The sequence below is a fragment of the Pseudomonadota bacterium genome (genome assembly GCA_023229365.1).
Classification (GTDB): domain Bacteria; phylum Myxococcota_A; class Polyangia; order JAAYKL01; family JAAYKL01; genus JALNZK01.
Genome location: JALNZK010000025.1, coordinates 1 through 52,901, shown reverse-complemented (window position 1 = coordinate 52,901; position 52,901 = coordinate 1). Strand labels below are relative to the sequence as shown.

At 70.4% G+C, this 52,901-nt stretch carries 51 protein-coding genes; 29 read left to right on the top strand and 22 right to left on the bottom strand.

Going from position 1 to position 52,901, the window contains the following annotated elements; all coding sequences use genetic code 11:
* The first annotated feature begins 422 nt into the window (after nt 1-422).
* From glmU to M0R80_13135, 4 genes are read left to right on the top strand one after another with little or no spacing between them, the layout of a single operon-like run.
* Complete coding sequence (gene glmU / locus M0R80_13150; GenBank protein ID MCK9460579.1) at nt 423-1,841, top strand: bifunctional UDP-N-acetylglucosamine diphosphorylase/glucosamine-1-phosphate N-acetyltransferase GlmU; 1,419 nt, start codon at nt 423-425, stop codon at nt 1,839-1,841.
* Nucleotides 1,838-2,284: a hypothetical protein gene (locus M0R80_13145; protein MCK9460578.1), complete on the top strand. Its 447-nt coding sequence runs from the start codon at nt 1,838-1,840 to the stop codon at nt 2,282-2,284. Before glmU ends, M0R80_13145 begins: the two co-directional genes overlap by 4 nt.
* Nucleotides 2,285-2,288: 4 nt before the next feature.
* A complete protein-coding gene (locus tag M0R80_13140; GenBank protein MCK9460577.1) occupies nt 2,289-2,909 on the top strand; it encodes a CDP-alcohol phosphatidyltransferase family protein in 621 nt (206 codons plus the stop codon).
* Nucleotides 2,906-3,493 (top strand): IMPACT family protein, encoded by a 588-nt coding sequence (locus M0R80_13135; protein ID MCK9460576.1) that lies wholly within the window; start codon nt 2,906-2,908, stop codon nt 3,491-3,493. The genes M0R80_13140 and M0R80_13135 overlap by 4 nt, the downstream gene beginning before the upstream one ends.
* A gap of 1 nt (nt 3,494) precedes the next feature.
* Here M0R80_13135 and M0R80_13130 read toward each other — a convergent pair whose 3' ends face one another.
* Entirely contained in the window at nt 3,495-5,798 is a 2,304-nt protein-coding gene (locus M0R80_13130; GenBank protein ID MCK9460575.1) for a hypothetical protein, read from the bottom strand.
* Nucleotides 5,799-5,808: 10 nt separating this feature from the next.
* On the bottom strand, nt 5,809-6,747 hold the full coding sequence (locus M0R80_13125) for a hypothetical protein (GenBank protein MCK9460574.1): 939 nt from the start codon (nt 6,745-6,747) through the stop codon (nt 5,809-5,811).
* A gap of 123 nt (nt 6,748-6,870) precedes the next feature.
* On the opposite strand from M0R80_13125, the gene M0R80_13120 reads away from it, so the two are divergent.
* Nucleotides 6,871-8,064, top strand: a complete 1,194-nt coding sequence (locus M0R80_13120) for a mechanosensitive ion channel family protein (protein MCK9460573.1) — start codon at nt 6,871-6,873, stop codon at nt 8,062-8,064.
* A gap of 6 nt (nt 8,065-8,070) precedes the next feature.
* Here the strand turns inward: M0R80_13120 and M0R80_13115 are convergent, their stop codons facing one another.
* A complete protein-coding gene (locus M0R80_13115) occupies nt 8,071-9,006 on the bottom strand; it encodes a hypothetical protein (protein ID MCK9460572.1) in 936 nt (311 codons plus the stop codon).
* A gap of 178 nt (nt 9,007-9,184) precedes the next feature.
* Between M0R80_13115 and M0R80_13110 the strand changes: the two genes are divergently transcribed.
* Nucleotides 9,185-10,510 (top strand): cytochrome c3 family protein, encoded by a 1,326-nt coding sequence (locus tag M0R80_13110; GenBank protein ID MCK9460571.1) that lies wholly within the window; start codon nt 9,185-9,187, stop codon nt 10,508-10,510.
* A gap of 21 nt (nt 10,511-10,531) precedes the next feature.
* On the opposite strand, the gene M0R80_13105 is transcribed toward M0R80_13110, so the two are convergent.
* Nucleotides 10,532-11,581, bottom strand: a complete 1,050-nt coding sequence (locus tag M0R80_13105; protein ID MCK9460570.1) for a deoxyguanosinetriphosphate triphosphohydrolase — start codon at nt 11,579-11,581, stop codon at nt 10,532-10,534.
* Complete coding sequence (locus M0R80_13100; GenBank protein MCK9460569.1) at nt 11,581-12,789, bottom strand: PQQ-binding-like beta-propeller repeat protein; 1,209 nt, start codon at nt 12,787-12,789, stop codon at nt 11,581-11,583. The genes M0R80_13105 and M0R80_13100 overlap by 1 nt, the downstream gene beginning before the upstream one ends.
* Before the next feature lie 91 nt (nt 12,790-12,880).
* Between M0R80_13100 and M0R80_13095 the strand changes: the two genes are divergently transcribed.
* Nucleotides 12,881-13,249: a hypothetical protein gene (locus M0R80_13095; protein MCK9460568.1), complete on the top strand. Its 369-nt coding sequence runs from the start codon at nt 12,881-12,883 to the stop codon at nt 13,247-13,249.
* Between the two features lie 26 nt (nt 13,250-13,275).
* Here the strand turns inward: M0R80_13095 and M0R80_13090 are convergent, their stop codons facing one another.
* Nucleotides 13,276-15,438, bottom strand: coding sequence for a hypothetical protein (locus tag M0R80_13090; GenBank protein ID MCK9460567.1), 2,163 nt, complete (start codon nt 15,436-15,438; stop codon nt 13,276-13,278).
* 108 nt (nt 15,439-15,546) lie between these two features.
* Between M0R80_13090 and M0R80_13085 the strand changes: the two genes are divergently transcribed.
* The 9 genes from M0R80_13085 to M0R80_13045 are packed head-to-tail and all read left to right on the top strand — an operon-like array spanning nt 15,547 to nt 23,783.
* Nucleotides 15,547-16,245 (top strand): HAD family hydrolase, encoded by a 699-nt coding sequence (locus M0R80_13085; GenBank protein ID MCK9460566.1) that lies wholly within the window; start codon nt 15,547-15,549, stop codon nt 16,243-16,245.
* Complete coding sequence (locus M0R80_13080) at nt 16,235-17,722, top strand: PQQ-binding-like beta-propeller repeat protein (GenBank protein MCK9460565.1); 1,488 nt, start codon at nt 16,235-16,237, stop codon at nt 17,720-17,722. Before M0R80_13085 ends, M0R80_13080 begins: the two co-directional genes overlap by 11 nt.
* Nucleotides 17,700-18,467, top strand: a complete 768-nt coding sequence (fabG, locus tag M0R80_13075; protein MCK9460564.1) for a 3-oxoacyl-ACP reductase FabG — start codon at nt 17,700-17,702, stop codon at nt 18,465-18,467. Before M0R80_13080 ends, fabG begins: the two co-directional genes overlap by 23 nt.
* Complete coding sequence (locus tag M0R80_13070; protein MCK9460563.1) at nt 18,464-19,483, top strand: ACP S-malonyltransferase; 1,020 nt, start codon at nt 18,464-18,466, stop codon at nt 19,481-19,483. The genes fabG and M0R80_13070 overlap by 4 nt, the downstream gene beginning before the upstream one ends.
* Nucleotides 19,484-19,487: 4 nt before the next feature.
* Nucleotides 19,488-20,336: a glycosyltransferase family 2 protein gene (locus M0R80_13065; protein ID MCK9460562.1), complete on the top strand. Its 849-nt coding sequence runs from the start codon at nt 19,488-19,490 to the stop codon at nt 20,334-20,336.
* Complete coding sequence (locus M0R80_13060; GenBank protein ID MCK9460561.1) at nt 20,333-21,559, top strand: glycosyltransferase; 1,227 nt, start codon at nt 20,333-20,335, stop codon at nt 21,557-21,559. Before M0R80_13065 ends, M0R80_13060 begins: the two co-directional genes overlap by 4 nt.
* 5 nt (nt 21,560-21,564) lie before the next feature.
* Nucleotides 21,565-22,545: a glycosyltransferase gene (locus tag M0R80_13055; GenBank protein ID MCK9460560.1), complete on the top strand. Its 981-nt coding sequence runs from the start codon at nt 21,565-21,567 to the stop codon at nt 22,543-22,545.
* A gap of 26 nt (nt 22,546-22,571) precedes the next feature.
* Nucleotides 22,572-22,853: a polyhydroxyalkanoic acid system family protein gene (locus M0R80_13050; protein MCK9460559.1), complete on the top strand. Its 282-nt coding sequence runs from the start codon at nt 22,572-22,574 to the stop codon at nt 22,851-22,853.
* A gap of 24 nt (nt 22,854-22,877) precedes the next feature.
* Nucleotides 22,878-23,783 carry a methyltransferase domain-containing protein gene (locus tag M0R80_13045; protein MCK9460558.1) on the top strand — a complete coding sequence of 302 codons (906 nt, stop codon included), beginning with the start codon at nt 22,878-22,880 and terminating at the stop codon, nt 23,781-23,783.
* Here the strand turns inward: M0R80_13045 and M0R80_13040 are convergent.
* Both M0R80_13040 and M0R80_13035 read right to left on the bottom strand, forming a co-directional pair.
* Nucleotides 23,761-24,966: a hypothetical protein gene (locus M0R80_13040; GenBank protein MCK9460557.1), complete on the bottom strand. Its 1,206-nt coding sequence runs from the start codon at nt 24,964-24,966 to the stop codon at nt 23,761-23,763. The two genes, M0R80_13045 and M0R80_13040, sit on opposite strands and share 23 nt — an antisense overlap.
* Complete coding sequence (locus tag M0R80_13035) at nt 24,963-25,709, bottom strand: CatB-related O-acetyltransferase (GenBank protein ID MCK9460556.1); 747 nt, start codon at nt 25,707-25,709, stop codon at nt 24,963-24,965. Before M0R80_13035 ends, M0R80_13040 begins: the two co-directional genes overlap by 4 nt.
* A gap of 421 nt (nt 25,710-26,130) precedes the next feature.
* Here M0R80_13035 and M0R80_13030 point away from each other — a divergent pair, with 421 nt between their 5' ends.
* From M0R80_13030 to M0R80_13015, 4 genes are read left to right on the top strand one after another with little or no spacing between them, the layout of a single operon-like run.
* The gene (locus M0R80_13030; protein MCK9460555.1) at nt 26,131-26,784 is read left to right on the top strand and encodes a glycosyltransferase family 2 protein; all 654 of its coding nucleotides are present in this window, start codon (nt 26,131-26,133) and stop codon (nt 26,782-26,784) included.
* Nucleotides 26,777-27,481, top strand: coding sequence for a class I SAM-dependent methyltransferase (locus tag M0R80_13025; GenBank protein ID MCK9460554.1), 705 nt, complete (start codon nt 26,777-26,779; stop codon nt 27,479-27,481). Before M0R80_13030 ends, M0R80_13025 begins: the two co-directional genes overlap by 8 nt.
* Nucleotides 27,482-27,484: 3 nt before the next feature.
* Entirely contained in the window at nt 27,485-28,162 is a 678-nt protein-coding gene (locus tag M0R80_13020; protein ID MCK9460553.1) for a class I SAM-dependent methyltransferase, read from the top strand.
* Nucleotides 28,126-29,613: an MOP flippase family protein gene (locus M0R80_13015; protein ID MCK9460552.1), complete on the top strand. Its 1,488-nt coding sequence runs from the start codon at nt 28,126-28,128 to the stop codon at nt 29,611-29,613. Before M0R80_13020 ends, M0R80_13015 begins: the two co-directional genes overlap by 37 nt.
* On the opposite strand, the gene M0R80_13010 is transcribed toward M0R80_13015, so the two are convergent.
* Entirely contained in the window at nt 29,610-30,965 is a 1,356-nt protein-coding gene (locus tag M0R80_13010; protein ID MCK9460551.1) for a pyruvate carboxylase subunit B, read from the bottom strand. The two genes, M0R80_13015 and M0R80_13010, sit on opposite strands and share 4 nt — an antisense overlap.
* 119 nt (nt 30,966-31,084) lie before the next feature.
* Here M0R80_13010 and M0R80_13005 point away from each other — a divergent pair, with 119 nt between their 5' ends.
* Complete coding sequence (locus M0R80_13005) at nt 31,085-31,588, top strand: hypothetical protein (protein ID MCK9460550.1); 504 nt, start codon at nt 31,085-31,087, stop codon at nt 31,586-31,588.
* On the opposite strand, the gene lptB is transcribed toward M0R80_13005, so the two are convergent.
* Genes lptB through M0R80_12985 form a run of 4 tightly spaced genes read right to left on the bottom strand, consistent with a single transcriptional unit; the run spans nt 31,555 to nt 33,603 of the window.
* Entirely contained in the window at nt 31,555-32,277 is a 723-nt protein-coding gene (gene lptB / locus M0R80_13000) for an LPS export ABC transporter ATP-binding protein (protein MCK9460549.1), read from the bottom strand. The genes M0R80_13005 and lptB overlap by 34 nt on opposite strands.
* On the bottom strand, nt 32,274-32,741 hold the full coding sequence (locus tag M0R80_12995) for an LptA/OstA family protein (protein ID MCK9460548.1): 468 nt from the start codon (nt 32,739-32,741) through the stop codon (nt 32,274-32,276). The genes lptB and M0R80_12995 overlap by 4 nt, the downstream gene beginning before the upstream one ends.
* Nucleotides 32,734-33,117, bottom strand: a complete 384-nt coding sequence (locus tag M0R80_12990) for a hypothetical protein (GenBank protein ID MCK9460547.1) — start codon at nt 33,115-33,117, stop codon at nt 32,734-32,736. The genes M0R80_12995 and M0R80_12990 overlap by 8 nt, the downstream gene beginning before the upstream one ends.
* Nucleotides 33,118-33,165: 48 nt before the next feature.
* On the bottom strand, nt 33,166-33,603 hold the full coding sequence (locus M0R80_12985) for a CBS domain-containing protein (protein MCK9460546.1): 438 nt from the start codon (nt 33,601-33,603) through the stop codon (nt 33,166-33,168).
* Between the two features lie 211 nt (nt 33,604-33,814).
* Between M0R80_12985 and M0R80_12980 the strand changes: the two genes are divergently transcribed.
* Nucleotides 33,815-34,354 (top strand): hypothetical protein, encoded by a 540-nt coding sequence (locus M0R80_12980; GenBank protein MCK9460545.1) that lies wholly within the window; start codon nt 33,815-33,817, stop codon nt 34,352-34,354.
* A 15-nt stretch (nt 34,355-34,369) separates the two neighbouring features.
* Here M0R80_12980 and cheB read toward each other — a convergent pair whose 3' ends face one another.
* The 8 genes from cheB to M0R80_12940 form a co-directional block, all read right to left on the bottom strand.
* Nucleotides 34,370-35,470, bottom strand: a complete 1,101-nt coding sequence (gene cheB, locus M0R80_12975; protein MCK9460544.1) for a chemotaxis-specific protein-glutamate methyltransferase CheB — start codon at nt 35,468-35,470, stop codon at nt 34,370-34,372.
* Nucleotides 35,460-36,323, bottom strand: coding sequence for a protein-glutamate O-methyltransferase CheR (locus M0R80_12970; GenBank protein ID MCK9460543.1), 864 nt, complete (start codon nt 36,321-36,323; stop codon nt 35,460-35,462). The genes cheB and M0R80_12970 overlap by 11 nt, the downstream gene beginning before the upstream one ends.
* A gap of 1 nt (nt 36,324) precedes the next feature.
* The gene (locus tag M0R80_12965) at nt 36,325-38,316 is read right to left on the bottom strand and encodes a HEAT repeat domain-containing protein (GenBank protein ID MCK9460542.1); all 1,992 of its coding nucleotides are present in this window, start codon (nt 38,314-38,316) and stop codon (nt 36,325-36,327) included.
* Nucleotides 38,316-38,807, bottom strand: coding sequence for a chemotaxis protein CheW (locus M0R80_12960; GenBank protein ID MCK9460541.1), 492 nt, complete (start codon nt 38,805-38,807; stop codon nt 38,316-38,318). The genes M0R80_12965 and M0R80_12960 overlap by 1 nt, the downstream gene beginning before the upstream one ends.
* Entirely contained in the window at nt 38,804-39,319 is a 516-nt protein-coding gene (locus tag M0R80_12955) for a chemotaxis protein CheW (GenBank protein ID MCK9460540.1), read from the bottom strand. The genes M0R80_12960 and M0R80_12955 overlap by 4 nt, the downstream gene beginning before the upstream one ends.
* 9 nt (nt 39,320-39,328) lie before the next feature.
* Nucleotides 39,329-41,515, bottom strand: a complete 2,187-nt coding sequence (locus M0R80_12950) for a chemotaxis protein CheA (GenBank protein ID MCK9460539.1) — start codon at nt 41,513-41,515, stop codon at nt 39,329-39,331.
* Entirely contained in the window at nt 41,512-41,943 is a 432-nt protein-coding gene (locus M0R80_12945) for a response regulator (GenBank protein ID MCK9460538.1), read from the bottom strand. Before M0R80_12945 ends, M0R80_12950 begins: the two co-directional genes overlap by 4 nt.
* A 232-nt stretch (nt 41,944-42,175) precedes the next feature.
* Nucleotides 42,176-42,523, bottom strand: coding sequence for a hypothetical protein (locus M0R80_12940; GenBank protein ID MCK9460537.1), 348 nt, complete (start codon nt 42,521-42,523; stop codon nt 42,176-42,178).
* A 145-nt stretch (nt 42,524-42,668) separates the two neighbouring features.
* Here M0R80_12940 and M0R80_12935 point away from each other — a divergent pair, with 145 nt between their 5' ends.
* The 7 genes from M0R80_12935 (at nt 42,669) to M0R80_12905 (ending at nt 51,368) form a co-directional block, all read left to right on the top strand.
* On the top strand, nt 42,669-43,175 hold the full coding sequence (locus M0R80_12935; GenBank protein ID MCK9460536.1) for a hypothetical protein: 507 nt from the start codon (nt 42,669-42,671) through the stop codon (nt 43,173-43,175).
* A gap of 54 nt (nt 43,176-43,229) precedes the next feature.
* Nucleotides 43,230-44,465, top strand: a complete 1,236-nt coding sequence (locus M0R80_12930; GenBank protein MCK9460535.1) for a hypothetical protein — start codon at nt 43,230-43,232, stop codon at nt 44,463-44,465.
* Nucleotides 44,399-48,736: a protein kinase gene (locus M0R80_12925; GenBank protein MCK9460534.1), complete on the top strand. Its 4,338-nt coding sequence runs from the start codon at nt 44,399-44,401 to the stop codon at nt 48,734-48,736. Before M0R80_12930 ends, M0R80_12925 begins: the two co-directional genes overlap by 67 nt.
* A gap of 78 nt (nt 48,737-48,814) precedes the next feature.
* On the top strand, nt 48,815-49,960 hold the full coding sequence (locus tag M0R80_12920; GenBank protein MCK9460533.1) for an acyl-CoA dehydrogenase family protein: 1,146 nt from the start codon (nt 48,815-48,817) through the stop codon (nt 49,958-49,960).
* A gap of 114 nt (nt 49,961-50,074) precedes the next feature.
* Nucleotides 50,075-50,275: a type II toxin-antitoxin system VapB family antitoxin gene (locus tag M0R80_12915; GenBank protein ID MCK9460532.1), complete on the top strand. Its 201-nt coding sequence runs from the start codon at nt 50,075-50,077 to the stop codon at nt 50,273-50,275.
* On the top strand, nt 50,272-50,667 hold the full coding sequence (locus M0R80_12910) for a PIN domain nuclease (GenBank protein MCK9460531.1): 396 nt from the start codon (nt 50,272-50,274) through the stop codon (nt 50,665-50,667). The genes M0R80_12915 and M0R80_12910 overlap by 4 nt, the downstream gene beginning before the upstream one ends.
* Nucleotides 50,668-50,747: 80 nt before the next feature.
* Nucleotides 50,748-51,368, top strand: coding sequence for a hypothetical protein (locus tag M0R80_12905; protein ID MCK9460530.1), 621 nt, complete (start codon nt 50,748-50,750; stop codon nt 51,366-51,368).
* 2 nt (nt 51,369-51,370) lie between these two features.
* On the opposite strand, the gene M0R80_12900 is transcribed toward M0R80_12905, so the two are convergent.
* The gene (locus M0R80_12900) at nt 51,371-52,762 is read right to left on the bottom strand and encodes an IgGFc-binding protein (GenBank protein ID MCK9460529.1); all 1,392 of its coding nucleotides are present in this window, start codon (nt 52,760-52,762) and stop codon (nt 51,371-51,373) included.
* Nucleotides 52,763-52,901: the final 139 nt, after the last annotated feature.

Here is a 52,901-nt window from a genome sequence, read left to right as displayed (position 1 = left end):
GATGGGCGACGGCGACGTCTACGCTGCGAGCGAAAAATCGCGGATCGCGGCACGCGAACACGTTAGTGCGCGGGTTCTCCGAGCTGTGATATAGTCCAGAAGGCGTAGGAGTTTTGTCGCAGATCGGATGTTATGTCAACTTGCTGGAACGAAAGTGCGCTTATCCGGCTTATGCGCCGGTGCGTCCGGACCGAGGCAATCCGACCTCGCTGCCAAGCAGGATGAAGCCGCAAGAAGGCGTGCCTATTTTCTAGAACCTCGATTTCCCGCCAAACCAGGTTGAGAACGCCAATGCCTCTGTGCCGCGTCATGGAGTGCGGCGTTTGCGGGCTTACATTGGCGCTTGGTGTTTGTGGTCGGTGGTGCCGGGCATTCGGAAGTCGTGTATTATCCGCCGCGGTACCGTGTGCGCGGAGGTCCTCATGAAGAACGCGGCGGTCGTGATCCTGGCGGCGGGGCAGGGCAAGCGCATGAAGTCGGCGCTGCCCAAGGTGCTCCACCGCGTCGCGGGCAGGCCGCTCGTCGCCTTCCCCATCGCCCTCGCGCGGTCGCTCGGCGCCCGCCGCGTCGTGGTCGTCGTCGGCCACGGGCGCGCGGAGGTCGAGGCCGCGGTGCGGGCGCTCCCCGGCGGCGGCGACGTGCGGTTCGCAGTTCAGCAGGAGCAGCGCGGCACCGGGCACGCGGTGATGCGGGCGCTCCCCGAGCTCAAGGGTCACGAGGGGCCGGTGCTCGTCCTCTCCGGCGACGTGCCGCTCCTCGAGCGGGCGTCGGTCGCGGCGCTCTTCAAGGCGTACGAGCGCAGAGGGGGCGGGATCGCGTTCATCGAGTTCGAGCCGGCCGACCCCGCGGGGTACGGCCGCGTGATCCGCGACGAGAAGGGCGCCGCGATCGCGATCCGCGAGGACCGGGACTGCTCGCGCGCCGAGAAGCGGATCCCGGAGGTCAACTCCGGGATCTACGCCATCGACGCGGCGTTCCTGCGGCGCGGCGTGAAGAAGCTCTCGGCCGACAACGATCAGGGCGAGCTCTACCTCACGGATCTCGTCGCGCTCGCGGCGAAGGGCAAGGGGACGGCGGTCGTGGCCGCCCCGCCGGACGAGGTCTGCGGCGTCAACGATCGCGTGGACCTCGCGCGGGTGGAGGCGATCGTCCTCGCGCGGCGCACGCTCGCGCTCATGCGCGGCGGCGCCACGATCCGGCGGCCGGGCACGGTCCAGGTCGATCTCGACGTCCGCGTGGGGACCGACGTGGAGCTCGGCGCGGGCGTCGAGCTGCGCGGCGCGACGGAGATCGGCGACGGCTGCCGCATCGGGACGGGCTCCGTCATCGTCGACTCGAAGATCGCGGCGGGCGCGGCGATCCAGGCGTACTCGGTGCTCGAGGGGGCCTCTGTCGGGCCGGGCGCCGTCGTCGGGCCGTTCGCGCGGCTGCGCCCCGGCGCGGCGCTCGACGCGCGCGTCCACGTCGGCAACTTCGTCGAGGTGAAGAACACGCGCCTCGGGCCCGGCTCCAAGGCGAACCACCTCGCGTACCTCGGCGACGGCGACATCGGCGCGGGCGTGAACGTCGGCGCCGGGACGATCTTCTGCAACTACGACGGCTTCCAGAAGCACCGCACCGTGCTCGAGGACGACGTGTTCATCGGCTCGGACAGCCAGCTCGTGGCGCCGGTCCGCGTGGGCAAGGGGGCGTACGTCGCGTCCGGCTCGACGATCACGAGGGACGTCCCGCCGGACGCCCTCGCGATCGCGCGGGGGCGCCAGGAGAACAAGGAGCGGCTCGCGCCGGTGCTCCGGCGGGCGCTCCTCGCCAAGAAGAAGAAGAAGGAGGCCGAGGGATGATGTCGCCCTCGAGGATCGCCGCGGCCGCGCTCGCGCTCTCGTTCGCCGCCTGCGCGCCCGTGTCGGTGACGCGCATCGGGCCGACGCTCCCGGCGCGCGAGGCGAAGTGCGCGGTCGAGGTGCTCGATCGCGGGGAGCTCCCGGGCCGGCCGTACAGGGACGTGGGGCTCGTCACGATCGAGAGCTGCGAGGACTACAGGCTCGCGCCGTGCCGCGGGTGGCTCGAGGAGGCGGTGTGCGCGCTCGGCGGCCAGGTCGCCTACGTCTCGGAGGAGCGCCGGGAGGAGAACCCCGGGCTCGCGCCGATGCGGGTGCAGGTGCTCGCGGCGGTGTACGTCAGCGATCTGCGGCCGGATGCCGAAACCGATCCGGTGCTCGGCGCGCGCGCGTGCGATCCCCCGGCGGAGGCGGCGGCCGAGGGACCCGAGAAGTGCCTGGAGTGACGCGATGAAGGGCTTTTCCCACGACCTCCTGACGATTCCGAACGGCATGTCGCTCTTCCGGCTCGTGGCCGCGCCGTCGCTCCTCTTCTTCTGGCTCACGCTCGACATGCCGGTCGTGTGCCTCGCGGTCGGCACCGCCGCGGGGATCACGGACCTGTTCGACGGCATCGTCGCGCGGCGCCTGAACCAGGTGACGGATCTCGGCGCGCTCATCGACCAGCTCGGTGATCTCATCTTCGAGTCGTGCTGCTTCATCCTGGCCGTGCTGCTCGACGAGCTCTGGGTGGGCTGGCTCGTGATCTACCTGTTCCGCGAGTTCACGGTCACGACGATGCGCACGTACGTCGCGAGCCGCGGCGGCAGCCTGCCGTCCTCGACCCTCGGCAAGGCGAAGTCGAGCCTCTTCCAGTACGCGTTCTTCATCTTCTTCCTCGGCGCGATCCTGATCCGGCCCGGCGTCTTGCCGGACAGCTGCGCCCTGTGCGGCGTCACGCCAGGCCGCGTCCTCATCAGCGTGGCGATCGGGTCGTTCATGGTCGGCTTCGCCTTGAGCCTCATCTCGGGCTGGCACTACCTCCGGGCGTTCTCGCGCTTCTACGCGGAGCACCGCGCCGAGCCCAGATGATCACCCTCGCGTCGCCGCAGCGGGAGGAGCGGGAGGTCAAGCGCAGCCGCTTCATCGCCGCGGCGTCGCGCGCGGACACGGCCGAGGCGGCGGCGGCGTTCGTCACCGCGACGCGCGATCCCGAGGCGAGCCACAACTGCTGGGCGTACCGTGTCGGCGACGTCTACAGGTCCTCGGACGACGGCGAGCCCGGCGGCACGGCGGGCCGGCCGATCCTCGCGGCGATCGACGCCCAGGGGCTCGATCACGTCGTCGTGGTCGTCGCGCGCTTCTTCGGCGGGGTGAAGCTCGGCGCGGGTGGGCTCGCGCGGGCGTACGGCGGCTGTGCGGCCGCCTGCCTGCGCACCGCCCCGAAGCTCGAGGTGCTCCCGACCGTCGCGGTGCTCGTCCGCGCGCCGTTCGACGCCGTGGGCGCCGTATACGTGGTGCTCGAGCGGCTGGGCGCCGCGCGGGGCGCCGAGCGCTACGGCGAGGGCGGGCTCGAGCTCGACGTCGAGATCGGGGCGGCGCGCTTCGAGGAGCTCCGGGCGGCGCTCGGCGACGCGACCCGGGGCCGCGCGACGTTAGCGGACCGCGAGCCCTGATTCAGGGATGGCTCCACGCGTCGAGCATCCACGTTGCCGCGCCGTAGCACACGATCGCGGCGGCGAGCGTCGCCGAGTAGCCGAAGACGACGCCCGTCCACAGGGCGATCGCGACCGCGAACGCGCCGGCGGCCGCGTTGAGCGCGAAGCAGAGCGGCGCTTCGGCCTTCAGCCCCCACGCTTCGGCGACCGCGAGCCCGCGCGGGAAGAAGACCCCGAGCGCGAAGCCGGTCGCCGCGATCAGCACGACCCCGGCGATCATCGTCACGGTGTGCGGCACGTTCCACGCGAGCGCGAAGGCGGGCGCCCGCACCGCGACGAGCGCGAGCGCCGCGAGCAGGACGACGGCGGCGAGCGGCCGGATCCTGAGGCAGAGGAAGCCGCCTACGCCCGAGCCCAGGAGCAGCGCGCCGAGCGTGAGCACGAACGCCCACGACGGCGAGACGTACACGCTCTGGTAGACCTGCATCAGCATCACCTCCACGAAGAAGTAGCCGAAGCCGGTCAGCGCGTTGAACGCGACGAGCCCGAGCGCCCGCCGCCGCCTCGCGCGCCGGAGCAGGATGGCGCCGACGAGGAGCGCGATCGCGGCGAACACCACGGCGGAGAAGCGGACGAGCCCGCTCACCTCTGGCGCGTGCCGCGTCGACATCGACACGAACGGCGAGTCGCTGGTCGCGAGTCGCGGATCGAAGCCCTCCGGCGCGAGCGCCGAGAAGTCGTCCTTCTCGATCATGCGGAAGACGTCGGCGACCTCGCCGTCCTCGAAGATCCCCTTCAGGTAGAGCGGGCGGCACACGCCGGCGCCCCTCACGTACCAGGCGAGCGCGCGGTCGAGCGTCGCGCCCACGAGCGGGCGCTTCGAGACGATCATGGCGATGAAGTAGGACTCCGCGTCCCGGTAGACGCCGGGCTGCTTCCCGTAGCGGAGATCGACCTTCGGGAAGGAGGCGGCGTCCCAGTCCCAGATGAAGAAGTGCCGCGAGGGATCGGCGCTCCCTCGCTCGGCGACGGCGTGCCACAGCGTGTGGAGCTCGCGGTAGGTGGCGAGCATGCCTGAGCGCGAGAACGGGCGCTCCTCGATGTTGAGGACGCCGCGCTTCGAGAGCCTGTCGAGGTACAGGCGGTAGCTCTCCAGGGTGTGCAGGGAGTCGGGCCCGGTGCGGAAGCCTATCGTGCGCGACGGGTGCGTGTTCATCAGCGTGATGGAGTCGAAGTCGCGCTCGAGCCCGCGCAGGAGCGACAGCGCGTTCCCGACGACGGGGGTGAGCCCGCCGTACGCCCGGCCGCTCTCCTCGAAGAAGTCCCGGGTCATCAGCTCGACGACCGACGGATCGATCTCGACCGGCACGATCCTGTCCGCCGGGGTGAGCTTCTTGACCGTGTGGAGGATGCCGCGGCCCGCGGAGCCGATGATGTAGAACGACGGCTCCTTCGCGTGGCCGTAGAACACGCGCTGATCGGTGGACGGCCAGCGCCGCTGCCCCGCCTTGAGATCCGCCCAGGTCCTGTTCTTCTCGCGCTTGAAGTGGTCCGCCGAGTACCCGTTGTAGCTCAGGTCGTTGTGCCGCGGGGGCGGCACGCGGACGACGTCGATCCGGCCGACGAGGCTGTCGTAGCTCCGGATGAGCTTCTCGGGCGAGGCCTTCTGCAGCATCTTGTCCTCGGCGAACGGCGACTCCCGGTCGAAGATCCGGAACAGGTTGAGGGCGTCGGTCTGGAGGTGCAAGACGAGCGCCGTCGCGCCCGCCGCGGCGAGGAGCACGCCCGCTGCGGCGCCGCCGATCCGCAACCCCCTGCCGGCGTCCCGCGCTGGGGCCAGCGACACCGCCCCGACGAGCGGCACCACGACGGCGAGGGCGAGCGCGATCGACTCGGTGCCGAGGATCTCGTACAGCCCCGCCGTGGCGACGGCCCCAAAGGCGGCGCCGGCCATGTCGGAGAGGTAGACCCGCGGGCCGGGGTGATCCCGGAACATCGTCGCGACGTACGCCATCGGGAACGCGACGCAGAGCGCCGTGGCCGCGGCGACGAGCGGCAGCGCCGGGTAGCGCGCGACGGCGAAAGCGGCGAGCCAGATCCCGAGCGCCGTGCCGCCGCAGCACGACGCGAAGAGGATCGACTCGCGGCAGCGCACGCGGCTCGCGACGAGGGCGCCGAGCGCGACGCCGATCACGGCGTGGCCGATCACGGCGGTCGCGGCGAAGAAGTCGCGGACGTAGAGGAGCGCGTGGAAGAGCGTCGTCTCGGCGACGAGCACGATAGCGGCCGCGAAGGCGATCTTGAGGCTGCGCGCCCAGGTCACGGTGCGCCCCTCACGGCCGGCCGCCGATCGCGACGGTCCCGAGGTGGAAGTGCCGGCCGACGTCGTCGAAGCCGAAGCCGATCCGCCGCTTCAGCAGGTGCTCCTCGGGCGCCCAGCTGTCGACGATCAGGCGATTGTACGCGGCGCCGAAGTCACGCGCCGACGCCGCCCGCGGCCGGCCCGGCTTCCCGCCGCCCGCGCCGTCGATCGGCAGAGGATACGCGCGCAGCTCCGCGCGCGGCGCGCCCCTTTCGTCCGCGCCGACGACGAGCCTGAGCACGAGGCTCGCAGCTCCTTTCGCGGAGCCGAGCCCGTAGAAGATCCAGCGCCGCTCGTGGTGGGAGAACGCGCCCACCTCGTCGACGCCGTGCCACGCCACGATCTCGGCCCCGGACCGCCGGAGCTTGCGCGACGCCCCGGCGCGCGCCTTCGCCCGCTCGCCGCCCGGATCCGACGCCGACGCGTACACCACGGTGAGCGCCTCGGGTTCGGCCGCGTCGAACGCCTCCACCGCCTCGGCGAGCGAGGAGAGATCCGGGGCGGCCGCGGACGTCGCGAAGACCGCGATCCGGAGCGTGCCCTCGCCGGCCGGCGCCTCGAGCACGAGCCGAGGGCCGGGCGCGTCCTCGGCCGCGGCAACCGACGGCACGCCGCTTTCGGAGACGAGCCCGAGGACGCCGTCGCGCGCACCGATCGCCGCGTCGGCCGTCCCGAGCGGCGTCGAGCGGAGCGCGTCCGCGATCGCGAGATCGCCGTGGAGCGCGATGACGGTGCCCTCCGGCTTCTTCCCGGCGCCGTCCGCGATCCCGGGCCAGCTGCCCGGCGCGCCGCGATCCTTTCCCTTCGGCACCGCGCTGCGTTCCTCGGCCCGCTCGGCGAGCGCGGGCGCGAGCACCGCGGCGGCGGCCGCGATCGTCACGAGCGCGATGATGAGCTGCGTCCGTCGCATTCTCGGGGGATGATCTCAGACGCGGCGAAAAAAGGAACCGGATTGTGGGGCGGCGGCCGGGATCTGGCGCGGACGGCAAGGCTGGGATACAAACGGCGCAAAGGGTGAGGAGTGGAGAGACCCGTGCATTTCCTGGAGCGTTGGATCGATGGCTGCGGCGTCCACGGCTGGCCGTGCACGGCGCTCGCGTGGGTCGGGGTCGCGGTCGCCCTGGTCCTGCTCTCCCTTCTCACGTACTGGTTCGGCCGCGGCGTGATCGGGCGGATCCTGGCGTTCGTCATCCGCCGCACGGAGACGCAGTGGGACGACGCGCTCCTGCGCCGCCGCCTGTTCGTCCGGCTCTCGCACCTCGGACCGGCGTTCGTGCTGTTCGCGTGCGCCCCGCTCCTGCCGCCCGCGGACCGCGTCCTCGAGCGCGCGGCGATCGTCTACTTCATGGCGATCGGCCTGCTCGCGTCGCTCTCGTTCCTCGACGCCGCCGTGGACATCTACGCCACCTACCCCGTGTCCAAGCAGCGGCCGATCAAGGGGCTCGTCGAGATCGTCAAGATCCTGCTCATCCTGTTCATCGGCGTGCTCGCGCTCGCCGTGATCCTCGATCGCTCGCCGTGGATCGTCCTGTCCGGGCTCGGCGCCATGACCGCGGTGCTGCTGATCGTCTTCAAGGACTCGCTCCTGGGGTTCGTGGCCGGCGTCCAGCTCACGGTCAACGACATGGTCGCCATCGGCGACTGGATCGAGATGCCGAAGTACGGCGCGGACGGCGAGGTCGTCGACCTCACGCTGCACACCGTGAAGGTCCGGAACTGGGACATGACGATCACGACGGTGCCGTCGTACGCGCTCGTGTCCGACTCCTTCAAGAACTGGCGCGGCATGGCGCGGGCCGGCGCCCGGCGGATCAAGCGCGCGGTGCACCTCGACCTCGCGAGCGTCCGCTTCTGCACGTCCGAGATGATCGATCGCTACGCCAAGGAGCCGATCCTCGCGGAGGGCATGGCCGAGCTGAAGCGCGCGGCGGTGGCCCAGAACCGCCCGATCACGAACGTGGGCGTGTTCCGCGCGTACGTCGAGGCGTTCCTGCGCGCCCACCCCCGCGTGAACCGGGAGATGACGCTCATCGTGCGCGAGCTCGATCCCGGGCCGAACGGCCTGCCGCTCGAGCTCTACTGCTTCGCCGCCGATCCCAAGTGGGCGTCGTACGAGGCGGTCCAGGCCGATCTCGTCGATCACATCGTCGCGAAGGCGCCGGAGTTCGATCTGCGCGTGTTCCAGCTCCCGTCGGGGGCGGATCTCGAGAAGCTCGCGGCGAGGTAGGCGGATCTAGGCGCCGTCGACGAGCCAGACGATCGCGTTGTGCAGGAGCACGTCGATGTCGCCGCCGGTCTCGGAGGCGCTGAAGACGCACATGTTGAGCCCCACGATCGCCCCGTCGGCCGAGGCGGCGACGGCGTTCCACCCGGACGGCGACCAGGTCGCGATCAGGTCGGCCCCCGTGGCCAGGCCGGGATTGATGATGAGCGACGAGGTCGTCGTCTCCGTCAGCGACGACACAAAGGACATGAGCGGGTGTCCCGAGTCGATGATCGTCGCGGTCTGCGCGGCCGAGTCGTCCGTCGTCGACGCGGTGAACGGCCCGTAGCCGTCGGTCATGTAGCGCCCCTCGAGGTACCAGGTGTAGGTGCTGACGTAGTAGTCGTGGACGAAGTTGGTCTCGACCACCTTGCCTCCGGCGTCGACGTAGTCGGCGAGCGCGTTGCCCACGGCGGCGGCGGACGCCGCACTGAGGCTCCACGGGGTGCGGTTGCCGATCACGACGACATCGTAAGGCAGGAGGTCGGAGCCGGTCGGCGCCGCGGTCCCCGTGTCCCACCAGGTCGCCGTCACGTCGGTGTAGCCCGCGAAGATCCCCGTGATGAAGGAAACGTCCGTGTCCGTGTTCGTGTAGTCCGGGCTGAGCAGCAGCACGTCGTAGCTATCGGTATCGGTATCGGTATCTGTATCGGTGTCGGTATCCGAGTCTGAATCCGAATCCGTGTCCGAATCCGTGTCCGAATCCGAATCTGTGTCCGTGTCCGAATCCGTGTCCGTGTCTGAGTCCGAATCCGTGTCCGTGTCTGAATCCGAATCCGAGTCCGAGTCCGAATCCGAATCCGAGTCGGTTTCGCTGGGCTGGTCCATCGTGCCGCTCGCGCATCCCGCCGACGCGGCGAGGGCGAGCGCCGTCGCCATGGACAGAACCTCGGTGAAGCGTCCCATTCTCGACCTCCGTAGTCGCCGGCGATCCTCGCCGGAACGTTGTTCGGCGTCCCGATCACAACACCTCGAGGGCAATTTTACCTCGGGAGAGCATCAATGGGCGGGAATTCGTGGTAGCCTGATGCGCTTCGTTGCAGAGCGAACAGGTCGCTCGGCGCGACGAAACGGGGGTACGTTCATGAAATATAAGATCGTCCGCATTCTGGCGTCCGCTGCAGCGATCGCGATCTGCGGACCCGCGTGCGGCGGGGGATCGTCCAATTCCAGTGTGTCCGGACCCGGTTCCGGCGAGTACGTCGTGCTCGCGTGGAACGACCTCGGGATGCACTGCCTCAACCCGACGTACGACACGGCCGTGATCCTGCCGCCCTACAACACCATCTGGGCGCAGGTGGTGCGGCGCGGCGATCCCCCGCAGCCCGTCACCGAGGGCCTCACCGTGGAATACTCGATCGACAACAACACGTACTCCTACGGCAAGGCGGAGTACGGCCAATTCTGGGACAACTGCGAGGCGTTGTTCGGCGCGGCGCTCGAGCACGACACCGGGTTGAACCTGAGCGATCCGGCGCAGCACAACGGGCTCGCGGGCACCATGGTCGTCGCGGCGTCGGGAGACCACTTCGAGGTGCACGGCATCCCGGTGGTGCCCGTCGACGACGACGGCACGTGGAACCCGTTCCAGGTGGCGACAATCACCGTGAAGGACAGCTCGGGCAACGTCGTCGCAGAGACCAAGGCCACGGTGCCCACGTCGGAAGAGATCCGGTGCTCGAACTGCCACGGCGTCGCGGATCCGTTCGGCGCCATCCTCGATACCCACGATACGTTGAGCGGGACGGATCTCGCCGGCGCCAAGCCGGTCCTGTGCGCGAGCTGCCACGGCAGCCCGGCGCTCGGCCTCAACGATCCGGGGACGTCGGGCAAGTTCCTGTCCGAGGCGATACACGGTTACCACGCCGACAAAGGGGCGACGTGCTACGACTGCCACCCCGGACCGCAGACGAAGTGCTCGAGGAGCCTCGCGCACGCCACGGACGATGGCAACTGCGTCGCCTGCCACGGCGGGATGGCGGACGTCGCGGCGTCGATCGCGGACGGTTCGCGTACGCCGTGGGCCGAGGAGCCGACCTGCGTGCAGTGCCACACCGGCGTGGCGCAGGTCGACACGGCGGCCGGGCTCTACCGCAACGCGGCGGGCCACGGCGGTCTCGCGTGCCCGGCGTGCCACGGGAGCCCGCACGCGATGGTCCCTTCGCGAGAGGAGTCGGACAACTACCAGGGAGAGCAGTACCAGAGCGCGTCGGTGACGATCGGGAGCTGCGCAGCGTGCCACGCGTCCTCTCGTGGCGCCGAAGAAGAGCCGGAGGAGTTCGGCGAGGAGTTCGCCGAGAAGCACGGCGGCGCGAGCCCAGAGCGGCGCACGGCGTGCAACGTGTGCCACACGGCCGTGCCGACCGACACCGCCAACTGGCCGCACGCCTTCGAGTGGACGGCGCACTGATCCCCGCGCGAAGACCCCGCCCTACAGGACGTACCAGCGCCGCGGTGTGAACAGCTCCTCGTACAGATTGACGGCGAACGCGTCGGTCATCCCCGACACGAAGTCTCGCACGTCGTCCTCGGGCGTGCCGTCGCGCAGCGCGCCTGGCCAGAAGCGCGCGTAGAACCTGTCGAGATCGGCCGTGAAGTGGCGCCACAGCCGCTCGATCAGCTCCTCGGCCTTCTGGAACTCGGCGTGGACGTGCGGGTTCAGGTAGACGCGGTCGTAGAGGAACGCGCGGAGCGCCTCGAGCGCCTCCGCGACACGGTCGCTCATCGCGATGCGCGCGGCGGAGCACGCCTCGGTGCGCTCGACGATGTCGAGCACGAGCCGCTCGTTGCGCGCCGACGGAGTGCGGCCGAGCGCGTCGATCAGCGGCGCCGGGACGTCGCCGGGAGAGAGCACCCGCGCGCGCACGGCGTCGTCGAGGTCGTGGTTGACGTAGGCGATGATGTCGGCGAGCCGCACGATCTGCCCCTCGAGCGTGCCCGGGAGCTGCTCCGCGGGGACCGCGAGGATCGGCCCGGCCCCCTTCGAGTGGCGCGCGATCCCGTCGCGGACCGCGCGCGTGAGGTTGAGCCCGTCGCCGTTGTTCTCGAGCCGCTCGACGACGCGCAGGCTCTGCCGCTCGTGGCGGAACCCGCCGGGCACGAGCCTCTGCATCGTCGCCTCGCCCGCGTGGCCGAACGGCGCGTGGCCGAGGTCGTGGCCGAGCGCGATCGCCTCCGCGAGATCCTCGTTCAGGTGGAGCGCCCGCGCGATGGTGCGCGCGACCTGGCTCACCTCCTGGCAGTGCGTGAGCCGCGTCCTGTAGTGATCGCCCTCGGGCCAAAGAAAGACCTGCGTCTTTCCCTTGAGGCGGCGGAACGCCTTGGACTGCACGATGCGGTGGCGGTCGACCTCGAACGACGTGCGGTACGCGCAGGGCGGCTCGCCGCGCTCCCGCACCGCGCCCTCCCCGGACGACAGCGCCGCGCGGTCCGAGAGGCGTTCGCGCTCCGCGGCCTCGGCCCGCTCCCTGAGGCTCGGCATCACTGCGCCTCCGCCATGAGGCGCACCGCGCCGTCGTCGCTCGCGACAACCAGCCTGCGCCCGGACGCGATCGCGACCGCCGCGTCGATCTCCGCGCCGAGCTCCACGCGCCAGGCGATCTCGCCGGTCGCGGCGTCCACGGCGTACAGGCCGCGATCCCGCGATCCCACGTACAGCCGTCCCTCGGGGTCGAGCACCGGCGTCGCGCGGATCGGCCCGCCGGTCTTGACGCGCCATTCGACCGCGCCCTTCGCCGCGTCGATCGCCACGAGCTCCCCGGCCATCGTGCCGGCGTACAGCGTGCCCTCGTCCGCCGCCACCGCGACGCCGCCGCGCACCGCGCCGCCCACGTCGACCGCGAACCGCTTGCCGCCCTCCGGGCTGAGCCGATACAGCTTTCCGTCCGTCGAGCCGAAGACGACGTCGCCGCCGCCGAGCGCCGCGATCGGGCCCTCCACCGGGCCGCCCGTGGCGAACGCCCACGCCGCCGTGCCGTCCGGCTGCAGCGCGTACACGCGGTGATCGTGACCGCCGACCGCGACGCGGCCGTTCGGGAGCATCGCCGGGGACGCGCTCACGTGCGCGCCGCCCAGGAGCGACATCCAGCGCCGCTCGCCGGACGCGGTGATCGCGTGCAGCCCCTCGCCGCCGACGTAGATCGCGCCGCCCTCGGCGATCACGGGCGACGAGTCGACGTCCTGTTTCTGCCTGTAGGTCCAGCGCACCGCGCCGTCCGCCGCGAAGGCGAGCAGGGTGTCGTCGTCGCACCCGACGTACACCGCCCCGCCCTCGCTCACCGCGGCCGTGGAGAAGATCGGCGCGCCGGCGACGTAGCTCCAGCGGAGGCCGCCGTCGCGGCGGAGCGCGTTGAACGTGCCGTCGACCGAGCCGACGTAGATCGTCCCGTCCGGCCCGATCACGGGCGACGCCGCGATCCTCCCGCCCGCGCGGAACACCGCGATCTCGACAGGCGCCGTGGCCGGGCCCGGGACGGCGGCGCGAAACTCGTGGCGCGGCCCGCCGCCGAGCATCGCGAACGGCACGTTCGGCAGCTCGGGCTCGGCCGGGCCCGCGTCGGCCAAAGGCTCGCCCGCCTCACCCGAAGGCTTGGGCTCGACAGGCTTCCCGTTCTGGCCCCGCCGCCCGCACGCGACGAGGAGCCCCGCGCAGAGCACCGTCAGGAGCGCGCCTTTGCCCCGAGCTCTCATGGCGTGCAGCCTACCACAACGCCCCGCCCGGACGGATATCTGTTATCCTGCCCGCGCAGGCTGCGAAGGCCTTGAATAAGAGGGGGCTCAGATGGAGATGGCGCGGTATTTCGAAGAGGGCGGGCCGATGATGTTCCTCGGGATTCTCGTCTTTCTGGGCGTGCTGGCGGCGATCGTCGTCCAGTTCGTACGCGCGAAGAGAACGAATCTCATCCCGTTCATCGTCGGCGGGATCGCGATCCAGTTGCTCGTCGGCGGCTACGCGACGGTCCTCGGGATCTCGAGGTCGTTCGAGGCGCTCGCGATGGTCGATCCGTCGATGCAGGAGGCGATCATGGCGGCCGGGATCGCCGAGTCGGTCAACAACCTGTCGCTCGCGTTCGGCCTGGCGATCCTGGAGACGATCGCCGGGGCGATAGCCGCGTTCAGGCGGGTCAACGCGAAACCGAGCAACGCCTAGGAAGCGCTCCTCTTCCGGCGAAGGGCCTACGGCCAGGTGAACGGGCCGGTTTCGACGACGTAGTCGCCGCCGGAGAGGACGGGGTCGATCACGCAGGCGTCCGACCAGACGTCGCCGTCCCAGGTGATGTCCGCCACCTTCCAGCCGTCGCCGCAGTCGTCGCCGCAGCCGGTGTCGAAGCCGTCCACTTGCGGCGTGGATCCGAACGTCGCCCTGCGGACGCCGCCGCAGTAGATGTTCACCATCGGGTGCGTGGCGATCGCCGCGTAGTCGTACATGTGGACCATGACGCGGAACTGGTCGCCGTCCGCCGGGTTGTCGAGGTTGATGTTCTCCGGGATCCCCACGGTGCTGATGTTGTCGATGTCGAGCCGCGGGTTGGGGTAGCCCGCGAGGTCCGAGTAGCCCCAGGCGACGTCGTAGTAGAGGTCGTCGGCGCAGTTCCAGTAGTAGCAGTCCTGCTGGCTCGCGGTCGTGCTGAACCAGTCGCTCGTCGCGCCGATCTTGCCGAAGTGCAGGTCCGCGTCGACGTCGCCCGTGGTGTCCCAGCACGCCTCGACGCGGATGCCCTGCGCCACGACGTCGATCACCCAGCTGCAGCTCATCGTCTCGCCGCCCGAGGTGACGGACAGGGTGAGCGTGTACGATCCGGAGAGCGTGAAGTGGAGCGTGAGGTCTTGCGCCGTCGCGGGCGTGCCCTCGACCACCGTGACGGACGCGCCGTTCATCGTGAACGTCGTGCGCCCGAGCACCTCGTCGCACGGGCCGCGGCTGAGCTCCCACTTCCAGTGGGTCGTCGCGACGCTGCCGACGAGGAAGTCCGCGCCGTGGAGCACGTAGTCCACGAACGGCGTCGCGTCGTCGACCGTGACCGAGCAGTCGATCCACGGATCGCAACACTTCTCCTCGTCCGCGCAGCCGTCGCAGTCATTGTCCGCGAAGTCGCACGCCTCGGCCGAGGGGAGGATGCCGCCCTCGCACGGGCCCCAGATCCCCGTCTCGCCGTCGGCGACGCAGGTCTGTGAGCCGTCCTCGCAGACGCCCTCGCCGCGGGACGCAGGCGGGCCGAGGAAGCACGCCTGCACCTCGCCGGTCGCGCACGTGCACCCCTCGTCGACCTGGCCGTCGCAGTCGTTGTCCGAGCCGTCGCAGAGCGTGAACGCGGCCTCGCTCGACACCGCCTCGACGCAGCCCGTGTCGCCGGACGGCACGCAGCTGCTGACATGAGACGGCGGCGGGCAGGTGCCGCAGTCGTCGCCGTCGTCGATCCAGTTGTCCTCGCAGCCCTCGCACGCAGCGGCGGGATCCCAGTTGCCGACGCAGTCCTCGCACTCGGCGCCGAGTGCCCAGTTGCCGAGGCAGGTCGCGCAGCCGGTCGCGATGTCCCAGTTCGGCAGGCACTCGTCGCAGTCGTCTGCGATGTCCCAGTTGCCGAGGCACTCCTCGCAACCGGCGAGCGGATCCCAATTGCCCGTGCAGGTCTCGCAGTCGGTGGCGACGTCCCAGTTGCCGACGCAGGTCGTGCAGTCGGTCGCGATGTCCCAGTTCCCCTCGCACGCGCACTCCGCCGAGCCGCCCGAGTCGATGCACGTTCCGTAGAGGTCGGAGCAATCGTCGACGACCGCACCCTCGACGTCGCAGGAGTCGTAGGTGTGCACGTCGCCGTCGGCGCCGCAGTGCAGATACGCGTCCGGGGTGCAATCCGCGTCGGTATCTGTGTCGGTGTCTGTGTCGGTGTCGGTGTCGGTATCGGTATCGGTATCAGTGTCGGTGTCAGTGTCTGTATCCGTATCTGTGTCGGTATCTGTGTCCGTGTCGGTACCGCCGTCCGCATCCGTGTCGGTATCGGTATCGGTGTCGGTGTCGGTACCACCGTCCGCATCCGTGTCGGTATCGGTATCGGTATCGGTATCGGTATCCGTGTCGGTGTCGGTATCGGTGTCGGTGTCGGTATCGGTGTCGGAATCGGTGTCGGTATCGGTGTCAGTGTCGGAGTCGGTATCGGAATCGGTGTCGGAATCGGTGTCGGAATCGGTGTCGGAATCGGTGTCGGAATCGGTATCGGAGTCGGTGTCGGAATCCGTATCGGTTCCGCCCGCGTCCGGCGAGCCGTGTCCGCTGCCCGAGCACGCGCTCAAGCCGGTGAGAAGCAGGATCGCTACAATTATTATGATCATTCTCGAGCTCATCAGAGCACCTCCCAAAGTCCTTCTGTTTTCCGAACGCGTCGCCGTTTATGGGTTTTCCAGATTTCGGTCAAGATCCAATTGTCGTATTACCGTGATACAGTAACCGCCATGTTGCCCGACGCCCTCCTGTTCGACGTGGACGACACGCTCGTCGACACGGCGCAATCGTACCGGCGCGCGGCGATCCTGACCGCGGAGTCGTACGGCGTGCGGATCACGCTCGACGACGTGAGCGGGGCCAAGGCGGCGGGCGACGCCAACGACGACTGGCTGCTCACACAGCGGCTCATCGTCGCGCGCGGCGTCACCGCCGACTACGAAGAGGTGAAGCGGCGTTTCGAGGCGCTGTACCAGGGAACGCCGCAAAGGCGCGGGCTCAAGCACGACGAGACGCTGCTCGTGTCGCCCGAAGCGCTGGAGAGGTGGTCCGAGCGGTTCACGCTCGGCATCGTGACCGGCCGGCCGCGGGACGACGCGCTCGAGCTGCTCGACCGCTACGAGTTGCGCCGGCTGTTCTCGGCCGTGGTGACCTTCGAGGACGGGCCGCTGAAGCCGAATCCGGCGCCGATCCGGCTCGCGCTCGATCGCCTCGGAACCCGGCGCGCGTGGATGATAGGCGATACCCCGGACGACGTCCGCGCGGCCCATGCGGCGGGCATCCCGGCGATCGGCGTGGTGGCCAAGGCAGACGAGCCGCGAAGGGCGAGAGGCGCGCTCGAGGGGGCCGGCGCCGATCACGTGATCGACGACCTCGGCGATCTCGACGCTGTGCTCGCAAGAGCCGGGGCTACGGGCGATGCGCACTGAGCTCCTCGCGGCCCTCGCGGCCGTCATCCTCGCAGCGGGCGCAGCGAGAGCCGACGCCGACGATCCCGCTCTTTCCCCGCTCGCCGACGAGAAGGGGGTGCTCACAGAGGCCGCGCTCGAGGCGCTGCTCGCGCCGGCCGAGTTCGCGGACAGGCTGTTCACCTTCACGATCGCCGGGGAGGAGGCGCAGTTCTGCCTCGACGTGAGCGCGGATGGTCAAGAGGTCCGGGCCGAGCTCGCGCCGAGCCGAGCCCGTTGGCCCAAGAAGGGCGGCGTGGCGGTCGTCGCGCGCGGCGAGGGGCTGGCGCTCACGCCCGTCGGCGGCGCCGTTCGCGCGGAGGCGCTCGAGAGGGACGTGATCGTCCGCTGGGTGCTCAGGCCGCTCGGCCAGGTGTTCGTGCCGCGCCCGGCGTTCGAGGTGGCCGTCGTCGAGGCACAGGTGCTCGCGGGGCGGGATGGGGCAGCGCTGTTCGAGTACAGGGCCGCCGCGAGCCCTCCGCGCTGCCGCGACGGCGTCGAGGACGGCGCGCCGCGGTGCGTGCTCGGGGGAGTGGGGCGCGAGGCGAGGGCGCTCGCCATCGATCCGGAGGGACGGCGCCTCGCCGTGGCGATGGGCGGCCTGAAGCCGAGGGTCGAGGTGTACGCGCTGTCGAACGACATCAGGCTCGCCTGGACGGCGCTCTACCCCGCGAGCGCGGGCGGCGTGGTCGAGGTCGCGTTCTCCACGGACGGCCGCTGGGTCGTCGCGCTGACCGGCGACGGCAGGATCCACAGGTTCGATGCCGCGGCGGGCGGCCTGCACCTCGCGATCCCGTCGAGCGGCCGTGCCGCGCGGAGCCTCCCGCCGGGTCGCGCCGTCCTGGTGGCGGGCTCGGGGGGAGAGGTCACGCTGTGGAACCTCGCGGACGGCACGATCAGCTGGCGGCTGCCGCCGCGGGATCTGCGCGGGCCGGTTGACCGCCTCGCGGCGAGCGGGGACGGCGCGCGCTTCGCCACCCTCGAGTACGACCCGTCGCGAACGGTCGTCCGCGTCTGGGACACGGGGCGGCGCGCGATGGTCGCGCAGATCGAGGTCGATCCGTACGCCGTGGCGGACGTCGCGCTCGACGGCGACGGGAGCCGGGTGTTCGTCTCGCACGAGAAGGACGGGCTCCTCGCCGTGGACGTCGCGACCGGAGGCGAGCGGGCCGCGCCGCGCAAGCTCGGCGGCGAAACGGGCGCGCGGTGCCGGGGCCGGCTGCAGTGGCTCGCGTCCGCATCGGTCTTGAGCTGCGCGGTGGAGGAAGGCGTGATAGAGCTCTCGGCCGACGGCCGGCTGCACGCCGAGCTCGCGGCGGGCTCCGAGGCGAGCGACTGGATCGTGAGCGCGGCGCGCGACGGGGCTCACACGGCCGCGGTGGGCGGGGGCGTTCTTCTCGTCTGGATCGACGAGGGGGGCACCGCAGGAGGCACGGATGGGAAGAGAGCTGGCAGATAGGGTGGCGCTCGTGACCGGCGGCTCCCGCGGCATCGGCCGCGCCGTCGTCGAGGAGCTCGCGCGTCGCGGCGCCCACGTCGTGTTCACCTACGGGCACAGCGCGGAACAGGCGGCGGTGATCGTGCGGGAGGCGGCCGGCTCCGGGCTTGCGGTGGAGGCGGTCGAGTGCAATTCGCGCGACTCCGCCGCGGTCGCCGCGTGTGTCGAGGGCGTGGTGCGCGGGCGCGGGCGCCTCGACATCCTCGTGTGCAACGCCGGGGTGACGCGCGATCAGTACCTCATGCTGATGCCGGAGGAAGACTTCGCCGAGGTGATCGACACGAACCTCGTCGGCGCGTTTCGGTTCGCCAAGGCGGCGTGCCGGCCGATGCTGGCGCAGAAGTCCGGGGCGATCGTCACGATCTCCTCGGTCGCGGCCGTCTTCGGCATCGCGGGCCAGACCAACTACTGCGCCTCCAAGGGGGGGCTCGCGGCGTTCACGCGGGCGCTCGCGGCCGAGCTCGCGCCGAAGGGAGTGCGGGTCAACGCAGTGCTGCCCGGCTTCGTGGAGACCGACATGACCGCTCGGATGCCGCGTCAGGTGAAGCTCGCGGCCAAGGGGCGGATCCTCGTCGGGCGGTTCGGCCGACCCGAGGAGGTGGCGAACGTCGTGGCGTTCCTCGTCTCCGACGAGGCGAGCTACGTCGTCGGCCAGGAGATCGTCGTGGACGGCGGGCTGACTTCGACGGTGGGCGCGGCGCCATGATGCGGAGGATCGCCTTCCTGTTTCCCGGCCAGGGTTCGCAGGAGGCGGGCATGGGCCGGGATCTCTTCGGCAAGGACGCGTTCGCGGACGAGCTCGCCGCGATCGCGAGCGCCGAGACCGGCGAGGACATCGCCCGCGTCTGCGTCCGGGGCCCGGAGAGGAAGCTCGCCGAGACGCGCCTCCTCCAGCCCGCGCTCACGGTGGTCTCCCTCGCGCTCTGGCGCCGCCTCGGCGAGGCGGGGATCCGCGCGGACGTCGTGGCGGGCCACTCGCTCGGCGAGATCCCGGCGCTCGCCGCGGCCGGGATGGCGCACCCGCGGGACGCCGTGATCCTCGCCGCCGCGCGGGGCAAGGCGATGAGCGAGGCGGCGGAGCTCCGCGACGGCAGCATGATCGCGGTGGCCGGCTTGGACGAGCGCGCCGTCGGCGAGGCGATAGCTGAGCTCGCGGCGCAAGGGGCGATCGGCATCGCGGCTTTGAACGCGCCGTCGCAGATCGTGATCTCAGGGGACGCGGCGCTCGTGGCCGAGGCCGAGCGAGCGCTCGGGAGGCGCCCGGGCGTCAAGCTGACGCGGCTCCGCGTGTCCGGCGCGTGGCACTCGCCGCTCATGCGGCCGGCGGTCGTGGCGTTCGGCGAGGCGCTCGGCCGGCTCGAGATCGCGCGCGCCGCGAGCGCGGGCGAGGCGCCGATCGCGCAGACCTGGAAGCGGGGGCCGAAGCCCCGGGCGCGGGTCGGCGAGCCCGTCGCGATGATCTTCAACCGCCACGGCCACGCGGCGGCGGAGCCGGCGGCGGTCCGCGAGCTCCTGGCCGGGCAGCTCGAGTCGCCGATCCGGTTCGACGCGGTGCTGCGGCGCCTCGCCGAGCTCAAGGTGACCGACTACGTCGAGATCGGGCCCGGCAACGTGCTGCGCGGGCTCGTCCGCCTGAACCTCCCGGATCCGGAGATCCGGGTGCACGGCGTCGCCGACCTCCGCTCCGCCGAGCGCACGGCCGTCGCGCTGCTGTCGACGTGACCGCATGGGCTCCTTCCTGCACGTCCTGTTCCCGACCTTCGACCGGCCCGAGCGGGCCCGGGAGCTCGTGCGGCAGCTCGCGGCGCAGACGTACCGCGACTTTGACGTCGTGTGCATCGACCACGGCACGGTGCCGGTCGAATTCCAGGGCGCCGAGCGCGAGAGGCTGACCGTCGTCAGGGCCGGCGCGGAGCTGTGGTGGGCGGGAGCGATGAACGCGGGCCTCGAGGAGATCCTCCCGCGCGCCGGATCCGGCGACGCCGTCGTCACCATCAACGACGACGTGCGCGTCGGCCCGGAGTACCTGGCCGCGCTCGCCGGCGCAGCGGCGGAGCACCCGCGCGCGCTCGTCGGCTCGGTCTGCATCGACGACCTCACTCGAACCGTGCGGTACGCGGAGCTGCGCCTCCGCTGGCTGCGGGCGGAGTTCGCCTCGAGCTACAGGGACCGCACCCCGGACGCGCTGCCCGCGGGCGCCGTGCTCGACTGCGACGTCCTCTCGGGCCGCGGCACGCTGATCCCGGTGCGCGCGCTGCGCGACGTCGGCCTCTTCGACGAGCGCCGCTTGCCGCACTACTCCGCCGACTACGAGCTCTCGTGGCGCGCGCGGCGCGCCGGCTACAGGCTCGTGTGCGCTGCCGACGCCCGTGTCGGGACCGGCTGGGGGCGCCGGGGCAACGTCCGTTCCGGGCTCGCCGGCTACGTGCTGGATCGCCGCCTGCCCGGCAACCTGCTCACGACGTACGCGTTCGCGCGGTCGTGCTTCGATCGCCCCTACGCGTTGTGGTACACCGCCCTCACCGGCGCGCGGCTCGTGGCCGGGTACACTTTCGAGCGCCGAGGGCCGAGATGATCCGGCGCACCAAGGTGCACGTCGTGTTCTTCTGTCGGCTCCACGCCGGCGCGAGCGGGCCGCTCAACCACTCCCTCGACTTCGTGCGCGCGCTGCGGCGTCACCGGGACGTGGGCCGGATCACGGCGATGGGGAACAACCCCCTGCTCCGGGCTCTCGCGAAGCTCGAGGACGTGGAGGTCGTGATCCACGAAGACGCGCCGAAGATCCCCCACGCGATCTTCGTCCTTCGCCAGCTGCGGATCGCGCGGGATCTGCTCGCCCGCCGGGCGCCCGGGGAGCCGACCCTGTTCTACTTCCGCTACACGACGATGCTGATCGCGCCGCTCCTGATGCGGTTTACCGGCGCGCGGGACATCTGCGTCGAGGTGAACGGGCTCCCGAACCAGGCGCTGCTCGACAGACGCCCTGGCGAGCGGATGCAGCGGGCGAAGGAGCGGATCTACAAGGTCTATGACAGGGCGTTGTTCAGGCGCGCGAGCCGTGTCTTCACGACCTGCGAGAACTTCCGCCGAAACCTCGTCGATCACTACCCCGGCGCGGCGGCCATCGAGGTCGTCCCGAACGGGTGCTTCCCGGAAGAGCGTGCGGCGGGCGCCGATCCGCGCGGCGAGAGGGCCGCCCTGGGGCTGGATCCGGACCGGCGCTACGCCATCTACGTTGGGCACCTTCGGCACTACGAGGGCGTGGAGTTCCTCGTCCGCGCGTTCGCCGCGTTCGCCGAGGGCCCCGCGCACGAGAACGCGTCACTCCTCGTGCTCGGGGACGGCCCCATGCAAAGCGAGCTCGAGCGCGCCGTGCCGCCCGGGCTCGCGGATCGGGTGCGCTTCCTCGGCTTCCTCGAGCGCAGGCTGATGAGGAGGTACGTCGCTGTCGCCGATGTCGCCGCGTACACCCCGCCCGAGATCGACTACGGGTTCGGCGGACAGCGCGGCGGCAGCCCGCTCAAGATCGCGGACTACCTGCAAGCCGGGCGCCCGGTGCTCGTGCCGCGCGCGCCGTACTACGATTTCGTCGAGGCGAACGGGCTCGGCGCGAGGTACACGCCCGGGGACGCCGCTTCGTTCGGCCGCGAGCTCGCCCGCCTGTTCGACGACGCGGCGCTCAGGCGCTCGATGGGCGAGCGCGCGGCGGTGTACTGCCGGACGCACCTCGACTGGATGGTCACGCTCAGGCCGGTGTTCTCCGTCGTCGAGCGGCTCGCCGAGGGGGGGTCGCCTTGAAGGCGATGATCGTCATCCCGGGCAGGCCGGGCGGGATCGAGATGATCTTCTCTCGACGCCAGGCTGAGGCGCTCGGCGCGCTCGGGGTCGACGTCAGACAGTTCCTCCTCGATCCGTCGCGCAGCTTCTCGAGCCTCCTCCGAGAGCGGCGGCGCCTCGAGCGAGAGATCCGCGCGGTCGCACCGGATCTCGTCCACGCCCACTACGGCAGCGGCTCCGCCTTCCTGTGCGCGGTGAGCACCTCGCTGCCGCTCGTCGTGACCTTCCACGGGAGCGATCTGAACCCCGTGCCGCACCTGGACCCCGCGCTCGGGGCAGCGACCCACGCCCTATCGCAGCTCGCGGCGTTGCGCGCGGACCGGATCATCTGCGTCAGCGAGGAGCTCGAGCGCCGGCTCGTCTGGCGCAGGGATCGCGCCTCGGTGATCCCCATGGGCGTCGACCTCGAGCTGTTCCGCCCGCGGCCGCGCGATGAGGCGCGGCGCGCTCTGGGCTGGGACCTCGAGGCGCGCGTCGTCCTGTTCAACGCGGGGAACCCGTCGCCCGGGAAGCGCCGGGATCTCGCGGAGGCGGCCGTGGCCGAGGCGCGGAAGACGCTCCCCGCCGTCCGCCTCGAGCCACTCGTCTCTGTCGAGCCCGACCGCGTCCCCGACTACCTGAACGCCGCGGACTGCCTGATCCTGACGAGCGATCACGAGGGCAGCTCGACGATCGTGAAGGAGGCGCTCGCCTGCAACCTCCCGGTCGTCACCGTCGAGGTCGGCGACGTGCGGGCGCGGATCGCCGGCGTCTCGCCGTCGGAGATCGCGGATCGGGCGCCGGCCGCGCTCGGCGCCGCGCTCGTCCGCGTGCTCGAGGGGGCGCGCCGCTCCAACGGTCGCGACGTCGTCGGACCGCTCTCGGAAACGGCCGTCGCGCGGCGGGTGCTCGACGTCTACGAGGGGCTCCTCGTTCCCCCTCGCGCGGAGCCGCGGCGCTGTGTATAGTCGCCCCTCCAACCGAGGAGAGAGCGATGGCGGACATCATCATCAGGAAGAACCACAGCGTTGAAACCGGCGTCCTGCGCGGCCGGCTCGAGGAGCTCGCGAAGGATCTCAAGGCCAAGTACGGCATCCGCTACCGCTGGGACGGCGACAGGTGCCTCCTCGACGGCGCCGGGCTCAAGCAAGGGACGCTCACGATATCGCCGACCGAGCTGACGCTCGAGGTGACGCTCGGCATGATGGCCAAGCTGCTCAAACCGAAGATCGAAGAGGAGATCAATAAGAAGATCGGCAAGGTGCTCGCCGGCTAATGCCAAAGGGAGGAAAGTACGGCGATGCGGGAATTCTGCCCGGTTTGCGGTGGCCGAGACACCGACAATCAGCACGAGGTATACGATGACAGGTACGGCTTCGCAGGCAGGTTTACGCTCGCGGGCTGCCGCAGCTGCGGCGCGGGGTTTCTCCGGGATCCGCTCCCGAAGGAACGGATGTCCGAGCTGTACGGCCGCTACTACCCGGGACGAGCGGAGACCGCGGGACGGCAGGGTCCGATTTCGGCGGCGATAGGCGCCCTGATCTCCGGAGTCAACAGATCCCCGGAGCTGGCGTTCGAGCTGGGGAGCGGGCACGTGCTCGACGTCGGCTGCGGCACCGGCGGGAGCGAGGCGATTGTCCGCCTGCGGGGTGGGACGTGGGTCGGGCTCGAGCTCGACGTCCGCAAGGTCGAGGCGTTGCGGGACGCCGGGCTCGAGGCCCACGCGACTCCCCTCGACGAGTTCTCCCGGGCGCACGCCGGCGAGTTCGACGGCGTCCTGGCGAGCCAACTCCTCGAGCACGTCGGCGACCCGGGGGAGCTGCTTGAGCCGTGCCGGCGGCTTCTGCGGCATGGGGGTCGGATCGCGCTGTCCACTCCCAACTTCGCATCCCGTCACCGCGCACGCCACGGCAGGCGGTGGATCAATATCCATGCGCCGTACCACCAGATCCTCTACACGCGCCGAGCGATCGAGATCGCGTGCGGGGATCACGACTTCGGAATCGTGCGCTACAGGGAGGTGACGCCGGCCACCTGGAGCGTCCACCAGCGCCGCTATGAGGCTCCGCGCGAAGGGGCTCCCGGCTCCTGGTACGGGAAGCGCGTTCGCCTTTCGGCAGTGGGGCTCGGTGGCTTGATCACCCGGATCGGCGATCTGATCCACGGCCGCGGCGACTGCATCGTCATCGTCGCCGAGAAGCTGTGAGCGCGCGGATGGTGCTCCTGAAGAGATCGAGGGCGTCCGCGGCTATCGTGGCGGCGTCCGGGGCGGGTGCGGTCCTGAAGAAGTAGGCGTTGTCGCTGCGACGCTGCGCCACGTCGCGGAGGAATGTCGGGGCCTCTCGGATGATTTCGCAGGCGCGGGCGAAGCGGATCGCATCGCCGGGAACCCCGTGGATCACGTTCAGCTCATGAGGCTTGAGCATCCTGCCGAAACCGCGCTCGATCCGCGCGCAGCGCCGGGTCGTCAGCACCCATGGCGCAGACACGTGGGCGGCGCATTTGGTACCGTACAGGTCTACGTCGAGACTGTAGTCCCCGAGTGAGGGGCACAGGGCGTGCAGGCGCGCCGGAAGCAGCTCGAAGAAGACGTCGTATACCGCGGCGGACTCCTCGAGCGCGCGGAAACGGTATTCCTCCCCGTCCAGCCGGAGCGGCACCTGGAACCGCTGGTTCGCAAAACGGACGTGTGTTCCGCAATCGTTGAAGTTGGTCGTCAGCGACACCCGTGGGTACACCACGAACGAGTCCGTCGCGACGGCAAACGCCGCGAAGTACTTGAGCCATGACGAATCAGGCCATGCTGCGATGTGCGGGGGGAGCCGGGTGAAGTCGAAACCTCCCCGATCGCCGTCGAGCCAACGCCTGAAACGTCGCCACTGATCGCGTGTCCACGCCTGACCCCACGAGGACGGCAGCTGCAGGAAGTAGGTGTCACCCCCGTCCTCGATCGGCCAGAACGGAAGCCGCGCCTCGATGCTGATCCTGTGGGCGTACAGGGAGACACCCGCGATTGCGGGATCGTCGGCATAGCGGGCTAGCGCCTGCGCGGCGAACGCGTAGAACCGGCGCGAGACGAGTAGATCGTCTTCGAGCATCACGATCGAGCCGAACCGTTCCACGAGATCGCCGCAGGCGAGAACATGAGCGCGCAACCCGAGGTTTTGCTCTCGGATCGCGACCTCCAGTGGGCCGAACGGCCACCGCGCGGCGCGCGCCACCTGCGCCACCTGCGGATCCCCGCCTCCGTCGATGCTGACGACAAGCGCTGTCCCGTCGGGTACCGCGGCGCGCTCGAGCGAGCCGAGGAGCCGCGCGAGCGCCGAAGGGCGGCTGTGACCGAGCACCACGATCGCAGGGCTCTCGCGCTCGTCTCCGGCCCGCGTCATCCCCCGTCGCCTCGAGGAGAGAGCGCTTTCGTGAACGCGGCGATGTCGGCGAAGAGATGCGCGTTCTCGCGGATCCACTCCTCCGGGCGGTCCCACCAACGGGAATCAAGCAGCAGCGCGATCTCCTCCGGATCGAATCGATGGGAGACGGTCTTCGAGGGCACGCCGAAATTGATCGTGAACGGCGCTACGTCTTTGGTCACCAGGCTGCTCGCGCCAATCACGGCGCCGTCTCCGATGCGGATGCCGGCGACCAGCGTTGCGCCGTGCCCGATCCAAACGTCGTTCCCGATGATCACCGTCGCCCGCGTCGCTTCGTCGGCGTAGGCGAACTCGTCGACGAGCTGAGACTCCGCGTACCCGAAGCCGCCCTGGTGCCGGATCGAGTAGAACGCCGGATGCGTGGAGACGATCTTCTTTGTCGGATGGCGCCCGGTCACGACCCGGACGTAGGGTCCGATGGAGCAGAATCTGCCGATTCGCACGCCGTCGAGAATCGAATCCATGCCCACATAGGATCCGAAACCGATCTGCGCGCCCTGGACCGACGCGTTTTTCAGGAGACGGCTCCTGCCTTCGATCTCGGTGCGGCCGTCGAGCCGGACGCCGTGCTCGATGATGACGCCCTTGGAACGTCCCGCCAGACGCGCGAGCACACGCCGCGCCGTGAAGATCCCTTCGGAGACGGGCCAGCGTCCCGCGAGTCGGGTGAACGATTCTTTCGACAGAAGGCCCACGACCATCCAATGTAGTGGCAAACAAAGGCCGGCGCCAGCCGTAACGGGCAGCCGTAGCGGCGCGAGCCTTTGCCGGCTGGAACCCGGGGTTGAACGAATCCCCGGATCCGGTATTGTTGCGGCGAGGAGACTCCTCGTGACGACGATCGTGCCACCGCACCGCGACGGAAGAGAGGCGAGGATGGGCTCCGCCGGTGCACCCGAGGTGAGGAGATAGATGGGTGGAGGTCTGCTCCGTCGGGCTCGCACCCGGTTCCATGTCGAGTGGCAGAAGAGCGTCAAACCGGTGCTGTTCGCCGGATGGGCCAACCTCCGCTTGGCACGAAGACGGTCAGGAACTCCGCACGGTCTCTCGGCGCCGCTCGTCGTTTCGTTGACATCGTACCCGAAACGGTTCTCCTACCTCGGATCGACCCTGAAGTGCCTCTTGTCGCAGACCGTGGCCGCAGATCGGATCATTTTGTGGATCGCGCACGACGACAGAGCCGCTTTGGACGAGCAACTTCTTGGGCTCGTGGACGCGGGGCTTGAGATCCGGTTTTGCGAGGATTTGCTTTCCTACAAGAAGATCATCCCAACTCTGCGTGAGATGCCGGGGGCGGTGATCGTTACTGCCGATGACGACGTCTACTACTGGCCGACATGGCTTGAGGAGCTCGTGCGCGCCCACACCGAGGACCGGCGAACCGTGATGTGCCACCGCGCGAACAGCGTCCGCTTGGGCGAGAGCGGGCAGCCAGCCCCTTACCTGGATTGGTCGCTCGACACTCGATCAAACGGCACTTCTTCCTTGGTGTTCCCCACCGGCGTCGGTGGCGTGCTCTATCCGCCCGGCGTGTTTTACTCGGATGTCCTGCGGGAGGACCTGTTCCGCGAGCTGTGCCCTAGCGGGGACGATATCTGGCTCTATTGGATGGTGCGGCTCAACCGTGGTAGGTCGCGGAAGATTGGGAAACGTCGGGTCTTCACCGAATGGCCCGGTTTCCGGGTTGGAGGTCTTGCGCAGTACAACTACCTCCAGGGAGGCAACGACCGGCAGATCCAGGCAATGGTCGGTGCATATGGATTCCCACATGTTTGAGCACTGGAAGAACGAATTAAAGCTAATTGTCGCCGCAATTCCGATCGCCGGCCCGATCCTGTCCCGCGGGTACAGGTTGATCCGGAAAACGCGGCTTGCGCCGTTCGATTCAGCGCACTATTGGGAGAACCGGTACCGGCAGGGCGGCACTTCCGGAGTCGGATCGTACGACAAGTTCGCCCAGTTCAAGGCGGAGTTTCTGAACGCCTTCGTCCGCGATCACGAGATCGCGTCGATCATCGAGCTCGGATGCGGGGATGGCAACCAGCTGCGTTTCGCCGAATACCCGCAGTACTTGGGGTTCGATGTGAGCGAGAAGGCGGTCGAGATGTGCCGAGCCGTTTTTCGGGCAGATTCGACGAAGCGGTTCGCAATGATGTCCGAATACCGTGGCGAGCGGGCGCACCTGACCCTGTCCTTGGACGTCGTTTTTCACCTCGTGGAGGACCGCGTTTTCGAAGAGTACATGGGAAAGATGTTCGATTGGTCTGAGCGGTTCGCAGTGTTCTACGCTTCTAATGAGGAGAGCCGACCGACCGAAACCGCCGTTCATGTCAGGCACCGGAAGTTCACGGATTGGGTCGCGCGCGAGCGGCCGGCGTGGCGGCTTGTCCAGCACGTCCCGAACGCGTACCCCTACGCCGGAAACGACGACGAGGGATCCTTCTCCGATTTCTATGTCTATGAAAGGGCTTGAGACGTGCACGACTGGGCCTCGATGACCTACAACTGGCTCGCCTACAAGCTGAACGACGCCCAGGTGGCGAAGCGCGTCGCGAGCATGACCGGCTGCGTGTACGATCTCGGCTGCGGCGAACGCCCGTACGAGAAAGACATCCTCCAGCACGCGAGCAGCTACGTCGGCGTGGACTGGTCGAACACGCTGCACGACCTGCGCGCGGATATCGTCGCCGATCTGAACAAGGATCTCCCCATCGAGAGCGAGGTCGCCGACAACGTGGTCTCGTTTCAGGTCCTGGAGCATCTTTCCGAGCCGCGGAAGATGCTGTGCGAGGCGTTCAGGATCCTGCGTCCTGGCGGCGGCCTGTTCTTGGCTGTGCCGTTTCAGTGGCACGTGCACGAGGAACCTTGGGATTTCTTCCGGTACACGCGGTTCGGTCTTCTGAAGCTGCTCGGGGAGGCCGGGTTCGCGCAGATCGAGATCGAGGCCTTCACCGGTTTCTGGACCACCTGGGTGCTGAAGTTTAATTATCATACGACGAGGTTCACTCGGGGTGCTTGGGGACGCGTGACGCGGCGGTTGTTCGCGCCGATCTGGTATGCGGACCAGGTCGCCGCACCGGTTATGGATCGTCTCTTTCCCGCAGAAGGCGAGACCGCTTGGTACTTCGTGACGGCCCGAAAACCCCGAGCCTGAAGCGGCAGGCGTTCTCGGGCGTGCGCTGGACGGCGTTGTCGTCGGTCGTGAAGCTGGGCCTCCAGCTCGTGCAGATGGTGATCCTGGCGAGGTTGCTCGCCCCCTCCGACTTCGGGCTCATGGCGATCGTCGCCTCGGTGATGGCGTTCCTGCAGATCTTCGCCGACGCCGGCGTGAGCAACGCGATCATCCACTACCAGGACATCGACGAAACACAGAAGTCGAGCCTGTACTGGCTGAACATCGGCGCGAGCACCGCCCTCGCTGCGATCGTCGTCGCGGCCAGCCCGCTCATCGCTCGGTTCTACGGCGACATGGAGATCCGGCCGCTGCTGATGCTGACCTGCACGGGTATGATCGTCGACGCGGCCGGGCTGCAGATCCGCATCGTCGCGCAGAAGGAGCTCGCCTTCGCCGCGCTCACTGCGGTCGATCTGCCCGCCAGCCTCGTCGGTTTCGTCACGGCCGTTGCGGTCGCGTTCGGCGGCGGGGGCGTCTATTCGCTGGTTTTGGGCGGCGTGGCGACGGCGGTGACGAGGACGGCGCTGAACTGGATCCTCTTGTCCCGTGGGTGGCGTCCGCGCCTCGTCTTCAACCTGCCAAGCATCGCCGGATTCCTCAGGTTCGGCGCATACATGATCGGCAACAACCTCGTGAACACGTTCAATTCCCAGGTGGACATCATGCTCGGCGGGAAACTGCTCGGCGCCTCGGCGATGGGATTGTACAGCGTCCCGAGGAACCTGAGCCTGCGCGTCGCCATGATGATCAACCCGATCGTGACGCAGGTGGGAATGCCGGTGATGGCAAAGGCCCAGGGCGACGCCGCCCTGCTGCGGCAAGTCTACCTGCAGACCATTCGAATGGTCTCGTCGGTGAACTTCCCGATCTATGTCGGTCTCGCCGTGTTCGCTCCGGAGGCGGTGCGGCTGCTCCTGGGTGAGAAATGGGCTGGCGTCGTGCCGCTCCTTCAAGTGTTCGCGTGCTGGGGCCTCTTGCGGTCCACGGGAAACCCGGTCGGAAGCCTCCTCCTGGCGATGGGCAGGGCGGATCTCGCCTTCAAATGGAACCTCGTTTGGATGTTCATCACGCCGCCCGCCATCTGGATCGGGAGTCGGTTCGGCGCCACCGGCATGGCGGTTGCAATGTTCGGTGTCGTCGCCGTCGGTTTCGTGCCGAACTGGTACTTCCTCGTTCGGTCCCAATGTGGCGCGAAGTTCGGTGAGTACCTCGTGCAGATGATCGTGCCGTTCGTCCTGTCCGCGGTGGCCGGCCTTGCCGGGTTCGCCGCCGCCTGGCCGTTCACCGCGCCGCCGATCCGCCTGATCGTCGGCGTGGCGGTCATCGGAGCGGCGTACCTGGCCTTGAGCGCGGTGTTCAACCGCGTCTGGCTCGACGCGATGCGCGAGCTCTTGGGTTTCCGGAAGGGCGCGCCGAAGGGCCGGGCCTAGCCTTCCCAGGGCGCCTTCTCGGCCTTCACCTCGCCCGCGAGGAACGCCTTGCCGACCTGCGGGTTCATGGCGAGCGTGAGCAGATCCTCGGGCCGCTTGACGAGGCCCGTGGGCTCGTGCTCGGCGCGCAGCGCGTCGAGCTCCGGCGCGAGGTGGTCGGCGGCGCGCCCCTCGATCTGCTTCCCGCCGCCGAGGATCTTCTTCGCGAACTCGGGATCGATGGGCTGGGGCGTGCGGCCGTAGCCGCCCTGGACGAGCGCCTTGGTCTCCTTGCTCACGACCTTGTACCGGCCCATGAGCACGTTGAACACCGCCTGGGTGCCGACGATCTGGCTCGTGGGCGTGACCAGCGGCGGGTACCCGCAGTCGGCGCGGACGCGCGGCACCTCGTCGAGCACTTCCTCGAACCTGTCGAGCTTGTTCTGCGCCTTGAGCTGGCTGAGCAGGTTCGACAGCATGCCGCCCGGGAGCTGGTACAGGAGCACGCGCGTGTCGACGCGCTCCGAGATCGGCTCGATGAGCGGGAGGTATTTCTCGCGGATCGCCTTGAACGCCTCGGTGACGGACGCGAGCGCGCCGAAGTCGACCCCGGCGTCCTCCGGCGTGCCCCGCACCGCGTACGCGATGCTCTCGGTGTGCGGCTGCGCCGTGCCGCCGCCGATGGGCGAGATCGCGCAGTCGAGCCGGTCGACGCCCGCGTCGATCGCGGCCTGGTACGCCATCGGGGCGGTCCCGGCGGTGCAGTGGGAGTGGAGCACGACCGGCAGGCCGACCGCCTTCTTGAGCGCCTTGATGAGGTCGTGGGCCACGCGCGGCATGATGATGCCGGACATGTCCTTGATGCAGATCGAATCGCAGCCGAGTTCCGCGAGCGTGCGCACCGTCTCGATGAACGACTCGGTCGAGTGCACCGGGCTCGTCGTGTAGGAGATGGCCCCTTGCGCGTGCTTCCCGGTCCTCTTGATCGCCGCGAGCGCGCGCTCCATGTTGCGCGTGTCGTTCAGAGCGTCGAACACGCGGAACACGTCGACGCCGTTCGCCGCGGCGAGCCGCACGAACTCGTCGACGACATCGTCCGCGTAGTTGCGGTAGCCCACCAGGTTCTGCCCGCGCAGCAGCATCTGGATAGGCGTGCTCGGCGCCGCGGCCTTCACCCGGCGCAGCCGCTCCCACGGATCCTCGGCGAGGAAGCGGAGGCACGAGTCGAACGTCGCCCCGCCCCACGCCTCGAGCGAGGCGAAGCCGACGCGATCGAGCAGCGGTGCCGTCGCCACGACGTCCTCCGTGCGCATGCGCGTCGCGAACAACGACTGGTGCGCGTCCCTGAGCGCGGTCTCGGTGATCTTCGTCATCGGTCGGTGACCTCCCTTCGGTCGCGCCGGATAGTATGGGTCGAGGCGCGGTCGCGACAACCCTTTTTCGCCGCGCGACCTTCATTGGCGTCGAAGGTCGTGATACGGTACTTCGCCTCGTGTCCGACTCACTGGAGGTCGCCGCCGTGCACGTCCTGTCGCTCGCGTTCAGCTTGATAGGCATCTCCCTCGGTTGGCTGCCGGGGATCGGCTGGCTCGGCTTCGCGATCTCGGCGGCGGCCGTGGTGCTCGGCGTGCGCGGGATCTCGGATCGGCGCACGGGGCCCGCGGGGTGCGGGTACGACACGGCCGGGAATCTGATAGGAGGCTTCTCGCTGCCCTGGATCGTGGCGTTTCAGATCAAGCACGCGGGCGAAGCGCTCGACGCCCTCCTCGTCCCGTGGTCGCTCGAACGGCTGATCGCGATCGCCGCCGCCGCCGTGCTCGTCTTCTGGGTGGCGCAGATCGCGGGCAGGTGGAGGGCCCGCGCGGCGTTCGTCGCCGTCGCGCTGGCCGCGGCGCTCGTCTTCACGACGGCCGGGGCGTCGGCGTGGACGCTCTGCGATCGGGAGCCGGCCCCGGCCCGCGCTCAGGCGGACGCGTCGAACCCCTCGCCGAGGTAGAGGCGGCGCGCGAGATCGCTTCGCACGACCTCGGCCGGTGTGCCGTCCACGACGATGCGTCCCTCGGCGATGATGTAGACCCGATCGCTCGCGCCGAGCGCCTCCCGCACCGTGTGATCCGTGAGCAGCACGCCGACCCCGTCGCGCGCGAGATCGGCGATGGCGTTTGCTATCTCCCGCGCGGCGAGCGGATCGACGCCGGCGAACGGTTCGTCGACGAGCAGCAGGCGGGGCGAGGAGGCGAGCGCCCTCGCGAACTCGAGCCGCCTCCGTTCGCCGCCGGAAAGCGCACCCGCGCGCCCGTCCGCGAGATTTCCGAGGCCGAACCGCTCGAGCAGCTCGTTCGAGCGCGCCGCCGGGGATTGGTGCCCGCGCGCCTCGAGCACGGCGAGCAGGTTGCCGCGAACGGTCAGCCCGCGGAAGACCGAGGCGCCCTGGGGCAGGTAGCCCAGGCCGCGCCGCGCGCGCAGGTGCAGCGGCAGCCCGTCGAGCGGCCCGTCGAACGACACCGTGCCGCGATCCGGTTTCAGGAGGCCGAGCATCAGCTTGAACGCGGTCGTCTTGCCCGCGCCGTTCGGGCCGAGGAGGCTCACGACCTCGCCCTGCGCCACGGCGAGCGAGACGCCGTCGACGACCCGGCGCCCGCGGAACGACTTCTCGAGCCCCTCGGCGACGAGCCGCGAGCTCATCTTCCGCCCTCGAGCGGGAACGCGAAGGTGCCGCGCGCCTCGAGCACCTCGACGGCGCCGGTGTCGAGCCGGACCTCGACCCGCTTTCCGGACAGGCGGTGCGGCCCGCGTGTCACCACGGGCGCGCCCTCGAGCACGAGCGTCTTCCGCTTCACGTCGAGCCGCGCGGATCGGGCCTCGGCCGTGGCGTCGCCGCGCCGGACGCCCACCCGGCCCCTCGCCTCGAGCGACGCGATGGCGCCGCGCTCGTCGTAGGTCGCCGTCATCTCGTCGCAGGTGAGTGTGAGCTCGCCGTAGCGCGCCACGACGGAGCCCACGAACCGCGCGCTGTGCTTCCCCTGATCGATGGTGAGCCGGTCCGCCTCGACCTCGACGCGGTCCGGCGCCTTCTGGGCGGGTGCGGACGCGCACCACGCGATCGCCGCGGTGAGGAGCGCGATCCGGATTGTCCGGAGCTCAGTCATCCGCGGCCCCCGCGTCGCCCGCCGCGCGCCCGACGGAGAGCGAGGCGCGCACGCCGCCCTCGAGCACGGCCGAGCGCCCGCCGCTCGCGATGGAAGCCCGCGCCGCGGTCGCCTCGAACGGCATCGCGCCCCCGGACCGCACGCGCACGTCGCCTTCTAGGGTCGCGCTCCAATCCCGGCCGATCGTCAGGATCTCGCCGGCGATCACGACGTCGCCGCCCGGCTGCGGCACGCGCAGCTCGACGCCGCGCGCGGTGACGGGAGAGGTCGCGAGCCCCGGGCGCCCCGGCGCTCCCGGCTTCTCCGCCCTCGGCGCGCCGTCGCAGGCCTGGGCGAGCGCGAGCAGCACGAGCCCGATGCGGATCGAAATCGGCACGACGCGAGTCTCCGGCACCTGGACGGAGAGGTCAAGGAGGCGGCGCTCTCAGCCCGGGTACTTGCCCATGACGTAGTCTTCGAGGTGGCCGATGGTGATCTTCTGCTGGCTGATGATGGCCTTGACGATGTCGCCGATGGAGACGACGCCGACGATCTTCCCGTCCTTGCAGACGGGGAGGTGCCGGAAGCGCTTATCCGTCATGATGGTCATGCACTCCTCGGCGGTCGTGTCGAGTTGCACGCCGTAGACCTGGGTGGACATGATCTCCCGGACGGGCGTGTCCTTCGAGACCTTGCCGTGGAGGATGATCTTGCGGGCATAGTCCCGCTCCGAGATGATACCCACGACGTCTTCCTTCCCGAGCACGACGAGCGCGCCGACGCCCTTGTCCGCCATGAGCTTGAGGGCGTCGAAGACCGACGCGTCGGGAGAGACGGTCCAGAGATCCTTGCTCTTCTGATCCAGAATTTCTTTTACGAACACGAGCTCCTCCTCCTGGAAAAAGGGAACGCCACGCGCCCCCCGCGTGGAGCTCCCGAACAACGGTCGAGCCTCAACGCAAGTTAGTGACGCGTTCAGTGATGTCAACCGTCCGCGCGCCGGAGCGGGGCCATGGAGGGGAAAGGCGAAAAAAAAAGAATATTTGAGGTCGTGCTGAACTCGCCGTCGTTGAGAAAACGAAGGGAGGGACGCCATGGGATCGCTTGTGCGGATCGCCTCGGCGCTGCTCGTGCTGCTCGCCGTGGGATGCGACGGAGAGGACGCGGACGGCGGCGAGGCGGTGTGCGGCATGATCGAGAGCCCGTGCTGCGAGACCGCGCCCGCGTGCTGGGGCGAATACGTCGCCGCGGATTTGGACGGGGAGGGCGGGCAGGGGTGCTTCTGCTTCCTCCCGGCCAACGTCGTGCTCTGCGACGGGGAGGAGTACCCGCAGTTCGAGGGGGTGGAGGTCGGGTGCGGGGACGTCGGCTCCGGCGACGGGGTCGGCGCCTGCCTCGCGGATCAGGACATGGAGCCGGTCGAGTGCGATCCCGAGTCGCCGTGCACGACGGCGAGCGACGACCCGGACGGGATCTGCCTGTCCGACGGCACGGACACCCACTGCCTGAGCGCGTGCACCCCGGAGCCGCAGTGCCCGTTGGGCCACTCGTGCGTGGCCTTCGAAGAGGACGCACAGCTCTGTGCGATCTGCGTCAGCGACGGATTCCTCGCCGATCACCAAGCCTCAAGCTGATCGACGGCTTTCCTATCACCCCGCCCCGCGCGCGAACTGCGCGATGCGGAGGGCGATCTTGTCGGCCGGGATCTCGGTCGCGCCCGGGACGCTGCGCAGCGCCGCGCTCGGCATGCCGTCCACGATCGCGGTCTCGCGCGACTCGACGAGGATCTCCCCGCCCGCGCCGGACACCGCGAGCGCGCCCGCAGCGCCGTCGTCGCCCATGCCGGTGAGCACCACGCCGAGCACCTTCTCGCGCAAGGTGTGCGCCGCGCTCTGGAACAGGAGGTTCCCGGACGGGACGTACTTGTCCTTCGGCGACGGCCGCACCGCCTTGACTACCGCCCCCTGCGCCGCGGCGGTGATCTCGAGGTTGTGGTCGCCGGGCGCTATGTACACCGTGCCGCTTCGGAGCACGTCGAGCGCGGTGAGCTCGGTGACCCGGAGCGCGCACTGCTTGCCGAGGCGCTCCGAGAACGTGGTCGTGAAGCGCGGCGGCATGTGCTGCGCCACGGCGATTCCCGCGTCGAGATCCGCTGGCAACGCGCTCAGGATCCGCGTCAGCGTGGCCGGGCCGCCCGTGGACGCGGCGATGACGACGATCCGCTCGGCCGCCGGGGCCTTTCCTGCGGCGTGCGTCTTGACGCGCGCCGGCGCCGCGACCGGGTAGCCGCCGGTCGGCGACAGGTCCGCGGGCAGGTACGACTGGAGCCTGTGCAGCGTGTGCGGACCGACCTCGGCCGCGAGCCGGACCTTGCGCAGCACCTCCTCGCGGATGTCGTAGATCTCCGGCGAGATCTTGGAGGTCGGCTTGGCGACGAAGTCGAGCGCGCCGAGCTCGAGCGCGCGGAACACGTTCTCCTTCTCGGCGTAGGCGCTGATGACGATCACGGGCGTGGGCTGCGCGGACATGAGGAGCCGCAGGAACGCGAAGCCGTCCATGCGCGGCATCTCGAGGTCGAGCGTGATGACGTCGGGCCGCTCGAGGAGCGCGAGCTGGAGCGCCTCCTGGCCGTCGGCCGCCTTGCCTACGACCGCCGCCTCGGGGATCCCCTCGAGGATCTCGGAGATCGCCTTGCGGTTGTACGCGGAGTCGTCGACGACGAGCACCTTGATCCGCCGCTCAAGCGCCACGACCGACCTCGGGGCGGCGGTAGACGAGATCCTCCGACAGGTGGACGATCTCGAACGCCGTGGACAGGTTGAGCAGCGACTCCGTGTGGCCGAGCAGGAGGTAGCCGCCATCGGAGAGGCGATCGTACAGGATGTTTATCCCCTTCCTCTTGGAGCGCTTGTCGAAGTAGATGAGCACGTTGCGACAGAACACCGCGTCCGCGCGGCCGACGAACACGATCTTCTCCTCGTCGAGGAGGTTCAGGTGCCCGAAGTGGCACAGGGCGCGGACGTCGTCGCCGATCCGCCACTGCCCGGGCTCGACCTCGACGAAGTGGCGGCGCTGAATCGCCTCGGGGGTCGTGCGGAACGCGGCGCCGCCGAAGATCCCGCGGCGCGCCTTGGCGAGCATGCGCGAGCTCAGATCGCTGCCGAAGATGCGCACGTCCCAGCCCTGGAACAGGCCCGAGTCGAGCACGATCATCGCGATCGTGTACGCCTCCTCGCCGGACGAGCAGCCCGCGGACCAGATCATGAGGCGCCGGCGGCTGCCGAGGCGCTCGCGGAGCCGCGGCAGGACCTCCCTGGCGAACGCCCGCAGCTGGTACTCCTCGCGGAAGAAGTAGGTCTCGTTCGTCGTCAGGATCTCGGCCGCCTGCTCCGCCTCCTCCTCGCCGCTCGGGTTGTACAGGAGGAAGTTGTGGTAGTCGTCGAACGACTCGATCTCGAGCTGCACGAGGCGCTCCGCGAGGCGGCTCTCGACGAGGTAGCGATCGTCGTCCCCGAAGTAGATGCCGAACCGCCGGTTGATGTGATCGCGCAGCAGCCGGAAGCGCTCGGGGGACAGCGGGAAGGAGGGATCGCAGAGCCGCATGCTACTGCTCCCCGCCGAGGGCCGAGAGCGACCGCTCGATCGAGGCGCGGACGAGATCGTCCTCCTCGTCAGCGAGCGCCGCGCGGAGCGCGCCCACGATCCCCGGGGCGCCCCTCGCCCGCCGAGACAGCCTTTCGACCGCGGCGAGCCGGACGTCCCAGGCGTCGGCGACGAGCAGCGCGACGAGCTCGGCGTCCGTCACCGACTCGTCGAGCAGGACGAGCGCCTTCTTGGCGACCTCCGCCTCCCTGTGGTGGAGGAGCTCCCCCTTCAGCTCCCCTGGATCGAGCCCGAGGCTCTGGAACGCCTCGATGGAGGCCATCGCCAATTCGGCCGACTCGCGGGCGAGCCCGCGCAGGATCGCCGGCGCCTCTGGGTGGCCGACGCGGCCGAGCGCGCGGACCAAGGCGGCGCGGAGCGGCCCATCGGCGGTCCGTAGCGCCGAGACGATCGTCTCCGACGCGGCGGGCCCGATCCGGGAGAGCGCGGCCACCGCGGCCGTCCGGACGTCCGCGTTCTCGTCGGTCATGGCGAGCGAGATCGTGTCCACCGCGCCGGGCCCGGCGATCGCCGCGATCGCCCCGAGCGCCGCGCGCCGGAGCTGGGGGAGCGGAGAGGAGGCCGCCGCCGCGAGCGACGGGACGTCCTCTGGCCGCCCGACGACCTGGTAGGCGCGCATCAGCTCGACGCCGCGATCGCCCTCGAGCCCGAGGCCTCGCAGCGCAACGCGCACCGGCTCCGGGTGCCGGACGCCGATCTGGGCGAGCGCGTGCCCCGCGGACCGCCGGACGCGCTCCTGCGGGGACGCGGCGAGCTCGATGAGGCGCGCGACCGACGAGTCGTCACCGAAACGCGCGAGCGCTCCGGCCGCCGCGGTCGCGACGACGAGATCCGCCGAGTTCAGGTGCGCGGAGAACAGCGGTGCGCGGGCCAGCCCGCCGGGGTCGTCGACGAGGCGGCCGAGGACGCTGATCACGGAGGCGAGCAGGCGCCCGCGGGCCTTCGGGAGCAGCGCGTCCAGGGCCGCGATCGCCGCGGCGCTCCACGCCGCGAGCCCCTCGATGACAATCGGGTGCAGCGACTCCTCCTGCGCGAGCGTCACCAGCAGCGAGACGTGCTCGGCGCGCCTGGACCACAGGAGGCACAGCACGGCGGCGCGCCGCTCCAGGGCATCGCCCCGCATGGCGAGCTCGGCGAGCGCGTCGAGCACGCCGGGGCTCGCCATCCCGAGCGCACCCTCGACCGCGGCCGCGGCCGGCTGCCCGCGCTCGTGGAGGAGCGTCAGCGCCTTCGCGGCCGCGGGCTCCTCGGCCACCCGCCGGAGGATGACGTGGACCGCCGCCGGATCGCCGGATCGGCCGAGCGCGGCCATGATCTCCATCCCGTACAGCGGCGTCCCGCAGAGCGGCTCGAGCCTGTCGAACGGGAGGCTCGCCCCGAGCCGGTTGAGCGACTGGAGCGCGGCGAGGGCGAGCATCGGGTTCCCGCTCTCGAGGCAGCCGGCGAGCGCGGCCACGGTCGCCGCGCCTCCGTGCTCGCCGAGCAGCTCGGCGGCGGTCGCTGCGAGGTTCGCGTCCGCACTCGAGAGGTGGTCGATCAGGATCCCTGAGGCGCGCACGTCCGCCGATCGCCCGATCACCTCGAGCGCGATCTTGCGGGTCGTTCCCTCGAGCGCGTCGAGGCGCGCGACGACGAGCTCGAACGCCGGTCCCCGAACGTGGGCGAGCGCCTCGGCCGCGGCGTTGCGCAGGCCGACGTTGTCGTCCTGCTCGATCGCCTCGAGCAGGGCGGCGACGAGCTCGGCGCCGTCCCCGAGCTCGCTGAGCACCGCCACGGTCTCCTTGCGCACGCGCCAGTCCCCGTCTCCGAGGGCGAGCATGCCGAGCCGGATGGCGTCGGCTGGCGGGAGGAGCGCGAGCTGCCTCAAGGCGCGGCGCCGGACCTCGGGGCTCTGATCGAGGAGGCGGGACGCGATCTGATCTGCGGAAAACATCAAGAGACTGCCTCCGGTGCGACCGGCACGTCGACCCCGAGGATCGCCTCGACGTCGAGCTCGAACAGGAGCCCGGCCGCGCCGCCGTAGACCGCCTTGACCCACGCGACGTCCGTGCCGTCCGTCAGCGGGTGCCGCTCGCGTTTCTCCGCTGCGCCGATGGACACGACGCCGGTGACCACGTCGACGACCAGCGCGACTTCCCGGCCGCCGGACAGCGCGACGACCCACTTCGCGCGGGGGGAGGGCGCGGGCGGCAGCCCGAGCCTGCGGCGCAGGTCGACCACCGGGACGAGCGAGCTCCTGTGATCCGCCGCGCCGAGGACGAACGGCGGCGCCGTCGGGATCGGCACGATCCGGCCGGGGTTCACGATCTCGCGCACGCCCATGATGCCGAGGCCGCAACGGATCTCCGCGATCCGGAAGACGATCAGCTTGTGCTCGTCCTCGGGGCGCGGCCCGGACAGCCTGCCGAAGAGATCGAACTTCATCGCATCAGCTCCGTGAGGACGCCGACGACGTCGAGGATGGTCACGCGGGTCGTCGGGTTCGGCCGCGCGATGCCGAGGACGCACTCTGTCCGGGCGCTCTCCTCGAGGGCGAGGCCGGTCTCGAACTCCTCAACCGAGACGCGATGTACGTGCGTCACGCGGTCGACGAGGAGCCCTATCGGCTCGCCCCCGTGGCTCGTGAGGAGCACGCGGCTCGTGCGGGGCCAGGAGGTCGGGCTGAGGCCGATGAGCTGGCGAAGATCGACGAGCGTCACGACCGCTCCGCGGATCGAGATGACCCCGAGCACGTGCGGCCGCACGCGGGGAACCCAGGTCAGGACCGGCGGCTTGACGATCTGCGTCACCAGGTTCAGGTCGGCGCCGTACTCCTCCCGCTCGAGCGTGAAACCGAGGAAGCTCAACGCCGCGCCCGCGCTGCCGCGATCGCCGCGGTGCCGCCGGGGCTTCGGCCCCAACGATGCGAGCGGCGGGAGGACGAGTGAGGTCGACACGGGGCCCTCCTATCCCGTCACCGAGGCGGGCCGAGACGACTCGTCGCCGATGGCGAAGAACTCCTCGATGATCGCGACCGTGTCCAGCACGAGCGAGAGCCGCTGATCGCCGATCTCGGTCGCGCCGGCGAAGCACCCCGCCTCGGCGAGGCTGTCGCCGAGCGGCTTGATCACGACGTCCTGCTGGCCGACGAGGCCGTCCACGACGAGGCCGAGCCGGCGCTGGCCGAGCGACGCGACGACGACCCGCGATCCGTCGGGGAGCGGCTCGGTGCGCGGGCGCCCGAAGAAGCGATCGAGCCGGCAGAGCGGGAGCGTCTTCCCGCGCAGCGTCATCACCTCCGCGCCCAACACGGTCTGGACATCGGCGGGTGACAGGATCAGCGCCTCCGCCACGGTGTTGAGCGGCACGGCATACGTGTCGCCGCTCACCGACACGAGGAGCGCAGGGATGATGGCGAGCGTCACCGGCATCGTGATGGTGAACTTGGTCCCGATCCCGAGCTCGGACTGCACCTCGACCACGCCGCCGAGCGCGGAGATGTTCGTCTTGACCACGTCCATGCCGACGCCGCGGCCGGAGAGCTCCGTCGCCTCCTTCGCCGTCGTCACTCCGGGAAGGAAGATGAGGTTCAGTATCTCGCGCGCCGACAGCGAGCTCGCCTGCTCGGCCGAGAGGAACCCGCGCCGCGCCGCGGCCGTGACGACCCGCTCGCCGTCGATCCCGGCGCCGTCGTCCTCGACCTCGATGAGCACGTGGTTGCCCTTCTGGTACGCCGTCAGCGCGACCGTGCCCACGTCCGGCTTGCCCGCCGCGCGCCGCTCGGACGGCTCCTCGACACCGTGATCGATGGAGTTGCGGATGATGTGCATGAGCGGATCCGAGAGCTCCTCGATGATCAGCTTGTCGACCTCGGTGTCGGCGCCGGCGATGACGAGGTGGACCTCCTTGCCGAGGCTCCTGGAGATCTTGCGGGTCATCCGCGTCAGCCGGTCGAACATCTGCCCGATCGGCACCATGCGGACCTCGAGGATCCCCTCGCGCATCTCCGCGAGCCGCCGCTCGAACCCCCGGGTGACGCGGTGGAGCTCGATCGCGAGATCGCGCCTTCCCGTCGACGAGCGCAGCTCCTCGCTCACCTTCGCGATGGCGGTCCGGATGATGTTGAGTTCGCCGACGGCGTTCATGAGGCGATCGAGCTTGCCGATGTCGACGCGCACGGACTGGCTCACGGAGCGCAGGCTCGCGTCCTGCTCGCCGCCGCGCTTCGAGACGAGCGCAGCCTCCTTCGGCTCCGGGACCGCGGGGAGGCTGTCCGCCGCGGGAGGGTGATCCTCTGCGGCGCCGCGTGCGGCCTCGTCGCTCCGCCCCGGCCTGGGCTGCAGCGTCTGGGACGTGTCGCGCGGGGCGGCGCGCGGCGGCACGATCTGCTCGCGCTTCGCCTCGATCCCGTCGAGCGCAGCGTCGAGCGCGTCGAGCGACTCGTGGAGAACGAGGATGACGTCGATGTCGAGAACATCCGGGTCGCTGCTCTCCGTCGACGGGAGGTACGTGATGATCTCGCCGAGCGGCTTGAGCCGGCGCTTGATGGCTTCCAGCTCGGAGTCAATCGACTGGAGCGCGAACCGGGTCCGCACGCGGTACACGCCGCGGCCCTGCTGCAGGTTGGTCTTGAGGCGGTGCTCCTCGAACTCGGTGAGCACCTCGAGCACCTCGGGGGCCACGATCTCGTGCAGATCGATGTCGACCTGCGGCTGCGGCGCCCGCGCCGCGTCGGCCGCTTCCTCCGCCGGCGGCCTCGCCACCCGGGAGGCCTGGACCGCGGCGTCCGCGGCGCCGGCGTCGCCAGACGCATCGATGGCGTTCAGCGCGCCGATGGCCGTCTCGACGCTCTCGAGCAGCGAGTCCAGGGCGGCGGCGGTCAGCTCCACCCGGCCAAGGCGGATATCGTCGAGGAGGTTCTCCTCCTCGTGCGCCAGCCTGGCGAGCGGCTCGGCGCCGAAGGTCGAGGCGAGCCCCTTGAGCGTGTGCCAGCCGCGGAACACCTCGTTGATCATCTCCGGGTCCGGCTCGCCGCCCTTGAGCGCCGCGTCGATGTCGAGGAGGTTCCGGCTCAGGCTCTCGACGAGCTCCTGCGCTTCGCTCAGGAACTCCTTCATCGCCTTGGACGCGTCGCGACGCCGCGGTTTCGTCATCGCGAGATCTCCTCTGCGGACGTGCACGCCTTGATCGCGTCGACGATCTCCTCCGGCGTGAACGGCTTGCGGAGGAACTGGTTTGCGCCGAGCGCACGCGCGCGCTCGACGTCCCGATCCGCCGTCTGCGTCGAGATGATGATGATCGGGACGCCGCCTTGGCGCTCCGATGCGCGCAGGTGGCGGATGAGCTCGAAGCCGTTGATGTCGGGCATGTTGATGTCGGCGATCACTGCATCGTACGATCCCCGCGGGAACAGCCGCAGCGCCTCGAACCCGGACGACGCCTCGTCGACGCGGCAATCCAGCGCCGAGCGGAGCGCGCCGGAGATGTACGCCCGCATCGCCCGCGAATCGTCGACCACCAGGTAGCTCGAGGTCACGCCGCCTCCTGCCGCCCCGGCCTCCCGGGGGAGAGGGCAGAGCATATCACAGCTCGCGCTTCCGTCGCTCGAGCCCGCTGCCGAAGATGCCGCCGGCCAACGCTCCGAGGACGCCGGTGACCACCGGCGAGCACAGGAGCCCTCAGGTCATCCCGATCGCGCGGACCCCGAACGCGAGAGCCGCGCCCAGGACGGCGCCGACCGCGCCGAGGGCGATCATCCCCGGCACGTTGACGCCGCCCCGCTCGTTCCGCCCTTCACGCACGGCCGGATTCCCTCACAGCTTGATGTCGTCCAGGTTCCCGAGATCCTGGATCTGCTTGTCGAACTCCTGCATCCCCTGCTCGCCCGCGCCGGCGGCCTCGGCGACCGCCTTGGCCGTGAGGTAGCAGGTGGCGCCGCCGCACACGGCCGCCCCGACGAGCGAGAGGAGCAGGATCGCGGCGAGCACCTTGCGGCCCGACTTCGCGAAGGCGAAGGCGAGGGAGCCGAGCGGCACGAACAGCGCAATGAGCCCCCAGCCGATCGAGGTCCTGAAGCCCAGCACGATCATGACGACGTGCAGGACGAACCAGATGATCCCGAGAACGGCGGCGACCACCAACAGGATGCCGGTCATGGACATGACGACCCTCCTCGACATGTGAGACGCGCGGCCACGTCCCGAGTTCATATCAAGGAGCCGGCCGGTCGGCAAATGGCCCCGTCACGTTCCTTGAGCGGCAGGACGCGGCCGTGTGCTAAGTTGCGACGGAACCGGGAGCATCGCGATGGATCCGATCCCGTCCTCCGTTGAGATCGAGCGGCGCCTGCTCGAGTTCCTCCGGCGGCTCGCCGCGGAGGGGTCGACCGGGATCGGCGCGGCGAAATCCGTGGCGTGGGTGTTCTCGGAAGACTGCGTCTTCTACGCCCAGGCGCTCCGGATCCGCGTGCCGCTCGCGGCGGACAACGCGCGCGTCGCGGAGAGGCTCCTGCAATCTGACGCCGCGCGGAGGATCGGCGTCGAGGTGCGAGCGTTCGGCACGATCGGCGAGTGCGTCTACTGCACGCTCTACGTCCCCGAGAGCCTCGAGGACGCCCGGAGCCACGCGATCGGCGGCCTGAAGCTGGCCGTGCCGACCCAGGCGGTGCCGTTGGGCCTCGCCGAGAGCGCGATCCTCTGGCGGCTGATGCGGTTCTTCGGCAAGCCGTCGACGATGCTCCACGTCGTCATGACACCCATGCACGTGGCGCGCGTCCTCGCGGGCAGCTGCGAGCGAGCTGGTGATCCCGATTGAGTTCGGTCGGAGACGGGATATGATCGGCCGAGCTCCAAGGGCCAAGGAGGGGTGATGATGTCCGGCAAGTCGGCTTCGTTGATCCGCGCGGCACTCGGCGCGGCGTCGGTCGCGGTGATCACGGCGCTGGGCGTGGCGGTAGGCTGCGGCGCGCTCGGATCCGGCAAGGGGTTCGTCTCGATCCGCGGCGGCAAGGTCGCGGCGCTCGAGATCGCGATCGAGGGGGCCGAGAACGGCATCTGCCCCGGCGCGGTGCACCAGCTCGTGATCACCGTGACCACGACGCGCGGCGAGAAGGTCACGTCGTGGCGGAGGGGCGAGGACGGCGCCGAGCCGGAGACCGCGGGCCACCTCGACTATTCCGATTTCAAGGCGAAGACCTCGGGGGGGAAGATAGATCCCTCCGGAAGGTTCGTCGTGCACCCGGACGCGCTCGCCGCCGCGGTCACGGGCTACAAGATCGCGATCGCGGTCGCGGACACCGGCACGCCCGTTGCCGAGCTCTCGTTCCCGACGCGGCTCGACTGCGCGAAGGGCGCCGAGCTGCGCGGCGCGACGGGCGCGGCGGGCAAGGCGGGCGCGGCGGGCAAGGAGGCCCAGGGGGATGCTTCGGTGCCCGAGGCCCCGGCCGCGCAGCCCGTGTCGGGGTTCGCGGCCCCCATGGCGATCGACACCTCCGCGAACGGCCTCCCGGGCGAGGACGGCGGCTTCGGCGGGAGCGCCGTGGACGCGGAGGTCGCCTCGACGATCGTCAGCACGCCGTTCCACGCCGCGGCCGTGCTCGTGCGGGTGACGCCACAGGGCAGGGCACCGCGCCATTTCCTCGCGGATCCCGCCTCGCCGGACGGCTTCACGATAGACTGCCGCGGCGGCGACGGCGGGGCCGGCGGCGATGGCGGCGCGGGGGGCGTGGCCGGCAACGGCGGGCCGGGCGGCGGCGGGGGAGACGGCGGCGACGGCGCGGCGATCCGCGGGTACTTCGACGCGGGTCAGCTCGTGCTCCAGTCGTACATGAAGTACGCCTACCAAGGCGGCGCGCCGGGAGCGCCGGGCCGCGGCGGCGCGCCGGGAGAGCGGGACGCGGAGGGGCGGCCGATGCTCCCCGGCCGCGACGGGTCGGCCGGGCAGCCCGGGCACGACGGGCCGCTTCCCGACGTCCGCCCGGAGGGCGGCGTGAACCTGTTCCCAGGCCTTCCGGAGGGCGTGTACGTGCTCCCCGCGCCGTGGGCGCCGGGACAGCCCGCGCCGGCGAGCGCCCCCGCGGCGCCGCCGCCCGCCCAGGCCCCGTAGCCGTGGCGCCGGGCGAGGGAGCTCCCTTGCAGAGCCTCGGCCGCTACACGGTGCTGCGGAAGATCGGCGCCGGCGGCATGGCGGAGGTGTTCCTCGCGCGGTTCCGCGGCGCGCAGGGCGCCGAGAAGCTCCTGGTCGTCAAGAAGATCCACCCTGCGTTCGCGAGCAACGCGCGGTTCATCTCCATGTTCGTCGACGAGGCCAAGGTCGCGATGCGGCTCAACCACTCGAACATCGTGCAGGTCTACGCGTTCGAGCAGATCGGCGACGACCACATCCTCGCGATGGAGTACGTCGACGGCCGCGACCTGCACGAGATCCGCAACGCGGTCTGGGCCGCCGGGAAGCGCGTGCCGCACGGCCTCGCGGCGTTCGTCGCGGCCGAGGTGGCCAAGGGGCTCGACTACGCCCACTCGCGCCGCGACGACCGGGGGAAGCCCCTCGACATCGTGCACCGCGACGTCTCGCCGCAGAACGTGCTCGTCTCGCGCGACGGGGCCGTGAAGGTGACCGACTTCGGCATCGCCCGCGCCCGCTCGCTCCACGAGGAGTCGCTCGGCGAGGTCAAGGGCAAGCTCGGGTACATGGCGCCGGAACAGGCGCGCGGGCTGCCGGTCGACAGGCGCGCCGACATCTACTCGCTCGGCGTGATCCTGCACGAGCTGCTCGTGGGCCGGCCGCTGGTCCCGTCCGGTTCGCGGGAGGAGCTGCTCGAGATCGTTCGATCCGGGGTGCACCTGAGCCCGCGCGCCGTCGATCCGGGGGTGCCGGAGGAGCTCGACGCGGTCGTTCGGCGCGCCATGGCGGTCGATCCGCGCGACAGGTACCCGACCGCGCGGGAGATGGCGGTCGATCTCGGCAGGTTCCTCCACTTCGGGGACGCGATCCACGACAGCCACGCGCTCGAGGCGTGGATGGACGAGCATGTGCCCGAGGGGATCCTCGGCGCCGCGTCCATCGACGCCGACGCGAGCGGCGTCACCGCCGAGCTCGACGCCGCGGAGGCGCCGGCGCCGGGTACGGGCCCCGAGGAGGCTCTCGGCCAAGTCGAGCAGCGGGCCGTCGTCCTCGTCGAGGCGCGGGTGGAGATCGAGGCGCGGCCGAGCCGAGCGGCGGTCAAGGCGGAGCTCGTGCGGCTGGCGGACGAGATCGCGTTCAAGGCCGAGGGCGTGCTGCACGAGGTGTCGGGCGGGCTGCGGATCTACCTCGGCCTGCCGCACTCGTCGGTCGAGGACGCGATCCGCGGCATGCGCCTCGCGTACGATCTGCTCGACGTGGTGAGCACGCAGGCGAACGACCGCGGGATGCGCATCGACGCGGCGATCGCCGTGGTCCGTGGCTACGTCCGCTCCCGGCCGGAGGCGGCGACGCGGGGGCCGTCGTTCGAGCCGGGCGAGGAGCTGCTCGCCTCGGCCGGCCGGCTGCTCGGCGCCACGCCGTTCGGGGAGATCGCCGTCGGCGGCGGCGTCTACAGGCTCGCGCGGCAGGAGTACAACTTCGCGCCCCCCGAGCCGCTCGCGGGCGGGACGGGCGACGCGGACGCGGAGAAGGTCCTCAAGTCCTACCGGGCGCGCGGCCCGCGCAGCCGGTTCGAGCGCAGCCACGAGGCCGAGCTGCGCGGATCGTTCCGGGGGCGCGACGCGGAGCTCGCCCGCCTCGAGGAGGCGTGGCGCCGGACGCGGGCCGGCCGCGCGACGCTCGTGAAGATCGTCGGCGAGCTCGGCATCGGCAAGTCGCGGCTCGCGGCGCGGTTCGTCGAGCTCGCGGCGGCGGGGGCGGGGCCCGCGATCGTACGGGCCGAGTGCCTGTTCGCGGAGCGGGACACGCCTCTTGCGGGCGCGGCTGCGGTGCTGCGGGCGACTCTGCGCCTCGGCGACGGCGAGCGCGATCCGGATCTCGACGGCGCGATGCGGCCGCTCGTCGGCGCGGCGCCCGGGTACCTCGCGCGGCAGATCCGGTTCCTCTCCGGGCTGCTCGGCGCTCCCGGCGAGGCGTTCGCGCGGGCGGGGGAAAGGCAGCGCGAGCTCGTCCGCCTCGTCGCGTTCGGCCTCGGCGTGCTGCTCGGCGCGCGCGCGCGCGGCTCGGGCGCGATCGTCGTCGTCGAGAACGCGCACTGGCTCGACAGCCAGAGCGTCGACGTGCTGTCGGAGCTCGCGGGGCTGCGCGCCGCGCAGCCGGTGCTGTGCCTCCTCGTCGGCCAGGCGTCGACGCTCGCCGGCCGGCGCATCGCCGGGCTCGAGATCGTGGAGCTCGCCGAGCTGCCGGACGACGCTTTGCGCGAGCTCGTCGTGGAGCAGCTCGGCGACGGCGGCGACATGACCGCGATCGTGGATCAGATCGTGGGCCGCGCGCAGGGGAACCCGTTCTTCGCGAACGAGATCATCGACTCGCTCATCGAGCGGCACATCCTCGTTCCGACCACGTTGAGCGGCGAGGACGACGCGCCGCGCTACAGGCAGGCGCGGCCCGGCGCGATCCGGCTGCCGACGACCGTGGAGGGGCTCGCAGCGAGCCACATCGACGATCTCGAGCCGTCGCTGCGCACCGCGCTCCGCGCCGCGGCGGTGATCGGCGCGCGGTTCACGGCGGCCACGCTCGGGGCGCTCGTCGGCCGCGACGTCGCCGCGGACATCCGCGCGCTGACCCAGCGGGGGTTCCTCGTCGAGGCCGCGGAGGCGCTCGGCAGCGAGACCGAGTACCGCTTCCAGAAGGCGATGGTGCGGGAGGCGGCGTACGCGGGGCTCTCGACCTCGGATCGGCACAGGCTGCACCGCGCGGTCGCCGAGGCGCTCATCTCGGCCGTCGCGCGCGGGGCCGTCGCGGCGCCGGCGGCGCACATCGCGTGGCACCTCGAGAACGGCGGGGATCCGTCGCGCGCGGGGGAACACTACATCGAGGGCGGCGACGCGGCGCTGCGGATCCGCTCGAATCGGCAGGCGCTCCGGCTGTACGACCGCGCGCTCGCGCTCCTCCCGCGCGGCTCGGCGACGCGATACACGGCGCTCGAGCGCCGGCAGAAGGTGCTGCGGGATCTCGGCGACCACGCGGCCCGCGGCGCGGTCGTCGCCGAGATGGAGCGGATCGCGGACGAGCTCGGCGACGCGGCGCGGCACGCCCAGGCCGTCAACGCGCGGGCGCTCCTCCTGTTCGACGAGGGAGAGTTCGGCGACGCGGCGCGGCAGGTGCAGCGCGCGCTCGATCTCGGCGCCGGCGCCGGGGACTACCGCCGCTCGGCCGAGAGCATGCGGCTCCTCGCGTACATCGCGGCCGAGGCGGGCCACCTCGATCGGGCGCTCGACTGCTGCGACTGGGCGCTGCAGATCATCCCGGCCGACGAGGGCTTCGACGCCGCGTACCACAAGGCGCGCGTTCTCGGGGTCAAGGGGCTCGTGCTCATGATGTGCGGCGACCTCGTGCGATCGCCTTCCATCCTCGCCCGGGCGCTCGTCCTGTTCCGCCGCCTCGGCAAGCGGCGGAACGAGTCGACGGTGATGAGCAACATCGCGCTGCTCGCCCAGGCGCGCGGCGATCTGCCCGAGGCGCGCGAGCTGCTCGAGCGGGCGATCCGCACGGATCGCGAGATCCGGGATCTGAGCGCCCGCGGCCGCAAGCTCGCCGCGCTCGGCGCGATCCACGTAGAGGCCGGCGAGTTCGACGAGGGGCAGAACGTGCTCGAGGAGAGCCGCAAGATCTGCCGCGACAACACGGAGCCGGTCGGGGAGGTGGAGGCGGATCTCGGGCTCGCCGGCCTGTGGCTCGAGCGCGGCGATCCGGAGGGCGCGGCCGAGATCCTCGCCGAGGTGACCCGCCGCGGCTTCGTGGAGCGCAGCCGCGTGCTGCTCACGCGGTACCACCAGCTGCGGACCAAGGCGTGCCTCGCGCTCGGCGACGTGGACGGGGCGCTCGAGGCCGCGGACTCGGGGTCGCGCGTGGCGCAGGCGGCCGGGATGACCGGCGAGGTGATCCACGGGGCGGGGCTGCGCGGGCTCGCGCTGCTCGCGGCCGGGCGGCAGGACGAGGCGCTCGCCGCCAGCGATCGGATGGAGGATCTCGTCGCGGAGCGCGGCGGCGTGCGGCGGGCCGAGGAGGTCTGGTGGCACCGGGCGCGCATCCTTTACGGAGGAGGGGACCGGGAGGGGGCGAACGAGGCGCTCGTCCGGGCGCTCGAGGAGGTGGAGCGCAAGGGCGCGCTCATCCTGAAGCCGGCCCGCCGCGCGGCGTACAACGCCCACCCGCTGATCCAGGAGATCCTCGTCGGCCTGCCGGTGTGACTTAGCTCATGGCGCGGCGTTGCGGTCGACAACACAATGACCTCTCGCAAACGCTCGACGTCGAGCCAAGGAGAGCCCATGGAATTCCTTTTGTCCGAGGAGCAGACGCTCATCCGCGACATGGCCCGCGACTTCGCGAAGAACGAGCTCGAGCCCAACGCCGGGCGCTGGGATCAGGAGCGCCACTTCCCGACCGACGTGGTCCGGAAGATGGCCGAGCTCGGGCTCAACGGCGTGAACGTCCCCGAGGAGCTCGGCGGCGCCGCGGCCGGGCCGGTCGCGCTGTCGCTCGCGATCACCGAGATCGCCAAGGGGTGCGCGTCGTGCGCGGTGACGATGTCGGTCACGAACATGGTGTGCGAGGTGATCGAGAAGTTCGGCACCGAGGCGCAGAGGCGCGCGTACTGCCCCAGGATCACCTCGGGCGAGTACGTCGCGGGCGCGTTCTGCCTGTCCGAGGCGGGCGCGGGCTCGGATCCGGGCGGCATGAAGACGACCGCCGTGAAGCGCGGCGACAAGTGGATCCTCAACGGCGAGAAGATGTGGATCAGCGCGGGCGAGTTCGCGGGCGTGCACGTCGTGTGGGCGCGCACCGGCGGCAAGGGCGCGGGCGGCGTGTCGTGCTTCCTCGTCGAGGGCGGCACCCCGGGCCTCCAGATCGGCCGGCAGGAGGACAAGATGGGGCTGCGCGCCTCGCACACCGTCTCGGTGCTGTTCGAGGACTGCGAGATCCCCGCGAGCGCGCTCCTCGGCGAGGAGAACCACGGGTTCCGCGTGGCGATGATGGCGCTCGACGGCGGCCGGATCGGCATCGCCAGCCAGGCGCTCGGCATCGGGCTCGCGGCGCAGGAGGCGGCGACCGCGTACGCGAAGGAGCGCGTGCAGTTCGGCCAGCCGATCGCCGGCTTCCAGGCGATCCAGTGGATGCTCGCCGACGACGAGACCGAGCTCGAGGCCGCGCGGCTGCTCACGATGCGCGCCGCGTGGATGAAGGAGAAGGGCGTGCCGTTCACGCGCGAGGCGTCGATGGCGAAGACGTACGCGACCGAGGCCGCGTGGCGCACCTGCGACAACGCGCTGCAGATCCACGGCGGCTACGGCTACGTGAAGGAGTTCGCGGTCGAGCGCCACTACCGAGACATCCGTGTGACGCGGATCTACGAGGGCACCAACCAGGTCCAGCGGATCGTCATCGCCCGCAACGTGATCGGTCAGGGCAGGTGAGGCGCGTCGAGCTCGACCTCCCGTGGCCGGAGTGGGTGAAGAGATAGTCGATGTGTATAGTTTCCAGTTGAACGTACACATCACTTAATCTATTCTATACACAGGAGGTGCGGCATGCAGAGGACGAACATCGTGCTCGACGAGGTGCTCGTCGCCGAAGGGCTCGCGCTCTCCCGCGCCAAGTCGATCCGCGACCTCGTGGATCGCTCCCTGCGCGAGCTCGTCGCGCGGCTGAAGCGGCAACAGATCCTGGCCCTGCGCGGCTGCGGGCAGTGGGAGGGCGATCTCGGGTCCATGCGGGACGACGCGCGATGAAGACGCTCGTGGACACCTCCGCGTGGATCGAGTTCTTCAACCGCGGCGAGGGCGAGCTCGCCGAGCGGGTCGCCCGGCTCGTCGGCGCGGACGAGGCGGCGATCACCGGGCTGGTGCGCTGCGAGCTGCTCGCCGGGTTCCGCTCCGACGCCGCGTTCGCCAAGGCGCGCGGCATCCTCGCGGCGTTCGAGGAGGTCGACGACTCGAGCCCCGCGGTGCGCGAGCGCGCCGTGGAGATCTACAGGAGCTGTAGGAGGAAGGGCGTCACCGTGCGCAGCCTGGTCGACTGCATGATCGCGGCGGCGGCGCTCGGGGCCGATCTCCCGGTGCTGCACCGCGACCGGGACTTCACGGCGATCGCGAAGCGGCACCCGCTGCGGCTCGCGGAGTGATTCTTCCCCGACTCGATGCGAAAGGCGATAGAATCGTCCCGACGGGATTGGGTCACGGCTTGACTTGACCGGAGGGGATCATGGTGAAAAGAGCGGCGCTATCGATCTGCGCGGTCGCGGCGCTCCTGCTCGCCGCGCTCCCGGCGCGCGCGAACATGCAGTCGGATCGCTGGTTCCACGCGGTAGTCCAGGACGGGCGCGACTTCAGCTTCCAGATCCAGCTCATCGAGGAGGACCCACCAGCTTTTAATACGACGTTCAAGCTCGTGCGCGACAGTGAAATGCTCTTCGAGCACAAGCAGTTCGTCCGCGAGGAAGCGGACGCGGTGGTCGGGCCCGGGTGCATCGAGCTTCTACCTTACGACGAGCCGGTCGACTGCGACGAGGACGGCACCGCCGAGTGCCACGGCATCTGTGGAACCGCCTATCGATACAACTATCTCGACGAGTGCGTGCCAGGGGACCACCCGATGTACATCTTGTACGATGAGGCGATGCTCGATGAGAATGGCGACCCGATCGGCGCGTACGAGGGGTACTTCTACATCGTCGAATGGGGTGAAGACTCGGCGGACGACCCCTGCCTCGACTCGTCCGGCTGCTCGGTGGCCGCGGTCTCGGGCCGCTCGACCGAGGGCGGGCTCGCGGCGCTCATGCTGCTCGTCGGGCTCGGCTTCGCCGTCGTCGCCCGGCGGACGTAGATCTACTCGACCACGTACTCCTCGATGTTCATGCCGCCCGGGAAGAGGTAGCTCGTGTACGGCGCGTAGCCGTACGCCGTGATGCCGAAGCCGACGTCGCCCTCGGCCTCGGCGAGGTGGGAGCCGGCGGTGAGCGGCACGCGCGCGACCCTGTACCCCGTCGATCCGATCCCCGCCCAGCCGCCCACCGGCGAGCCGTCGAGCGTCACCTCCGCGTCGGCGGGCGCGATGATGTTGACGAAGTTGTACGTGTACGTGTCCGGCGTGAGGAACGTGTACACGGAGCGCGCCTGGAACACGGGCACGCCCGAGCCCATCGCCGGATCGCCCGAGTCGCTCGACGCGAAGTAGTCCTGCCCCATGAGCGTCTGCGTCACGTAGATCTGCTTGTCGCCGCTCGACACGCGGAAGTCCGCGTCCGACTCGAACTGGATCAGCCCACCGGCCTGCAGCGTCGTCGTCGGGTGGACCGCGGGCTCGAACGTCACCGTCGTGTCCGGCGCCATGGCGAGCACCCGGTACATCGTCGGCACGACGCCGGTCCCCTGCGGGTTGCTCGGCGCGGTCATGACGAAGTCGTCGCCCCACGTCTCGAGCGGGAACATCATCTCCTCGAGGTGGTCGCACGCCCAGGCGTAGTACGGCATGAACGTGCAGTTGTGGCCCGCGAACACCGCGACCGGCCCGGTGGCGCTCACGGTCGTGCCGGTGAGATCGCCGTCGGTCACCGAGCAGTACCCCTCGCACTCGGCGATCAGGGTCGGGGGGCAGGTGCCGAGCGTCGTCTGCTCCCAGCCCGAGTCTTCGCAGAACGTCAGCTCCCCGGAGTCGGCCGGGAGCTGCGAGAGCACCTGCAGCACGTCGCCGCGGTTCAAAGTCACGATCGCGCTCTCTCCGGGCGCGAGCGCGGCGATGGCGCCGCCGAGGGTGTAGGTCGCGGCCGTGACGGTCGCCTGGATCCCGTCCGCGGTGCCGACGATCGCCATGAACCCGGGAGACCAGCCGGACCAGCTCCCGGAGACGCCGAACGGCGGCATGTTCATCCACGAGCCGTGGCCCCACGTCGGCCAGGTCGACGCCATGTAGTTGCCCGTGAGCGTGTGCAGCGGCAGGAGCAGGCTCGCGTCGTTCGTGTAGGAGTAGATGTCGCCCGTGTCGCTCGGCGTGGAGAAGTGGAGCGGGCTGTACTGGTAGGCGACGACCGGGACGTCGCTCGTGATCTCGTACGCGCCGCCGGCGACGAGCACCGACTCCCCCGCGCTCTTCAGCGCGGACACGTACGCGAGGCTGATCGCCTTCGAGGAGCCCGGCGGCACCGTGTCCGTCGCCACGACCGCGTCGTTGCGCGCGACCGTGACGTGCGCGTCGGTCTGGCCCGGGTTGCCGATGATCACCGCGAAGTCGTTGTCGAACGACGGTAACTGTTTAGCGGATTCCCATGATGATAGCGGAAAGGCAATCAAGCTGCGAGGTCTTCTGCTGGCAGCGCGGGCAGCGTGAGCTGTTCGCCGCGGGCCAGGGAAGCGCGCAGCG

What these genes read in the sequence shown, in the direction of transcription:
- glmU (MCK9460579.1), top strand. Translation starts at nt 423, where the DNA reads ATGAAGAACGCGGCGGTCGTGATCCTGGCGGCGGGGCAGGGCAAGCGC.
- M0R80_13145 (MCK9460578.1), top strand. Translation starts at nt 1,838, where the DNA reads ATGATGTCGCCCTCGAGGATCGCCGCGGCCGCGCTCGCGCTCTCGTTC.
- M0R80_13140 (MCK9460577.1), top strand. Translation starts at nt 2,289, where the DNA reads ATGAAGGGCTTTTCCCACGACCTCCTGACGATTCCGAACGGCATGTCG.
- M0R80_13135 (MCK9460576.1), top strand. Translation starts at nt 2,906, where the DNA reads ATGATCACCCTCGCGTCGCCGCAGCGGGAGGAGCGGGAGGTCAAGCGC.
- M0R80_13125 (MCK9460574.1), bottom strand. Translation starts at nt 6,747, where the DNA reads ATGCGACGGACGCAGCTCATCATCGCGCTCGTGACGATCGCGGCCGCC.
- M0R80_13115 (MCK9460572.1), bottom strand. Translation starts at nt 9,006, where the DNA reads ATGGGACGCTTCACCGAGGTTCTGTCCATGGCGACGGCGCTCGCCCTC.
- M0R80_13110 (MCK9460571.1), top strand. Translation starts at nt 9,185, where the DNA reads ATGAAATATAAGATCGTCCGCATTCTGGCGTCCGCTGCAGCGATCGCG.
- M0R80_13105 (MCK9460570.1), bottom strand. Translation starts at nt 11,581, where the DNA reads ATGCCGAGCCTCAGGGAGCGGGCCGAGGCCGCGGAGCGCGAACGCCTC.
- M0R80_13100 (MCK9460569.1), bottom strand. Translation starts at nt 12,789, where the DNA reads ATGAGAGCTCGGGGCAAAGGCGCGCTCCTGACGGTGCTCTGCGCGGGG.
- M0R80_13095 (MCK9460568.1), top strand. Translation starts at nt 12,881, where the DNA reads ATGGAGATGGCGCGGTATTTCGAAGAGGGCGGGCCGATGATGTTCCTC.
- M0R80_13090 (MCK9460567.1), bottom strand. Translation starts at nt 15,438, where the DNA reads ATGAGCTCGAGAATGATCATAATAATTGTAGCGATCCTGCTTCTCACC.
- M0R80_13085 (MCK9460566.1), top strand. Translation starts at nt 15,547, where the DNA reads ATGTTGCCCGACGCCCTCCTGTTCGACGTGGACGACACGCTCGTCGAC.
- M0R80_13080 (MCK9460565.1), top strand. Translation starts at nt 16,235, where the DNA reads ATGCGCACTGAGCTCCTCGCGGCCCTCGCGGCCGTCATCCTCGCAGCG.
- fabG (MCK9460564.1), top strand. Translation starts at nt 17,700, where the DNA reads ATGGGAAGAGAGCTGGCAGATAGGGTGGCGCTCGTGACCGGCGGCTCC.
- M0R80_13070 (MCK9460563.1), top strand. Translation starts at nt 18,464, where the DNA reads ATGATGCGGAGGATCGCCTTCCTGTTTCCCGGCCAGGGTTCGCAGGAG.
- M0R80_13065 (MCK9460562.1), top strand. Translation starts at nt 19,488, where the DNA reads ATGGGCTCCTTCCTGCACGTCCTGTTCCCGACCTTCGACCGGCCCGAG.
- M0R80_13060 (MCK9460561.1), top strand. Translation starts at nt 20,333, where the DNA reads ATGATCCGGCGCACCAAGGTGCACGTCGTGTTCTTCTGTCGGCTCCAC.
- M0R80_13055 (MCK9460560.1), top strand. Translation starts at nt 21,565, where the DNA reads ATGATCGTCATCCCGGGCAGGCCGGGCGGGATCGAGATGATCTTCTCT.
- M0R80_13050 (MCK9460559.1), top strand. Translation starts at nt 22,572, where the DNA reads ATGGCGGACATCATCATCAGGAAGAACCACAGCGTTGAAACCGGCGTC.
- M0R80_13045 (MCK9460558.1), top strand. Translation starts at nt 22,878, where the DNA reads ATGCGGGAATTCTGCCCGGTTTGCGGTGGCCGAGACACCGACAATCAG.
- M0R80_13040 (MCK9460557.1), bottom strand. Translation starts at nt 24,966, where the DNA reads ATGACGCGGGCCGGAGACGAGCGCGAGAGCCCTGCGATCGTGGTGCTC.
- M0R80_13035 (MCK9460556.1), bottom strand. Translation starts at nt 25,709, where the DNA reads ATGGTCGTGGGCCTTCTGTCGAAAGAATCGTTCACCCGACTCGCGGGA.
- M0R80_13025 (MCK9460554.1), top strand. Translation starts at nt 26,777, where the DNA reads ATGTTTGAGCACTGGAAGAACGAATTAAAGCTAATTGTCGCCGCAATT.
- M0R80_13010 (MCK9460551.1), bottom strand. Translation starts at nt 30,965, where the DNA reads ATGACGAAGATCACCGAGACCGCGCTCAGGGACGCGCACCAGTCGTTG.
- lptB (MCK9460549.1), bottom strand. Translation starts at nt 32,277, where the DNA reads ATGAGCTCGCGGCTCGTCGCCGAGGGGCTCGAGAAGTCGTTCCGCGGG.
- M0R80_12995 (MCK9460548.1), bottom strand. Translation starts at nt 32,741, where the DNA reads ATGACTGAGCTCCGGACAATCCGGATCGCGCTCCTCACCGCGGCGATC.
- M0R80_12980 (MCK9460545.1), top strand. Translation starts at nt 33,815, where the DNA reads ATGGGATCGCTTGTGCGGATCGCCTCGGCGCTGCTCGTGCTGCTCGCC.
- M0R80_12970 (MCK9460543.1), bottom strand. Translation starts at nt 36,323, where the DNA reads ATGCGGCTCTGCGATCCCTCCTTCCCGCTGTCCCCCGAGCGCTTCCGG.
- M0R80_12965 (MCK9460542.1), bottom strand. Translation starts at nt 38,316, where the DNA reads ATGTTTTCCGCAGATCAGATCGCGTCCCGCCTCCTCGATCAGAGCCCC.
- M0R80_12960 (MCK9460541.1), bottom strand. Translation starts at nt 38,807, where the DNA reads ATGAAGTTCGATCTCTTCGGCAGGCTGTCCGGGCCGCGCCCCGAGGAC.
- M0R80_12950 (MCK9460539.1), bottom strand. Translation starts at nt 41,515, where the DNA reads ATGACGAAACCGCGGCGTCGCGACGCGTCCAAGGCGATGAAGGAGTTC.
- M0R80_12945 (MCK9460538.1), bottom strand. Translation starts at nt 41,943, where the DNA reads ATGCTCTGCCCTCTCCCCCGGGAGGCCGGGGCGGCAGGAGGCGGCGTG.
- M0R80_12940 (MCK9460537.1), bottom strand. Translation starts at nt 42,523, where the DNA reads ATGTCCATGACCGGCATCCTGTTGGTGGTCGCCGCCGTTCTCGGGATC.
- M0R80_12935 (MCK9460536.1), top strand. Translation starts at nt 42,669, where the DNA reads ATGGATCCGATCCCGTCCTCCGTTGAGATCGAGCGGCGCCTGCTCGAG.
- M0R80_12930 (MCK9460535.1), top strand. Translation starts at nt 43,230, where the DNA reads ATGATGTCCGGCAAGTCGGCTTCGTTGATCCGCGCGGCACTCGGCGCG.
- M0R80_12920 (MCK9460533.1), top strand. Translation starts at nt 48,815, where the DNA reads ATGGAATTCCTTTTGTCCGAGGAGCAGACGCTCATCCGCGACATGGCC.
- M0R80_12915 (MCK9460532.1), top strand. Translation starts at nt 50,075, where the DNA reads ATGCAGAGGACGAACATCGTGCTCGACGAGGTGCTCGTCGCCGAAGGG.
- M0R80_12910 (MCK9460531.1), top strand. Translation starts at nt 50,272, where the DNA reads ATGAAGACGCTCGTGGACACCTCCGCGTGGATCGAGTTCTTCAACCGC.
- M0R80_12905 (MCK9460530.1), top strand. Translation starts at nt 50,748, where the DNA reads ATGGTGAAAAGAGCGGCGCTATCGATCTGCGCGGTCGCGGCGCTCCTG.